Genomic DNA, 57,671 nt, shown 5'->3' with positions numbered 1-57,671 from the left:
TGTTGAAAACTCACGGCATTGTTGTGGCGGGACAATCGGCGGATCTGGCTCCGGCCGATGGCAAGATGTACGCCTTGCGCGATGTTACCGCCACGGTGGAAAGCCTGCCGCTGATTGCCAGTTCGGTAATGAGCAAGAAGATCGCGGCGGGCGCCACTGCCATTGTGCTGGATGTCAAGACAGGGCGAGGAGCATTTATGAAGACGGAACAGGAAGCCATTGCCTTAGCCGAAACGATGGTCAAGATAGGGCGCGGCGCAGGACGACGTATGGCCGCCGTCATTTCGGACATGGAGCAGCCTTTGGGCTATGCCGTGGGGAATGCGCTGGAAGTTGCTGAGGCTATTGCCACTTTACAGGGGCGCGGCCCTGCCGATTTCACCGAGCATTGCTTGGTGATCGCAGCAGAGATGCTCCTCTTGGCTGAAAAGTGCCCTGATGCGGAGACAGGCAAAGCGCAATTGCAGGAGTCCATCGCATCTGGGCGGGCCGTTGCCAAGTTTCGGGAGTGGGTACGTGCGCAAGGCGGCAACGAGCGAGTCGTAGAGGATACCACGATCATGCCTCAGGCGCGCCTCATCCAAGTCCTGCCTTCACCTCAGAGCGGCTATGTGGCTAAGGTAGATGCCATGGGGATTGGTCTGGCTACCGTTGCTCTTGGCGCAGGGCGGCAGAAGAAAGGCGAAGCGATTGACCATGCGGTTGGGGTGGTGCTCAAGAAGAAGGTAGGCGACCGCGTGGACAAGGACGAACCGCTGCTGGTCATCCATGCCAACGATGAGGGCAAACTCGCTGAAGCAAGGGAACAATTGCTGGCTGCCTATGCCTGGAGCGATGCACCCGTTCAGCCCGCGCCGCTGATCCGACGGATTATCCGGTAGATAGGCCCATTGTCAGGCCTCAGATAGACACCTATGCACGGCTGGCAACGTCTTTGATGGCTTCGATGATCTGGATGTAGCCAGTACAACGACAGAGATTGCCGGAAATGGCGCGGCGAATTTCCTCCTCGGTAGGGTGGGGATTCTGCCCAAGCAGGGCTACGGCGGCGAGCACCATACCTGGTGTGCAATAGCCACACTGCACTGCCCCGTGTTCGAGGAAGGCGCGCTGCACCGGGTGCAGTTCACCGTTCTTTGCCAGTCCTTCGATCGTGAGCACACGGCGTCCTGCTGCTTTCAGCGCAGGATAAATACAAGAATTCACTGCCTGCCCATCTATCAGGACCGTGCAAGCGCCACATTCTCCTTCCTCACAGCCAATCTTGGTGCCGGTTAGACCTAACTGCTCGCGCAGCACATGTGCCAGTGTTGCAAAGGGTTGCACCTCAACTTGCACATCTTGGCCGTTCAGGTTCATTTTAAGTTGGTACGTCTTGGCCATGGTTTCTACCCCCTTGCTGCTTCTATGGCCCTGAGCAGGGCGCGTCTGGTCAACACACGGATAAGCTCTCGGCGATATTCCTTGCCGGCGCGGAGCAGGCTAGAGCGTGGTTTGCTCTCCAGCACTGCGGCTTCAACTGCCTCCGTCAGCGTATCCTGGTCGATAACGCGGTTCTTGAGCACTGCTTCTGCTTGCTGTGCCCGGAATGGCATGGGTGCGACCGGTCCAATGCTGATGCGTACATCCCGCATGCGCACCCCCTCAGCATCCAGCATGACGCGCACGCCGACATTGATCAGCGGCAAAGCCAGCGCCTTACGACGCGCCAGTCTCTCGAAAGCCGAGGCTTCCCGCGGCCCATGGGCACGAAAACGAAAGGCGGTGATCATCTCTGAACTGGCATCTACACGTGAGACACCGGGGCTGACGAACAGGTTTGCTAATGCTACCCATTGGCGACCAGTCAGGTTGGCGATCTCTGCTTCTGCATCCAGTGCCAGCAGGGCAATGGCACCATCGGCTGCCGGTTGGGCATTGACGATATTGCCTGCCAATGTGCCAACATTGCGAATCTGGGGGGAGCCTACCCAGGACGCAGCTTCAGCCAGGACCGTAGCGCGCTGACGGATCAAGGCGGAGCGCTCGATTTGGGCAAAGGTAACGGCTGCACCGATGACGATGTACGAATCTTGCCAGCGAATTTCATTCAAGCCAGGTATGCGTGTGATATCTACCAGGCAGCGGGCTTTTCGCTCACCATGCTGCAGTTGGAGGACAAGGTCAGTGCCACCAGCGATAAGCCGTCCCTCTCCACGCAGGGAGGCCAAAGCCGCGAGCGCCTCCTCCACGGTAGACGCCAGAATGTACTCCTCACAGCTCATCTCTGTCTCCTTTCGTGCAAAGCTTAACCGAAGTGTGTTTCGTTGTCAAATAGTGCTTATTTCTTCCGACGCAGGTACAGGATTGCTTCCAGAACCCCTCCACTGATGGCCAGAGCCTTATCAGAGATGGTAAAGCAGTGCTCCACAGTGCCGCGCGGATCGATATCTCCAACCTTTTGTCCCTCGTGGACAGATAGCCCGTTATGCAAAAGCCCTCGCAGGACACCGGAGATACTGGCTAAGACGGGTTGCTCTGCGACATAGGCCACAGTCTGCCCGGCTTCCACTTGGTCACCGATGCGTAAGAGACCGTGGAAGGTGCCAGCGCAAGGTGCCCACAGCACCCGCTCGCGACCGTAGCCTTGCACTAGGCCGGGTATATGCGTATCCGGCTCGGCGCTGCCTTGCAAGATCACACGACCTAGGTTATGTCCGCGCGCGGTCTCGATAACGGCATGTACATCCTGTCCAGCAATAAAGCCCGGCCCCAAGCCAATGACGATGGGCGCTTGCGTAATGGTTGTGCCCAAGTTGCGTTTGGCCATGCGTGCATCCACGATGACATCGGGCTGGAGAGTAGAGATGAGTTCGCCCTCCGGGTCCACGATGACTGGTACAATTCCTTGTGCTAGAAACTCCTCGATCTCTGCTAGGTCATGAGTCAGCCTTGCTTCTACGCCTTCCACTGCCATGCGACCTTCGTACACTGCTGAAGCGAAGGCAACAGTGCGTCGAATGACCAGCGGCTGGGCTAGTTCCGCAATGATCACCTTGAACCCCGCGCGGTGCAGACGATAGGCCACTCCCGTGCCCAGGTCACCGCCCCCTCTGATTAGGACGACCATCTCCTCGAGCGTTTTCATGGCACCTTTGCTGGCTACCACTCCCTTACCACCAATCATTTGCAGACCTATTCACCCAGAGCATCCAGTGCTTGGGTTAGGTCAGCGATGATATCCGCGGGCTCCTCGATGCCTACGGATAAGCGCACGAGATCCGGCGCGATGCCTTGGCGTTGTTTCTCCTCGTCGCTCAGCCAGCGGTGTGAAGAATGGGCTGGATAGAGGATCAGGCTGTAGACGTCCCCCAGGCTAGTAGCAGGCACGATGACGCGCAGAGCGTTCATAAAGCGGAATACTTTTTCCTGATCTGCCCCTTTGATCTTGAAGGAGACCATGCCACCGAATAGATTGCAGGGAAACAAGCGCCGGCTAAGGGTGAACTGCGGGTGGGTTGGGAGGCTGGGATAGAACACTTGACTGACCCGTGGGTGGGACTGCAGGAAATGAGCCACGAGGTTGGCATTCTGGCTGTGTTGGCGCATGCGCAGGACGAGAGTTTTCAAGCCGCGCAGGATAAGCCAGGCCTCATTTGGCCCCAATACGTTGCCCAGCAGTTTTCGTATCTCGCGCATCGCTCGGCTCTGCTCGGCGGAAGCGGCAACAAGTCCGCCCATTGCATCCCCATGGCCGCTGAGGTATTTCGTCGCGCTATACACGACATAATCCGCACCATGTAAGGCTGGCCGATATAGGCATGGCGTGGCAAAAGTATTGTCCACAATGAGCCGAGCCCCGCCCTCATGGGCCAGCTTAGCCAGGGTGGGGATGTCAGCAACTCGGAGCAAGGGATTGGAGATGGTCTCTACGAAAAGGACGGCTGGTTTTGTTTCGGCAATGGCCTTGGATACAGCGCTCAGGTCAGTCATGTCCACTGTGTGAACATGCACTCCCTGTGCCGGGAATATCTGCGTCAGCAGGGAATGCGTCCCACCGTAGAGGTCCTGAGCCATGAGCACAGTTTTGCCAGCAGTAGCGCCTGAGGCCAGCAATGCCAAATGAACTGCCGCCATGCCCGAGGCGCAAGCTACGGCAGATTCTGTGCCTTCCAACCGGGCGATGGCTTCCTCTAAAGCGGTTACGGTGGGGTTGGCGAAGCGGCTATAGACGTAACCTGAGCGTTGACCTGCAAAGACAGCGTCGAGTGTGTGCATGTCTTCGTAGAGATAGGTGACTGCATGGTGTATCGGTGTGGTTATGGGCGTATAATCGGGGACACTGGCCCGCTCGCCAGCGTGCACGGCCAGCGTCGCCATGCTGAGTTCTTTCATCATCTTTTACCTCCTGGCAAGTGGGTTGCTTAGCTAGTTCCCAGTATAGCGCAGGACTGGCAGAAAGGCAAAGATTCTCGGTACCAAAATCTTTTGGTAGAATAATGACAACACACAACACGTAATACGAGGTAGGATCACATTCAGGAGGAATCACATGTCCGATGAGGAAAATCTTACGCCAGTGGAGAGAACAATCCGCGAGCGGCGCTCTGTGCGACAATACCGGTCGGATGCGGTGCCACGGGACTTGATCCTGCGCGTGCTGGATTCGGCGCGCTGGGCGCCTAGTGCCGTGAATCGCCAACCGTGGCATTTTGTCGTCGTTACACAGCCGGAACGCCGCTCTGCATTGGCTGAAAGCGCGCGGATCGCGGGCATCGTGCCTCGTCATGTCGCACGGGCACCGGTGCTTATTGCGCTATGCGGTGATGAACGGCGCAGTAGCTGGTATGTCCATGATTGTTGCCTGGCTAGCCAGAATCTCATGCTGGTAGCCAAAGCCTTGGGACTGGGGACATGCTGGATTGGCGCCTTTGATGAGGAGCGGGTTGCAGAAGTGCTTGCTCTGCCCGAGGGCGTACGGGTTGTTGGCCTGATCACGCTGGGCTACCCAGTACATGCTGAGCAAAAGCCCACTCCACGCTTGCCTCTGCAGCAGATAGTCCATTGGGAAGGATTTGGGCCTCCAGGATCATGGGGACGTCGCGCTGCTCGCCTGGGTCAAAGCGGCGTGCTTTCGTTATGGCGTCGCATTGGCGATTTCCTGGGCTTGGGAGCGATCAAACACGGTATTCGTCCCGATGACAAAGGCTAAACCAAGAACAGCGAGCAACGCCATTGCGAGCCGCCGCAGGCAGCGAATAAAAACCCTCACCCTCGGCCCCTCTCCGCAACTGCGGAGAGGGGCCGAGGGTGAGGCCACGCTCCAAGCGGACCCCAGTCCGCTGTCATCAATCAAGAAACCAGGTTTCTGGGAGAAACCTGGTTTCTCTCAAGAGAAGGCGGCTAGAAAAGCCGCCTTATAGGTGTTCTATGCTTGGCGCAAGCGCATACTGCAGTTGCTCGTAAATCGCTATCCTATTATAATAAATATTTGCCTAAGATTGTATTGACGGAATAGCACATTTGTGCTATACTTCGTGTTAACGGTAAGTTAGTTTTTGCATCGTTTGGGCACGTGCAGAATGGCAGGAGACTGTAATGCCTCAGAATAAGATTATCGTGCGCGGTGCGCGCGAGCATAATCTCAAAAATATCGATGTAGAGATCCCGCGAGACAAGTTTGTTGTCATTACGGGCATTTCTGGCTCTGGCAAGTCTTCGTTGGCTTTTGACACGCTCTATGCCGAGGGTCAACGCCGCTACGTGGAATCGCTTTCGGCTTATGCACGCCAATTCCTTGGCCAGATGGAGAAGCCAGATGTGGACTCGATCGAGGGCTTGTCGCCGGCTATCAGCATTGACCAGCGCGGGGCAGGGCATAACCCACGCTCCACGGTGGGCACGATTACCGAGGTTTACGATTACTTGCGCTTGCTGTATGCGCGCGTGGGTATACCCCATTGTCCACAATGCGGTCGAGTGGTAGCTCGTCAGAGTGTTCCCCAGATCGTGGATGCGGTACTGGCTTTGCCCCAAGGCAGCCGTATCATGATCCTGGCGCCGCTGATCAAAGACCGCAAGGGTGAGCATAGGCGCATCTTTGAGGATATACGGCGTTCTGGGCTGGTCCGTGTCCGGGTCAACGGCGAGATACGCGATGTGAACGAGGAGATCGCGCTAGACCGTTACAAGATGCACACTATTGAAGCAGTCGTGGATCGGCTAGTGATACAGAACCCGGAGGATCAAGAGACAGGTACAGATCGACTGCGGCTTGCTGATTCAGTAGAGACGGCGCTGAAATTGGGCGGGGGCATGGCCAAGGTGGTGCTGGAGGATGGCACTGAATACCTCTATTCGGAGCATTTGGCCTGTGGCTACTGTGGTATCAGCCTGCCCGAGATCGAGCCACGGACCTTTTCCTTCAACAGTCCGCACGGAGCCTGCCCTGCCTGTACGGGGCTTGGCACCTTGCTCGAACTTGACCCAGACTTGGTCATTCCGGATAAAAGCCTCTCCCTCAGCGAAGGTGCGCTGGATCCGAGTCCTTGGAACCTGGCACGCAATGCAGATGAGGATAGCTATATTGCGCAATTGCTGGAAGCGGTGGCCGAGCACTATGGCTTTAGCATGGAGACGCCCATACAGGATCTGAATTCCAAGCAATTGCAAGCGTTGCTCTATGGCTCTGGGGATGAAGTGATTACATTGCGTTATCGTAACCGCTATGGCTATCTGCGTGAGTATGAGACGACCTTTGAAGGTGTCATTCCCAACCTGAAGCGTCGTTACCAGGAGACAACCTCGGATTACAGCCGTGCCCTGATCGAATCCTACATGTCCACACGTCCATGCCCCGTATGTCAGGGCAAACGTCTGAAGCCGGAGAGCCTTGCCGTGACTGTAGCCGGCAAGTCCATTGTGGAAGTAACTGCCCTTTCCGTGGTAGAAGCGATGAAGTGGGTGGATAGCCTTTCAGAAGTGCTCACGCCACGGGAGAAAACCATTGCTCACCAGGTATTGAAGGAATTAAAGTCCCGGCTCAAATTCATGGTGGATGTGGGGCTGGACTATTTGACCCTGGATCGTACCGCAGCCACGTTGTCGGGGGGAGAAGCACAACGCATCCGCCTGGCGACGCAGATCGGCTCGCAGTTGATGGGTGTGCTCTATATTTTGGATGAGCCTAGCGTTGGTCTCCATCAACGCGACAACCGCCGCTTGATTGATACTCTGATGGGTATGCGTGACCTGGGCAATACGCTTATCATAGTGGAGCATGACGAGGAAACCATCCGCTCAGCAGATTATATCGTTGACCTGGGGCCTGGGGCAGGTGAGATGGGGGGGCAGGTTGTAGTAGCTGGTTCGTTGGCGGATGTCATGGCCTGTCCGCACTCTATCACGGGGCAATACTTGCGCGGCGATAAAACCGTGCCCGTGCCGAAACGACGCCGACCAGGGAATGAGAAGGTGCTGGAGATTTTGGGCGCAGCAGAGAACAACCTGAAGAACATTGACGTCCGTATTCCGCTAGGCAAATTCGTGTGCGTAACAGGAGTATCTGGTTCGGGCAAGTCGAGCTTGATCATCGAGGTTCTGTACAAAGCGCTGGCGCAATATTTCTATCATAGTAAAGAGCGGCCAGGAGCACATCAGGGCATTCGTGGCATCCAATATCTGGATAAGGTGGTTGACATTGACCAATCGCCTATTGGGCGCACACCGCGTTCCAACCCTGCTACCTACACCAACGTGTTTACACCCATCCGCGAGTTGTTCGCGTCCTTGCCTGAGGCCAAGATGCGTGGCTATCGTCCAGGGCGTTTCTCGTTCAATTTGAAGGGAGGCCGCTGCGAGGCATGTCAGGGCAATGGCATCATTCGCATCGAGATGCAGTTCCTGCCCGATGTCTATGTCCCCTGCGAGGTTTGTCATGGACGTCGCTACAACCGCGAGGCATTGGAAATCAAGTTTAAAGGGAAGAGCATTGCCGATGTGTTAGATATGAGTGTGGATGAGGCTTTGCGCTTTTTCGAGAACATACCAGCTATTCGGCGCAAGTTGCAGACGCTGTACGATGTGGGTTTGGGATACATTCGTCTTGGACAACCTGCCACAACCTTGTCTGGGGGCGAGGCGCAGCGCATCAAGTTGTCCCGGGAGCTATCGCGTAAGGCCACCGGTCGCACGCTGTACATCTTGGATGAACCAACGACGGGGTTGCATTTTGCGGACATTGCTCGTTTGCTGCAAGTGTTAAATCGTTTGGTTGACGCGGGCAACACAGTGGTCATCATCGAGCATAACATGGACGTCATCAAGACGGCGGATTGGATCATTGACCTAGGGCCAGAGGGAGGGGATGCTGGCGGTTGGGTGATTGCCGAGGGGACGCCCGAGGAAGTGGCAGAGATGGGTCATTCGTACACGGGGCAATTTCTCAAGAAGGTGTTGAGGAGGGCAGGTTGACCTTCGTGTAGTCATTACACGCAGTTGCCCCAATGAACTAGGAATAAGACCAATCCGGAAACGCGGATTATGCTATGCGAAACTATTTGAGGTACTTGTCGAGCAGTAGCCTCAGTTGTGTTCTGGTTGTATCAGGAATGACATCGCGCTGGGTAATGATCGCTGCGGACAAAGCCGTCGCGCATTTGCAGGTGCGTTCTTTCTGCGCCGCAACCATCGGCGCCAAGTAGGTGAGTGCCTTCTTTGTCGTTGCAGCATTGGCCATCAGGTTCTCAATTAACATGGCTACGGTCACAGGCTCCTCGGTTTCGTGCCAGACGTCATAGTCTGTTACGTGGGCCATAGCAGCGTAGCAAATTTCTGCCTCGCGAGCCAGTTTTGCTTCCGGAAGAGCCGTCATGCCAATGATATCCACACCCCATTGCCGGTAAATGCGCGATTCGGCTTTGGTCGAGAACTGAGGTCCCTCGATGACCAGGAATGTCCCTCCTTTGTGCACCGTTGCGCCGGTCTTTTGCACTGCCTGATACACCAGTTCGCTCAGGATAGGGCAATACGGCTCATCGAAACTGATATGCACTACCAATCCATTGCCAAAAAAGGTGCTAGGTCTGCCCTTGGTACGATCGAAGATCTGGTCGGGGATGACAATGTGCCGCGGAGCAAGTTCCTCCCGCATGCTACCGCATGCACTGATGGAAACAATGTACTGCACGCCCAGGGACTTGAGGGCGTAGATGTTAGCCCGAGCATTCACTTCGCTGGGCATGATGCGGTGACCACGCCCATGACGAGGCAAGAAAGCCACGCGTACGCCGGCTAATGTGCCCAGCACAATCGCATCGCTCGGATCGCCAAATGGCGTTTTGATCTGCACTTCTTTGACATCTTGCAGCGCTTCGATGTCATAGACACCGCTGCCTCCAATCACACCCAAGATTGCTTGTTCCATTCCTGTCCTCCTGCGTTGATTTCGAAACATCAATTACCCCGCATGGCAGCGGGACAAAACTTCTAACATACAAGAGCGAAGGTATTATAAGCGATAAGGTCTAGATGTCAAACACAACACAAGGAGGGTTTCAGACCTGACGTTGCCGACGGCGAGCAAGCAGGCGTAGCACGCGGGCATGACGTTCACGGGTCAGGGGATAAAACCAGGTTACCACAGCAACCATGGCCAGCAAGAAGGTCCCAATAGGCCCAATCAACATGCGGATTGCGGTCAAAGTGATTGGTGCTTGCTGGAACTGGATCGCACCCTTGGGCGGTGATTGGTAGCCAAACCACCCCAGCACTTGCAGTGCGAAGAAGATGGCTAATGCTCCAGCCAACTTGCGCACAAAGTTTTTGATGCCGTAGTAGATTCCCTCGCGACGACGGCGCGTGCGCAGTTCATCCCATTCGATCACATCGGGGAAAATAGCATCAGGGAGGGCATGGGCCGCAGAAACACACAATCCAGACAACAGTGCCAGCGCGATGATCAAGTTCATTTGCCCAGGTTGCACCATGAGAACAAAAGCTTGCACTACTGCCCAGGCGCTCATTGCGAGGAAATAAGCGGTACGTTTGCTGAAACGATGGGATAACCAGGTCCACAAAGGCAAGGCTACCACGGCAGTGATCAATAGCAATCCCAAGACTACCGATTCCAGAGCGATTTCTCCACCAAAAAGGTTAATTGAGGCGAGCAAATTACCTTGAGCGACCCAATACAGCAGGAAAAAGGGCAACACCATCGCTACCAGGTCGAAAATGATCCAATTCAGCATATAGATCGCAACGGCGAAACGGAAGGGGATATTGCTCCAAAGTGTCTGCACGAGACTGCGGATGGAAACGGGCTCTATGGCTTGGATGCGCTGAGCAAAACGCTCTCGTATGACAAAGAAAATCAGCAGAAAAGGCAAAGTGGCCAGTCCGCCAAATAGAGCTGCGACCGTCAGATACCCTTGCTGTTGGGACAATCCTGCTCTGAGCACTGCTTTCACAATCATGGGTGCAGATATGGCTGTGATCAACGAAGCCAGCAAGTTGAAGAACATGCGATAGCTGGCTAAGGAGGTGCGCTCATCGTAATCAGGGGTGATCTCGGGAGTGAGGCTGACATACGGAACAGATACCAGGGTTTGCATTGTATCGCTAATCATAAAAGCGAGCATTACCGTGATCATCAGGGCAATCTGACTTGACCACGGGGGTGCCCACCAGAGGAGCAAAAAACTCAAGCCAAAGGGAATGGAGAAAAAGAGCAAAAATGGCCGGCGACGTCCCCAGCGGGTTTTCAGGTTATCGCTGATTGCCCCGACCAAGGGGTCGTTGATGGCATCCCAGATAGTGCCCAACAGAGCGGCAATGGAAGCCAGGCGCGCCTCTAGTCCAACTACATCGGTGAGGAATATCGCATAGAAAATCTGGCGCAAAGTGCCATAGCTGGCATAGCTCCATTCACCTGAGCCATAGATAAGCTTGATCCACAAGGCAAGGCGGTGTGGCTTCTCTAGCTCCACAGAATGGGGCATTGTTTCGTGGCTCGATTGTGTGCTCACCTATATTCCCTCCTTTCTGTTGGGCAGGGTATGGTTTTGAGGTGGAACTTATCTCTCTGGGCTTGTCAGGCGATCCAGCAAATCGAGAACTAATTCGCGCAAATCGCCACGGTTCGGCAGTGAACCCATCATACCATATATTGCAGCTGAGCGCTGTGGTAGCCCTGTACCTTTTCCTCCCAGCAATGCCGAAGCACGAGAGGTCAGCCAACTGACTAGTTTCTCCGGCAACAACCTGGCAGCAACATTGGCTAAAGTGAGCATCACGCTGCTCCCGATTTTCTGTAGGCTGGGCTTTTTGGCTAGTTTCACTGCATCCGCCAGGTCTTGCAAGAAGAGATCGGCCACAGCAGCATGAGCAGGTGTAACCGTCAGGTGCAGGCTGGGGGGAAACTGTTGCCGATCGAGGTGCCAACCGCGCAAGGCCATTTCATCGCCAATCTCATAGATATTCAGCTTATTGGATGCAATGGCCATGATGCTCATCTCTGGTTCGCCCAGGATGTGGATGCCAGGGATATCTGCAATGCCTTGACGGAGCTTTAAGGCGGTCTTCATCACTGTATCTGCCAAGGCCAGGTATCCTTCTTCGCCCAGGAAGTGCATCAAGGCCCAGGCAGCGGCGATAGGCCCGGCGGGCCGGGTGCCGGCCATGGTAGGTGAGATGTAGATGCCGCCTGGCCAATCCGTATGAACGAAGAATTGATAGCGACGAAAATCTCTATTACGGTAGAGGATAACCGATGCGCCCTTGGCGGTGTAGCCGTACTTGTGCAGGTCCGCTGAGATGGAGGTTACGCCAGGCACCTGGAAATCAAATTCTGGTACCGGGTAGCCCAGGCGACGGACGAATGGCAGCATCATCCCGCCCACACAGGAGTCTACGTGAAACCAGAGGCCGCGTTCCTGAGCGAGTTGAGCCAGCTCGGATATAGGGTCCATTACTCCATGGGGGTAGGAGGGGGCAGAGCCGACCAGGAGGATGGTACGCGGAGTAATGGCTCTGCGTGCAGCCGCTATATCGGCACGGAAATCATTGCCTACGGGGAAATGGACTGGCTTTACTCCAAAATAGTGTGCTGCTTTCTCCAGAGCGGGGTGAGCCGTGATGGGCAAAACCATCTCTGGGCATTGAATATCAGGTTTGTGAGCACGCGCCCAATCCCTGGCTGCCTTCACTGCCATCAGGAGGCTCTCTGTGCCTCCCGAAGTCATGTTGCCCACGACGTTGTCATCACCACCCAGTAAAGCGGCAACCATGGCTACGACTTCTGTCTCCAGTCGGCGCAGGCTGGGAAAAACAGTGGGGTTGAGCGCGTTCTCGGAGAAGAACAGGGAGTAGGCTTCTTTCAGTAGTTCCGTTATTTCATCGTTGGCATAGTACACCAGGCTGAAGATACGACCCTGCTGCCATTGGACATCCTCCTGGCGGAGGGCTTTCATCATTGCCAGGATTTCTTCCTTGCTCTTGCCCTTGGGTGGGAGGCGAATGTGGGTTTCATCCACAGCGGGACATCTCCGCTAGATAGCCTGTTATAATGCGGCGATACTACTAACCAAACAGTGGAGATGGCGGGAATCGAACCCGCGTCCGAAGAGTTCGGCTGGAGACATCCTACAAGCTTAGTCGGTTTTTTGCTCTCGCTCCATGCACCTCAACCGACAGAGTTGCTCTGGAGCCAGCTGATCCCTCGTTGGAGGGTCTTAGGCTGCCTTTATCAGCATGGAGGCAGCTGCACTCCGGTTCCTATGACGCCCAATCCCACTCCACCGGCAGCGAGAGGGGGATGGACGTGGCCATTCTTAGTGGCCAAAGCGTGCGCTTACGCTAGATTGCTTTACGCAGCCATGGCGTAAGCATACGCCGGTGTTCGTGCTGTATTGGCACTTATTGTTTGCCCCTGTTTTACGAGGTGGAGGCACCTCTGCTTGCAGTCTCGAGCCAGCCCTCCCCGTCGAGACCTGTCATCCCCATAGCATTATTATATACTGAATTTGCAAAAAGAGCAAATAAGCAAAGATACAATCACTAGCGACGTCGTTTCAGCTCCTGTTCCATGAGGCGCTGCGTTTCTCGCTTGGCAATTGCTTCTCTCTTGTCGTAAAGCTTCTTACCTCGTGCCAGGGCAATTTCTACCTTCGCCCGATTGTTCTTCAGATACAGCCTCAGCGGCACAATAGTCAAGCCCTTTTCCTGGACTGCGCTCTGTAGGCGGGCGATCTCACGGCTGTGCAGCAGTAGCTTGCGATCTCGGCGCGGGTCGGGGTTTTCCCTGCTCCCCGCGGCGTACGGGGCAATATGGACGTTTATAAGCCAAGCCTCGCCGTTTCTAATCTGCACGTAGCTATCGCGCAAGTTGACCCGACCAGCACGCACCGATTTGATCTCTGTGCCAGTCAGGGCAATGCCTGCCTCCTGAGTATCCTGGAGGAAATAGTCATGATAGGCTTTGCGGTTGGTGGCAATAACTTTGATTTCGCTCATTGCACTTGGGAAAGCAAGTAGGAAATTGCCCGCTCCAGTTGCGGGTCACGCAATGCCTGCCAATCGTCAGAAGTTATTTCTACTTCGATATCTGGGGTTAAGCCTTGTCCTTCTATAGCGCGGTTCGCGGGCGTGTACCAACGACGGATAGTCACCTGCAGAGCCGAGTTGTCGCTCAAGCGTTCGGTGATCTGCACCGAGCCTTTGCCAAAAGTCTGCTCCCCGATCAACACGCCGCGCTTGTGATCCTGAATGGCACCAGCAAGGATCTCTGCGGCACTAGCACTGCTACCATCCACGAGCACAACCAGAGGTATCTTAGTGGCAATGCCTAAGCCAGAGACAGTATGTCTAGTCTCTTGGCCATCGCTGCTGCGCTCGATGACAACCACTCCTTCGGGGATGAACTCGCTAGCGATTTGTACAACAATGTGCAAGTATCCTCCTGGGTTGCCGCGTAGATCCAAGATAAGCCCAGGTGGGTTCTTTTCTAGCAGTTGTTTCAGGCTTTCATGCACAAGAGCAGTAGCCCGCGCATTGAACTCCCACAGACGGAGGTAGGCAATGTCATGGTCTAGCACACGGCTCTCTACGGTAGGGATTTCGATTAGGGCACGTGTGACGGTGATTTCCTCTGTATCACCTTCGAAATGCTTGACCAGCAGCCGCACGGTCGTGCCCTTCGGCCCACGGATCAGGCTGATTGCCTGAGCCAGGTCCAGTCCTTGGATTGATTTGCCATCCACTTCCAGAATGAGATCGCCGGCTTTGAGGCTTGTTTTTTCAGCGGGCGCACCAGGTATGAGCCTGACCACCTGCAGATAGCCATCTTCCGTCATGTTGACCGTCACGCCAATGCCGCCAAACTCTCCTTCGAGGTCTTGGTTGAATACGTTAGCCTGTTCTGGAGTGAGGAACGCCGTATGGCGATCTCCCAAGGAAGCGACCATGCCTCGCACAGCACCATAGATCATGGATTTGTAATTGAGTGGCTGTTCGGAGTAGAACTTGTCCTCGATAATCCGCCATGCTTCCCAGAAAATGCGGAATTGCTCTTGCTGCTTCTCAGCGCCCCCTTCCCCGGGGTGCTGGTAGGGCGGCACGACATAGCGTCCTACGCCGAAACCAGCGGCAAATGCCGTTGTGACCAAAAGGGTAATGAGCAGGGCAGCAACTGCCCATTTTTGCCATTTATCCATAGGCTCCTTCTTTCCAGTATTGACATAACCATGAAACCAAAAGCTTTGCCTGCGACAAGGACTGTTGAAGCAGCAACCCGACCTTTTTCTACCAGTGCATCCTTTTGTGCTCTCCACGGATGCTAACAGATCACCGCTCGTGCCATAGGTTATCGCCTGACGGCCAAGTGGGGTAGGGGGATGAAGACGCTTTCTCAAGAGATAGGGTCGTTGCTTTTGTTGACATAACCCAAAATGCAAAGCAATTTATCAGCGATTAACTGTAAAAATTTTATCACAAAATAGCGCATCTGCAAACTTGTTGATTGTTCAGAGAACCGCTGTGCGCATGAAAGAGCTCTTCATCGCTTGGACAAAAGCACCAGGAACGGCTCTCATGCGCTGGGCACTAGTCCCTCCGGGGCAGTTAGACGAGAAGGCAGAGCTTCGCCAAAGACCAAGTCACGAGATCTTTGCGTATTGGACTTTCAGAGTTTAAGCCTGGGCAGCCAGGTGGTGCCAAAACCTGGCGCAGCCTTGCTATGTTATGTCTATAAAAAGCCCTTTTGTATACATAAGATTTATAGTGCGAAGTTCAAACCCGCTCTTTACCATGCGATGTGCGTGGATGCGCCTATCTTTATCTTGCATGCCCGATGGACTGCAGACTGAGGAAAAGCCGACCAGAAAGCTCTCGTCTGTACATTTTAATTTACAGCGATGTTGGATCAGACAAACTGGTTTCTGTACAAGCCAGTGCGCAAGCACCAGGATTCGATATGCGCCAGGAATAGACGCGCTACCTACACGTGAACCGCTAATGGTATGTATGATATGTGAGGGTTAGTTGTAAGATAGAAAGAGCCAGAAAACAGGATGCAATCAGGAGGGAAATGGTGTCTTTATTATGTCATATTGGTATACTGAAGATCGGATATTAAGGCTGTATTATGTAAGACCTCGAGGTTGATGCTGGAGCACTGAAAGGACGCACCAAGGGCCAGCCAATGGCGCAAGCACAGGGTGCGTCCTGCGTATATAGAAACATATGTTATGTAATGTATATTACCCCAATCCCCTACTGCGACGCGAAGCCTAGACTGTGCAAGTATGCACGCACTCCTTCTGCACTGCTCTTGGATAGCGCAGTTCGGGCAATCTCCTGTGCCTGCGACAGAGTCAGTGAGGAAATCAAAGCCTTCGCAGCAGGAATGGTGGGCGCGTTCATGCTGAACTCGTCAAGCCCCAAGCCTAAGAGCACGGGAATGGCTTCAAGGTCACCCGCCATCTCGCCACACATGCCAACCCACTTTCCGGCACGATGGGCAGCCTGGATCACATTCTGAATCAGCCGCAATACTGCTGGGTGCAACGGATCGTACAAGTAGGCCACTTTCTCGTTAACTCGGTCGCAAGCCATCGTGTATTGGATCAGGTCATTGGTGCCGATACTGAAAAAGTCCACTTCGGGTGCCAATACATCAGCGATCACTGCCGCCGAAGGCACTTCCACCATAATCCCGACTTGTGTCTTGGGATCAAAGGGGATGCCTTCCTGGGCCAGTTGCCTTTGAACGCGAGCGAGGATCTCTTTGGCACGCCGCACCTCCTCCAAGGTTGCGATCATGGGAAACATGATCTGGACATTGCGCCCTACGCTGGCGCGGAGGATGGCGCGGAGCTGTGGCTCGAAGATATGCGGGTTATCTAGGCAAAGGCGGATGGCACGCCAGCCAAGGAAGGGATTGGCTTCCTGCCCTATGTTCAGGTAAGGGAGCTGTTTATCGCCCCCGATATCAAGGGTGCGGATGATCAGGGGGCGATCACCGAGCACATCTGCTACGGCGCGGTAATCTCGATATTGTTCTTCTTCCGTGGGGACGCTCTGGCGATTCAGGAAGAGGTATTCGGTGCGGAACAGTCCTACCCCTTCTGCGCCAAAGTCCAACGCAATTTGAGCGGATGCTGCATCCGCAATGTTGGCTACGACTTCCACACGATGTCCATCGGACGTGGCTGCTGGCCTATGCGCAGCAGCCTTTTCCTTTTCCCGCTTCGCGATTTCCACATCCCGCTGCTGGGCATACTTGGCTATGGTGTCTTTGTCTGCGTTTTCGATCACGACCCCAGCATGTCCATCTACGATCAATGGCGCTCCTGCCTGCACTGTCAGGATGGCTTCACCAATGCCTACAACGGCCGGAATCCCTAAGATGCGCGCGATAATCGCCGTGTGCGAGGTCAACCCACCTGTGGCAGTGCAGAACCCCAGGACCATGCGCTTGTTCATCTGGGCGGTGTCCGATGGAGTCAGGTCGCGTGCGATAACGATGACCGGAGAAGTCAAATTGGTGAGCATTTCCTGATCCTGCACACCAGCGAGGATGCGGCGCAGCCTGCGGCTTACATCGCGCAGGTCCAGGGCTCGCTCCTGATAGTAAGGATCTTCCAAAGCTTCCAGTTGCTGAGCATACATCTCGAAAGCGGTTTCCACCGCTGTCTCCACTGGCAAACGCTGCTCTTGAATCTGCCTTTTGACTGCATCAAGCAATTCTGGGTCAGAAAGAAATTCCTGATGTGCCAGAAAAATTGCCGCCGCCTCCTCCCCTACCTCAGCTACGGATTTCTCATAAATCGCGGCCAGTTGCTTTTGTGCTTCTGCGATTGCCTGGTCGAGACGAACAAGTTCGCTCGCCGGGTCAACAGACCCTAGGGATGTTTGTAACGATTTCTCTTCTGGCAAGTAGATCAAAGCCGGCCCGATAGCAATCCCAGCAGAAGCTGCAAGTCCCCGATAGGTTTTCATTTGCTTCACTCCGATGAGAAGATCAGATTTGCAGGTATTATGACCAAAGTTTCCCTTGATGACAAATTGCGCTTGTGTCTGCGCTTGCTGCGACGCCCGAATTGTAGCACTCCTGGCAAGGATCAGTGAAAACTGCGCTTGACAAATTTGAGAATATGTGATATACTATACATTGTATACCACATATTGTAGGAAAAGTTCAATGGTTGAGCTTCCTGTTCGAAGAAGTAAGCCAACAGCATTGACGGATTGGGCATATGGCGTTATCAAAGAGGCTATCCTTACTCTGAAGATAAATCCCGGCGCCCAATTACACATCGATGAACTGGCGGAACAGTTAAACATCAGCCGAACTCCCGTACGCGAGGCATTGCTCAGACTGGAACAAGATGGTCTAGTGCGGATTGTGCCTCGCGTTGGTTTTTTTGTAACGGGGATTACTAAGCGTGATCTAGAAGAACTTTTTGAACTGCGCGAACTTCTGGAAAGCCACGCCGTGAAAAAAGCTACCTCGGCTCTTACGGAGAGTGATATCGCCTACTTGAAAAAACTCTATCAAGAAAATGCTGCCGCTATGGAGCGAGAAGATCTCGCCCAGTTCCTGCAAACCGAGATCGAATTTCATTCATTCCTCATCAACCATGCCCAGAATCATTGGCTAATCACAATGATGGATAGTGTTCAGGATCTCATCCATCGCGAGCGCGTGCTTTCCTTACGTTCCATGGAGAATGTGCGGATTTCGGTAGAGGAGCACCAAAGAATATTGGAAGCCCTGTTACAGCGTGATGCAGAACTAGCAGGTAGGCGGATGGGAGAGCATATCCGTGCAGTAAAAGAGAGATTGTCGCAATTCCTCGATTTACCTGAGGAATAATCTTACATTACCACAAGCAGAAAGGAGTCACGCGATACGATGAACAAATGGAAACTCCCGCCCGAAGGCGGACACATGGATCGAGCAACCGGCATTTACTTGCAAAATATGACCGGCAAGGAGATCGAGGAGCGGCTTAAGAAGAACGATTTGATTATTGTGCCCATTGGCAGCACGGAAAACCATGGCCCTCATGCCTGTTCCGGCGAAGACACGTTTCTGGTCACCCGTATGGCGGAGCTCGTGGCGCAAAAGACGGGCTGCACCGTTGCCCAGCCCGTCTGGTACGGTTCGCATCCTTTCCATCATCTGGGGATGCCTGGCACTATTGTGATTCCCGAGGAAACCTTTATCGCTTACTTGCGTGCAGTCATTGCAGGGCTTTGGAATAGCGGCTTCCGCAAGCAGATTCTGCTGAATGGGCATGGACAGGATTATGCCATTCCTGTGGCAATGCACCAATGGGCAAAGAAGTATCAGGTGCCGGCATTGCTGATCAATGTGAACTGGTGGTTCATTATCAAAGAGCATATCCGAGATAAGAAGCATGGTGGTCCTTTTGAGACGCCTTTTGTCCATGCTGATGAATGCGAGACTTCGTATTCCCTGGCTTTGTTCCCAGAGATGATCAAGATGGAAGATGCGGTGGATACCAAAGGTGAGAGCCTGATGCCTCCTGGGCACGTTGATATGTCAGGTTCCGCTTATAATCTCCCCATTCCCTTCTGGCAGCATGTCGGCGCTTCCACGATTGAAGTTATTGCTACGCCAGAAGGTGTCGTAGGCTGTGCAACCCTAGCCGAAATGGATAAAGCAAAACCAGGGCTTTATGCTATTCTGGATTACCTGGAGAAATTAGTGAATGATATCATGGAACGCTATCCAGCAGGAGTGTTACCACCCACAGAAAAACTGACCCAGCGTTCTCCGGAGGAGATCGAAGCATTGCTGAAAGGACCTACCAAGGGTGGTAAGCACCTATACACGATAGCCTATCCGCCATGATAGGCGCTTCTCTAATTGGCTAAGCACAAAGCACAAATACTTGCGTGCAGGAGAAGAATATGCCAGAGAAAGTAAAAGCAGCAGTGATGGTGGCTCCAGGAAAAATAGAAGTGCAGGAACTGCCGTATCCGGATCATCTAGAGCCGGGTGCCGTCATAGTGAAAATGGAGATGTCTGGCATCTGTGGTACAGATAAACACGCTTACAAGGGTGAGTTGACCTTGTATGGTGGCACGGAAGCGGAACAGGACATGGTTTTCCCTTGCGTGCATGGCCACGAAAATGCCGGCATCGTGGTGGAGATGAATGGCAAAGGCTCGGAGATAGAATACAGTGGCAAGGACCTAAAAATTGGCGATCGGGTAACGAATTGCCCCAACGTGATCTGTGGGGAATGCTGGTATTGTCGGCACGTTCATGGCTACCCGTACTGTGCGAAGCACCAGGGCATTGGCATGACCTATCGTTCTGATCAATTCCCCTATATCGTCGGTGGTTGGGCCGAGTACATGTACTTGCCGCCCAAGTCCTGGGTGTACAAAGTGCCTGAGTACCTATCCGTGGAACATGCTTGTCTGACTGAGCTTTTTGTCGTGACGGCTCTGCTAGATCGTGCGAAAGAGTATGCTGCTTATGCGGGCAAGGGCTTCCACTTTGGTGATACGGTGGTAGTTCAGGGCGTCGGTGCAGTGGGCATGATGATGGTGGCAAAGGCGCGTATGCTCGGAGCAGGTAAGATCATTGCCCTTGATGAAAGCGAGATGAAATTGGAAATGGCCAAGCAGTTCGGAGCGGACATGGGCATCAACGTCAAGGAGCTTTCTGATCAAGAGTTGGTTCAGATGATCCGCGACGAAACAGAAGGACGTGGCGCTGATGTAGTCGTGGAGAACGTAGGTCGCCCCGAAGTGCTCAAGGTTGGCTTAGAGATGTTGCGCCGTGGTGGTACGTATCTGGAGACTGGAAACTTTGTAGATACGAATAGCACAGTAACGCTGAACGTGCACCGCCATATCGCTGCCAAGAATGTTCTGCTCTTTGGCAATACGAACCACCCACACGATGGTTACTATGTTGCTATGGAGATGATGCACCGACACCGCAACGAGTTCCCCTTCGAAAAACTGATCACGCATCGTTATCCATTGGATCAGGCACAAGAAGCGATAACCAAGTCGTTTGAAGAGAATGCACTCAAAGTAGTCTTCCAGATGTAAAGCGGCTTCGACGCATAAAGTTATGTGAAATGTGGGAGGGAGCGTGCAGGCAAAGGACAGACCCATACTAGAGATGCGAGGTATCAGTAAATCGTTCCCAGGTGTGCAAGCCTTGGACAATGTGGATTTTGATTTATATCCAGGCGAAGTCCACGTGCTGGTGGGCGAAAACGGCGCTGGGAAATCCACTTTGATGAAGATCCTAGCCGGTGCTTACGCTCGGGACGGCGGGGAGATCGTGATAAATGGCGTATCGCAGACAAACTGGGATCCAGCTATGGCTAAGGCATGTGGCATCGCCATGGTCTATCAGGAGTTTACATTAGTGCCTTACCGCGATGTCGCAGAGAACATCTTCCTTGGGCGTGAGAAAATACGAGCCGGGTTTTTCCTGGACAAACGAACCATGCATCGAGAAGCTTATAACCTAATGGACTCTATGGGCGTACCTATAGATACGCGTTCGCCTGTAATGACCTTGGGCGTGGCGCAGCAGCAGATGGTGGAAATAGCCAAAGCCCTTTCTCAGGAAGCACGCATTCTCGTGCTAGATGAGCCTACCTCCGCTTTAACGGTTCGGGAAATTGAGCAGCTTTTCGATGCCATCCGCAGGCTAAAAGAGCATGGCGTGGGCATTGTTTATATTTCCCACCGCCTAGAAGAGTTATTCATTATAGGAGACCGGGTGACAGTTTTGCGCGATGGCCAGCGCATCGGTACGCGCAAGGTTTCGGACACAAATGCGAATGAGATCATCAAAATGATGGTTGGCCGAGAGATTAAAGACTTGTTCCCACGCCATTATTGCCAGCCAGGGGAGGTAGCCCTTCGCGTACAAGACCTTTGCACGCACGACAAATTGCGCCATGTTTCTTTCGAGGTACGTTTTGGGGAAATTGTCGGCTTAGCAGGCTTGGTCGGTTCTGGACGGACAGAGACGGCGCGTGCCATTTTTGGCCTGGATCCTTACTCTGCTGGCACAATTGAAATCATGGGAAAGAAAGTAGACCACATTGATCCCCCCCGAGCAGTAGATATGGGCATCGGGCTGCTGCCCGAGGATCGAAAGCGCGATGGTATTTTCCCCATTCTCCCGCTGCAAACTAATGTTGTGATGGCAAGTTTGAGGCACTTGTTCCCTCAGGGTATTTTGCACCCACGGAAGGAGCAGTTAGAAGCCGGAAAATACGTGCGAATGCTGCGCGTCTCTCCGCCTGATTTGGATCGGGAGGTGCAGTATCTCAGTGGAGGAAACCAGCAAAAAGTAGTGGTTGCCAAGTGGTTGTGCAAAGGCCCAAGGATCTTTATCTTCGACGAGCCAACTCGTGGCATTGATGTCGGATCCAAAGCAGAGATCCATGCTTTCATGGATCAACTGGCCAATGAGGGGAATGCGATCCTGATGATTTCATCGGAGTTGCCAGAGATATTGGGAATGAGCGACCGGATCTATGTCATGCATGAGGGCAGCATCGCCGGTGAATTTTCGCGCGGTGCAAAGGCTGAAGAGATTATCCGCTGTGCTATGGGAGCCAAAGCATGCGAGTAAACCTGGATTCACTGAAAATATTCCTTAGTAAAGTTCCTACTGTAGCGTGGGTGTTGTTGGGCTTGGTCGTGTTCTTTGCACGCGCTACCCCGGCTTTCTTTACCGTTGACAACGCAGTCAATCTTTTGAGCCAGGGCGCTATTTTGATGATCCTATGCATGGGCGTCATCGTAGTCAAGATTACCGGTGGTATTGAGCTTTCAGTGGGAGCTGTTATGACTTTGGCTGGTATGGTAATGGCTTGGGCCTTGGCCTATGCCAAACTACCTATCCCGGTGGCGTTGCTGCTCAGCCTCATTACAGGGGGCTTGTGTGGTCTGTTGAATGGCATCTTTGTTTCCAAGATGGACATCCCCTCTTTCATCGCCACTTTGGGTACTCAAGGGATTGCTGCTGGGATTTCCTTGGGCATGAACAACGGGAATGTAATTTGGGGTCTGCCTGCATCAGTGGGCCAACTGGGCAACGGCAAATTTCTAAACTTGCCTGTCCCCATGTGGTTCTCTTTACTGGCTTTTCTATGCTCGTTCACCTTGCTGAATTTTACACCATTCGGCGTATATGTCTATGCCTTGGGTGGCAACGAACAGGCTCTCGTGCTTACCGGCAAGCCTGCCTGGTGGTATAAGGTACTGGTATACATCTATGCGGGCCTTATGGCAGGTATGGCAGCCATCGTGACCACCTCACGAAATATGTGCGCTCAGCCAACAGTTGGCTTGGGCATGGAGTTTGAAGCCTTTTCCGCCGTGGTTCTGGGTGGAAGTTTTGCGGCAGGGCGTGGCTCTGCCATTGGAGCGGTCATTGGTGTGTTATTTATCCTGATCCTGAGAAATGGGCTGAATGTAATGGGTATACCGACATACATACAATTGGCCATTATTGGCCCTGTGCTGATTGGCGCCATCGTCTTGTCTGTCTTAGTCGAAAGTGGAGCACAAAAATAGCGTCTAGTCCACGGAGGAGATTTATAGAATGTCGTCAAGATCCTTTTTGCTTAGGTTCTCACGAGTGCTAGCGCTGGTGTTTTTGAGCACGGTTGTCGCTGTGCTTAACCCTAACTTCTTGAAGATTAGCAACCTCATCAATATCCTGCGCCAGGCTTCGCCTCAAATCATCATTTCAGCAGGCATGACGATTGTGCTGCTAACAGGCGGTATAGACCTTTCGATGGGTTCAGTGGTGACCTTGGCCAGCATCATTGCTGGTTATGTGCTCACCCAGACGAAATTGCATTGGACCTTGGCGATTATTTCTGCGCTAGGTTCAGGCTTATTATGTGGCTTAGTCAGCGGCATGCTAGTAGCCAAAGTCAAATTGCCCTCCGCCATTGCTACGTATGGTATGCTCTGGGTGGGTAGGGGGCTTGCTTTTGCCATCATGGGCGCTTTTCCCTATTTTGGCTTCTGCAACGAGTTTCGTTATATCGGGCGCGGAATCCTCTTAGGTATTCCTGTACCAATATGGATTATGGCTGCCATAGCCCTAGTCATCTATCTATTCTTGAAATACACCACGCTGGGCAGAAGCATTTATGCCGTAGGGGCGAATCCTTATGCAGCCAAAGCGTCGGGGTTGAGGGTAGATCGCATCCTAATTTATACCTATATGCTCAGCGGTCTTTTGGCAGCCATGGGTGGGATTATTCTGACCGCTCGACTCAATGCCGTAGATCAAGACATTGGGTCTCCTTTCTTGCTTCCCGCCATCGCTAGCCCGGTGATGGGTGGCACGAGCATGACTGGTGGGCGCGGCGGAATAGGCGGTACGATTATCGGCACGCTGATCATGACCGTTCTGGTCAATGCCATGAATCTTTTGAGGATCTCATCGCTTTGGCAACAATTCGCGATTGGCCTAGTAGTAGTGCTCGCAGTCTGGTTTGATATGTGGATCAAGAAAAAGATAGCATGAAATGCCGCTTAGCTACCAAATTCCTGCGAAAGGGGGTGAGAATTCACGAAAGGGGTTTTATTTTGCTAGTTTCTGAGATAAATTCTGAGAATCTAAGCGAGAGGAGGAAAAGAGGACATGTACAAAAATAAACGAGGTTACTTGCTGATTGCAATGCTGTTGGCTGCAAGCATCGTGCTTTCAGCCTGCCGGCCAGCAGCCACACCCACACCTATGCCTACACCCACGCCTAAGCCGACGGAAGCAGCTGAGCCAACTACGCCGCCTGTGCCTACGGCAGCGCCGAAGAAGTTGACCTTTGCCTTGGTCACCAAGGCGTTGAACAATCCCTTCTGGGACATGATGCATGCAGGAGCCAAGCAGGTTTGCGATGAGCTAGGCATCGAGCTAATTTACCTGGCTCCGACCAAGCCGAACAACTTGGAAGAGCAGACGCGTTTGGTGGATGATCTGATTGCCAAGAAGGTGGATGGCATCGTGCTGGTGCCTGTGGATTCAGCGGGCATTGTGCCGGTGATAGAGCGTGCGAATCAGGCGGGGATTCCCGTAGCCACGGCGAACACGAGGGCTTTTGGAGGCAAGGTGATAACCTTCTCAGCCATCGAGAACTATGAAGCGATGACGTTGGTAGCTGAGTACATGGTGCAGAAGCTTGGTGGGAAGGGGAAGGTGATCATTCTGGAGGGAGCCACTGGTTCGCAGACTGCGATTGACCGCAAGAAGGCGATTGACGATGTCTTGGCGAAGTACTCAGGGATACAGGTATTGGCTTCGCAGACGGCTGACTTTCAGCGAGCGAAGGGCATGCAGGTGATGGAGAACCTGCTGCAGACGTATCCGGAGATAGATGCGGTGCTCGCGTGCAACGATGAGATGGCCTTGGGAGCGATAGAGGCGTTGGAAGCGGCTGGTCGGCTGAAGAATACCCTAGTGAGCGGGTTTGATGCGAACAATGATGCCCTGAAGGCGATTTACGAGGGGCGGATGGTGGTGTCGTGCGATCAGCGGCCAGGGCAGCAGGCTGGGGATGCGATTCGCGCATTGGTTGACTATCTGAATGGGAAGCCGGTGCAGGAGCGGATCGTGACCAAGGCGACTGTTGTGGACAAGAGCAACATCATGGACTACGCCAGCCGTATCGGACTCTAGCCCCATTTTGTGACATTCAACTGCATAAAGAGGGCATTGGGGGAAATTCTTCCCCTAATGCCCTCGATTTTAGAATAGGAAAGTGCCAAGATGACATTGCTCTCCAAGCAACAAATCCAATATCTGGAAGAAACTGCGCGCAGGATCCGCTGTCACGTTGTACGAACTATCTCTGAAGCAGGAGTGGGTCACCCAGGCGGATCGCTATCCGAGGTAGATATTCTGACTGCCTTATATTTCCACATCATGAAGATAGACCCCAAACGCCCAGATTGGGAGGAGCGCGACCGTTTTGTGTTGTCAAAAGGGCACGGTGCAGCTGGTCTCTACGCCACGCTGGCTGAACGGGGTTTCTTCCCCGTCGAATGGCTCAAGACATTTGGGCGGATAGATAGCCCTTTGCAAGTGCATCCGGATATGCACCTGGTTCCAGGTATAGAGGTCTCTACTGGTGCGCTGGGGCAAGGGTTGTCGGTAGCTCTTGGCATGGCTCTGGCTGCACGAATGGATGGAAAAGGAATCCATGTCTATTGTCTCATTGGCGATGGCGAGAGCCAAGAGGGGCAAGTTTGGGAAGCGGCTGAGTCGGCTGCGCATTACAAAGTGGATAATCTCACGGTGATTCTAGATTACAACAGGGTACAGTTGATGGGCCCTTTAAAGGAAGTGATGGAAATAGCTCCTGTTGCAGACAAGTGGCGTAGTTTCAACTGGGCAGTGACCGAGATCGATGGGCATGATATGCAGCAGATTATCACAGCAGTGGAGGCGGCGAAGCAGAGCAAAGGACAGCCTCATATTGTGATTGCACATACTATCAAAGGCAAGGGAGTCTCGTATATGGAAGGACAATCAGCGTGGCACGGAAAGGCTCCCAACCAGGAGCAACTGGCTCAGGCGCTGGCTGAGCTCGGATGTAAGCAATAGGGAGATGACCATGGTAGAATCAGCCCGGGAAGCTTTTGGACGCACTTTGGTGGAATTAGCACGACAAAACCGCGATATTGTGGTGTTAGATGCTGATCTGGCCAGTTCTACTCGCGTTGTCTACTTTGCTCAGGAATTCCCAGAGCGTTTCTTTCAAATGGGAGTCGCGGAGCAAAACATGATGGGAGTAGCGGCAGGCATGGCGTTAATGGGGAAGATCCCATTTGTCAGTACCTTCGGCGTTTTTGCCTCACGTCGTGCCTGCGATCAGGTTGCTATCTCTATTGCCCATTGTCGTTCGAATGTAAAAATTGTCGGTGCTTACAGTGGGATTGTCAGCGGGAATAACGGCGCCACACACCAGGCAGTCGAAGATGTAGCAATTATGCGCGGTATCCCTGGGATGGTCGTAGTAGATCCTGCGGATGACCAAGAGATGGAGCAGGCAATGCGAGCCATTGTGGAGTACAGGGGACCAGTATATCTGCGCGTCACGCGGGATCCTTGGCCTCGTATCTCACCAGAAGGCTACCAGTTTGTCTTAGGAAAAGCACTGCAGGTAAAGGCGGGAGCGGATGTGACGCTCATTGGGAGCGGTATGATGACGTCGCAATGTGTTGAGGCAGCCCATCTTCTCCATGGGGAAGGAATACAGGCGCGTGTTCTCCACATCGCGACAATAAAGCCCATTGATGTGGAAGCAATAGTTCAAGCTGCACGAGAGACCAAAGGAATTGTTACTGCCGAAAACCATAATATCTATGGTGGGCTGGGGAGCGCGGTAGCTGAGGTCCTTGCTGAACATGCTCCTGCGCCTATGGTGAGAATTGGGCTGTGCGATTGCTATGGCGAGTGTGGCACGAACGCCGAGTTATTGCAGAAGTATTCCATGTCGCCGCGGCATATAGCTGATGCTGCACATGCTGTCCTGCAGAAATCGAGGTCTCGCTAAGGAGATACGCATGTTCAAAACTAGCATGTCTATTTCCCCCCAACCTGCCAATTTTGCGCCCTTGCTGTTCGCTGGCTATTGGGAACTGGGCATCGAGAAAGCAGCAGAGTTGGGGTATGACGCAGTGGAGTTAAGTTTATTAGATCCATCTCCGGAACTCTTGATGCGTATCGCAGATATGGTGCGCCAAAAAGGCTTGTCGGTGGCCGCTGTTGCCACAGGGCAGTCTTATTACACGGATGGTTTGAGTTTAACGAACTCAGATCCTGCTGTGCAAGCAAAATTGCTTGATAGGATGAAGCGATTCATAGATTTCCTTGCGCCTTGGCAGGGTTGCCTGATCATAGGCGGGGTTCGAGGCAAGCTCAGCGCAGGCCCCGCTGAGCAGGACGAGCAACGCCAGCAAGCCTTGGCAGTGGTCCGAAGCTATGCTGAATATGCTCGTTCTACTGGGGTCTGTGTGGCTATCGAACCCATTAACCGCTATGAAACCAATTTTCTGAACACGATTGCAGAAGCATTGTCATTCGCAGATGAAGTTGGTCTGGACAATGTCGTGATTCTTGCCGATACATTCCACATGAATATCGAAGAAGTATCCCTAGCCCAATCTCTGGAGCTTGCGGGAGAGAGGCTTGGCTATGTGCATCTAGTGGATAGCAATCGCCGTGCTCCTGGCCAAGGGCATCTTTGTTTTGCGGAGGTCGTGTCAGTTCTCCGCAAGATAGGTTTCAAGGGTTACATCAACGCAGAAATTTTGCCCTGGCCTGATAGCGAGACGGCAGCAAAACTGGCTATTGACTACTTTCACTCGCTGTGATGTTGCTTTCAGCAAATTACTGTGAATTCTTGATGAATTTAGAGGAGGCGATGAAATGAGCAAGGTAAGAGTTGCAGTTGCTGGTTATGGTACTATTGGTACGCGTTTGGCAGATGGTGTGGCAAGGCAGGAAGATATGGAGTTAGTGGGAGTCGCGGATGTGACGCCGACACTGCCCATTCGTGCTCTTCATGAAAGCGGCATGCCATACCGGCTTTTCATAGTAGATCCTGCGCGCAAATCGGAATTTGATGCCCTAGGGATACCCGTTTCTGGCACGTTCGAGGAATTGCTGGATCAGGTAGATGTGGTTTTGGATGCTGCCCCAGGCGGAATAGGAGCAAAAAACAAAGAACTTTACCTAAAGCATGGGGTGAAGGCTATTTTTCAGGGCGGAGAGAAGGATGAGATAGCTGATGTTTTCTTCCATGGATACGCGAATTATGAGAAAGGAATTGGACAGAGATTTTTAAAGCTCACCTCATGTAATACCACCGGTTTGATTCGTGCAGTGGATGCTGTGGATCGCATGGTGGGTGTAGAAAAGATCGCTATTACGATTATCCGTCGGGTAGCCGATCCGGGAGATACTCATCGAGGCTATGTGGATTTGCTCAGACCCGATCCAGTACCAAGCCACCAGGCAGTTGACCTGATGCATATCATGCCTCATGTGCAGGCTACCGGTCTTTTGGTCCATACTCCCGTTACCCATGGCCATATCATTAATATCGTGGCCACGCCCAAAAGATCAGTGAGCAGGGAGGCATTGCTCGAAACCTTCCGTGAGCATCCGCGCATCCGCGTCGTCCGGCTTGCGGATGGTTTCAATTCGAATACAGCGCTTTTCCAATATGCGCGCCACCTGGGGAACAAGCGGAGTGATATGTATGAAATCGCAATTTGGGAAGAGTGCATTGGTTTTTCCGGTCAGGATGTGATGTTTGCCATCAACATCCCACAAGAGGCCGTAACCATTCCCGAGACCATTGATGGCGTGCGAGCATGCATGATGATGCAGACGAACCGGTTGGAAGCTGTTGGATTGACGAACAAGTATTTGGGATTGAAGCCAGGCCGCTAACTATGTCATGGGAGGGGTGCTGTGGAAGCTGGAATTCTCACCTTAGACGACTTTGATTTTCGTAACAAGACCGTTATCCTGCGTGTGGATATCAATTCTCCTATTGACCACAAAACAGGGCGCCTAGCCAACGACAACCGCATCCGCAAAAGTCTGCCCACGATCAAAGAACTGTCAGAAGTCGGTGCTCGTGTGGTGATGCTAGCGCATCAAGGGGATATTGAGGATTACCACAACCTCGTCCCTTTGGACATACATGCTGAGTGCCTTTCCGAATTGCTCGGACGGGAAGTAGCATTCATGGACGATATTGTCGGCCCTGCTGCTTTGCAACGAGTCAGGGAGCTGCAGCCTGGGGATGTGCTGCTTTTGAATAATGTGCGCTATCTGACTGAGGAAGTTTCCACTTTCGTTCAATTTGTAAAGTTGACTCCTGCGCAGTTAGCCAAAACATGGCTGGTACGCAACTTAGCACCGCTTGCAGACTGCTATGTCTGCGAAGCGTTTGCTGCAGCCCATCGCTACACTCCGTCGCTGATCGGTTTTGCAGAGGTTCTGCCTTCTGCAGGCGGACGGCTGTTTATTGAAGAGTTCAGCGCCCTTGTACGTGTGAAAGAGAATCCCAAACATCCTAGCGTTTATGTCTTGGGTGGAGCACGCATAGCTGATGCTTTTAGCATGATGGAGCAAGTCTTAGGTGAGGGTGCTGCAGATTATGTCTTGACTTCTGGACTGAATGGTGAGGTAATGCTCTTAGCCAAGGGATACGTGCTTGGAGAGCCAACCGAGCGCTTTATCCACGAGAAAGGCTTGACTCCCTATATTGAAAAAGCACGTCAATTGCTCCAACGTTATGGAGATAAGATCCTCTACCCCGTAGATGTGGCTGTAGATGACCGAGGTCGGAGAGAAATTGCTGTAGAGGATTTGCCTTCAGATCATCTCATCGTAGACATAGGACAGCAAACCATTGCTCGCTATATCTCGCTCATACAGAAGGCGGCGACTATCTTCGTGAACGGACCGGCCGGCATCTACGAGAATCGCACGAGTGCATTGGGAACTGAGCGATTATGGAAAGCAATCGCAGATGCACCCGGATACTCGGTGATTGGTGGTGGTGATAGCGTCGCTGCTGGTGCCAAGTTTGGTGTACTGGAACGTATGGGATACGTGTGTACTTCGGGTGGCGGCATGGTGCGCTTCCTGTCAGGGCAAGAACTACCCGTGGTGGAGGTTCTGCGGCGTGCCGCACAGCGCTACCAAGCCTCAATGAGGGGGGTCTAGTCACAAGCGCTAAACCATACCCTCAGCAGATACCTCATTCGAGATAAGGTTCGAAGCGGGCCATCAGGCCCGGTGGTAGCTTTCCTTCGATCACAATGCCGCTCTGGCCATGACGTTCCTGCATAACAATGCCGTGCCTGTGGAATAGTGCTACCAGCTCGCTTGCGGCATAGGGCACGCGAGCCCGCACTAGCACCATTTGTTGGGTCAACATGCGTTCGATCTGGAGAAGGAGATTATCCAAGCCCTGTCCGTGCAGCGCGGAGATGGCAACAGCATTTGGGAATTGTGCGGTTGCTACTTGCGCGCTGTCTGGGTCCTTGAGCAAGTCAATCTTGTTTAAGGCGACCAACATTGGCTTATGAGCTGCTCCTATCTCCTTCAATACCTGCTCTACTGTGCGCACCTGTTCTCGTACATTAGGGTGCGTTATGTCAACAATATGCAGGATTAGGTCAGCTTCGCTGATCTCTTCCAAAGTGGCACGAAAGGCAGCTACGAGTTGCGTGGGTAGCTTCTGGATAAAGCCCACTGTATCGGTCAGCAACGCCTCCTTGCCACCCGGGAGGATGAGACGCCGCGTAACCGGATCCAATGTCGCAAAAAGCATGTCCGTGGCCAGTACGCCAGCATGGGTCAGTGTGTTGAGCAAGGTGGATTTGCCAGCGTTGGTGTAGCCTACCAGCGAGATAACAGGCATGCCCTGCTCTTTGCGGTGCTTGCGGTATTGCTTGCGGTGGTTGCGCACGTGCTCCAGCTCTTTCTTGAGCTGAGTGATGCGCTGACGAATGAGGCGGCGGTCGGTTTCCAGTTGCGTTTCGCCTGGTCCACGTAGTCCCACACCCCCTGGCCCACCACGAGCCGCTGCCCCACCTGCTTGGCGCGCTAGGTGAGTCCAGGCACGGGTCAGGCGCGGCAAACGGTAAATGTATTGCGCTAGCTCCACCTGCAGCGCCCCCTCACGCGTATGGGCGTGTTTGGCAAAGATGTCAAGGATGAGGGCCGTGCGATCCACTACCTTAGTGCCCAGTTCTTCTTCGAGATTGCGTTGCTGTGCTGGCGAGAGTTCGTCATCGAAGATGAAAGTATCTATGTCCAGCTCTCGAGCCAGAACCTTTAACTCTTCTACTTTCCCCTTGCCTATATAGGTGCCTGGATTGATTGTCTCCAAGCGTTGTTCAGTCTGTCCCACTACCTCTACGCCGGCTGTGCGTGCAAGCTCAGCCAACTCTGCTAGGGAATCTTCAAGGCGCCAAGGGTAAACCTCGCCTTTTACTTCTGCCCCAACCAAATAAGCCCTTTCTGGCTCAGCAAGGATGGGATGCGTATTTCTGTTTCTCGTAATGCTTTTCCTCCTGCTTCCTGAAAGCTAGGTGAGCTTGTTTACGCGGCGTAGCCTCTCAGCAACGGTGCGTAGCCTCTCTTCTGGCACTGTCAGTGCTATGCGTGCATATCCCTCACCATGTTCACCAAAGGCAGTGCCAGGAGTCAGCCAGACCCCTGTCTTTTCCAGAACGTGTAGGCAGAACTGTTGCGATGTCCAGCCTTCGGGAGTTCGTGCCCAGACATACAAGCCTGCTTTAGGTAACGATGCTCTCATTCCAATCAACGGCAGAAATGCCATTACTGCGTCCCTGCGCTGCTGGTAGATAGTATTGCGCTGTACAAGCCAACTCTGATCGCCAGTCAAAGCAGCTATAGCGGCTTCTTGAATGGGCTTGAAAATGCCCGAGTCAACATGGGTCTTGACGCGGTGTAGAGCTTCTATAGCCTGGCGGTTACCTACCGCCATACCTACTCGCCAGCCAGCCATGTTGTAGGTCTTGGATAGGGAGTTGAACTCCAATGTGACGTCCTTAGCCCCTGGCACTTGCAGGATACTGGGTGCTTGATAACCATCGAAGGTTAAATCGCAGTAGGGATTGTCGTAGCACAGCAAAAGGTCGTGGCACTGGGCAAAGTGCACTGCTCGCGATAGGAATTCGAGGTCGGCTACAGCCCCAGTAGGGTTATTGGGATAATTCAGCCAAAGAATTTTGGCTGCATGGGCAATGTCGGCAGGAATAGATTCCAGTTGTGGCAAGAATCCATGCTCTTCGAAAAGAGGCAAAGGGTAGCGTACTCCCCCCGCCATGTGTGTTCCTATGCTGTAAGTGGGATAGCCAGGATCCGGAACCAAGGCTACATCGCCTGAGTCCAAGAAGGCCAGAGAGGTGTTGAAAATGCCCTCCTTTGACCCGATGAGCACAGCCACCTCTTGGTTTGGATCCAGTTCCACTCCGAAACGGCGCGCATAATAGTCGGCTATGGCCTGTCGCAGCGCGGGCAGCCCGTAATAACCCGCGTAGCCATGATTGTCCGGCTTCATGGCTGATGCGAAGAGAGCGTCAATGATTGGGCGTGGTGGTGGAAGATCCGGACTACCAATGCCCAAGTTGATGACATCAACGCCTTCTGCTTTCATTTGTTCTAGCCTTTGGCCTGCTTCTGCGAAGACATAAGGTGGAAGGTCAGCAATGCGTTTGGCCAGATTCATAACCTTTCTCCTTCATCGTTGAGTCTGTTCTTAATTGGTGTTAATAATTCTCAAGCCATGTTTCCAGCACACGTCCTACTCGCTGCAAACTCTCTGGGCTTACCTTGTCCAGAGTGTCTTCTGTAGTATGCCAGTAGGGATAGTCAAAGTCAATAATGTCCACTGCTGCAAGCCCTAGTTGGCGAAATGGTAGGTGGTCGTCTATAATGGCGTAGCGGTACTGTGGAATGAAATACTTCTCGTATCCCAGGTCAGCCGCAATGGCCCATAAGGTTCTCAGCAACTGCTCATCGGAATTTTGTTCCCAGAAGAGCTGCTGTTCGCTATCACCAACCATATCCACTACAACGACTGCCTCTGGTCTTACAGAAAGACGCTGTGCCATGTAAGAGGCGCCTACCGAAAAGGGCCATCCATTGATGTTACCGCGATCCTCGGCGTCGAAAAAGACGAGCCAGACTTGGATGCCTGCTTTGCTGAGATCCAAAACACGTGCCAGTTCCAGCAATACTGCGACACCACTAGCTCCGTCGTTGGCGCCGGGAACTGGGCGGTTGCGATCAATTGGATCACGGTCGGCGATGGGACGCGTGTCATAGTGCACGCCTAGGATGATCAGTGGACCACTACCCTGTGCACCGATGATATTGCGTGCATTAATACCACGATAGGTAAAGCCTTGTACATCAGTCACCCACCCTGATTTGTGTAGCTCTGAAATAATGTATTCTGCTGTCTGCTGATTTTCTTCTGAGCCAGTGGGGCGAGGGCCAAAATCGCACTGTTTGAGCACATGGAGATAAGCTTTCTGTCCGTCAAATTGCTCTGTCTTGTTGCTTTTGTGCGCGCAGGCTACCAACAAAAGGGCAAGCGCAAAAGCAGCAAGTGCTACCTGTCTAAAACCACTGTCATGGCTTCGCATAGCCTAAACCTTCCTTCAGAGAAAACTAAATGCTAAACAGCATGTTTGTAGCTCATTGACTACACGAAATTTGTGCTCGAGTTGCCTCGATATCCCTTCATTAACTGCCTGTGCCTCCGCTTTCACTCAACTTCTTCTCCACCCTCCCACACCCCAGCATCTGTGCTCTGCAAATTTCACTTATTTTGCACTGTAATATAACAAAAGAACAAGGATTGTCAAAACAGGAATGAAAGCAGCCTGCTGCAAATCGGTCATCATTTATAAAGGCAAAACATCGTGCATAGCCACAAATTCTTGCAGAGCAGTCATCGCTCTCTCCGCATACGCCCGATAGCGTTGTCTCTTCCCTCGCTGCCTGCCTTCAAGTGGTGGCATCAGACCAAAATTGGGCTTCATCGGTTGAAAACCTGTCGCTTCCGCTGATGCCACATAGTGACAAAGAGCACCAAGCATGGTGGTACGCGGGAATTCCACCAAGTGCATGCCCATGGCCAGACGGGCAGCGTTGAGTCCGGCCACATAGCCGCTGCCCGTGGACGCAATGTACCCTTCGGTCCCGGTGATTTGCCCAGCAAAGAACAGCCCCCTCCGCTGTCGGCATTCCATTGTTGCATCCAACAATGCAGGCGAATTAATGAAGGTATTGCGGTGCATCTGCCCATAGCGCACAAATTCAGCGTGCTCCAGACCAGGGATAAGCGAGAAAACGCGCTTCTGTTCGCTCCACTTCAAATTCGTCTGAAAGCCGACCAAGTTATACAATGTGCCTGCCAAATTGTCCTGGCGCAGTTGCACTACAGCGTACGGCTGCCGCCCCGTACGCGGATCGATCAAACCCACCGGCTTCAGAGGGCCAAAAGCCAGCGCATTCCGCCCACGCCGTGCAATCACCTCCACAGGCAGACAGGCCTCAAAGAAATGCTGATCCTCCCGCTCAAACTCACGCAGGGGTATTGTTTCAGCTTTCAATAGCTCATCCACAAAGTGCTCGTACTCTTCCCGAGTCATCGGACAATTGATATAGTCATCCTGGCCTCGTCCATAACGGGAAGCACGGAAAGCACGGCTCATGTCGATGGACTCCAGCGTGACAATAGGAGCCATGGCATCGTAGAAGTACAGATGCTCCTGACCAGTCAGGCGGGCAATGTCCTCGGCTAGCAATTGCGAAGTGAGTGGCCCAGTTGCAATAACCACAATGCCTTCTTTCGGGATCTCCTGCACTTCAGTGCGCCGTATGGAGATAAGGGGATGCATTTCAATCTGAGCCGTGATTGCCTGAGCAAAGCCCTCCCGATCCACAGCCAAAGCTCCTCCGGCGGGCACAGCATTCTCATCCGCACAGGCCAGAATCAGCGACCTGAGGTAGCGCAGCTCTGCCTTCAGCAGACCCGGTGCCCGATCTGGCAAATTTGAACCGAGAGAGTTGCTGCAAACCAATTCGGCCAGATAGGCAGTGCGATGTGCCGGCGTCATCACGGCGGGTCGCATCTCGTAGAGGATCACTCGCACACCACGTTGCGCTGCTTGCCAAGCAGCTTCGCTACCAGCCAACCCTCCGCCGATCACCACGATCTCGACCATAGATGAACCTGTCCCTCTAGCTATGCAAGGCACGACCCTTAGCCGCTAAAGCCGCCTCAGCTACTGCTTCGCTCAATGTAGGATGAGGATGGATCGCAACCTCTAATTCGTCCAAAGTAGCCTCTAGCGTTAGCGCCAGAGTACCTTCCTGAATCAGATCACTCGCATGTGGACCAACGATATGCACCCCGAGAATCTGCCCGTACTTGCTTTCAGCCACGATCTTGACTAAACCTTCCTGTTCACCTTGCGCCAAGGCTTTGCCATTGGCACGGAAGGGAAATTTGCCCACCTTGAGGTCATAACCCTGTTGCCGTGCCTGTTCCTCGCTCAACCCCACGCTAGCCACTTCAGGCCAGGTGAACACACAACTGGGCACAGCAGCATAATTCATAGCACGCTGCAACCCTATAGCATTCTCCACTGCCACAACTCCTTCGTGCATGGCAACATGTGCCAACAGGATGCCACCTGTCACATCGCCGACCGCATATACATGGGGCAAATTGGTGCGCATGAATTCGTCTACTTTAATCCCGGCTTTCTCCACTTGCACCCCCACAGAATCCAGCCTTAACTCCTCTACATTGGGTCGCCGACCTACCGCAACGAGGATTTTATCTACTTCCACCGTAGTAGCCTGGGCCGCACCCTGAATCGTAACTGCGTACTTCCCATTGTTCGATGCTACCTTGGAAACCTGGCTTGCGGTATAAACCGCCACCTTTGCCTTTTTCAGGGCGCGCTCTACCTCCGCGCCAAGGTCGGCATCCAACGTTGGCAGCACTCGTGGCAACAACTCAACCAAGGTTACCTGCACTCCGCAAGCGCGGAATAGCGTTGCAAACTCGACGCCAATCGGTCCCGCCCCGATAATCAACAGACTGCCCGGAAGTGCGTCCATGCTCAACGCGTCATCGCTGGTCAACACACCAGACCCTTCCAGCCCTGGAATGGGCAGAGATGCAGGGCGCGAGCCTGTGGCAATGACATAGTCCTTTGCCTCCACACGCTCCTGTCCACCCTCTCCCACTACTTCCAACGCAGACGGGGAAACGAAACGCGCTATTCCAGGCAGCAATTGCACTCCAGCCTTCTCCAAGAGAAATTTGACGCCACCTGTCAGGCGACGCACTACTGCCTCTTTCCTCTTTTGCGCGGCTGACCAATCCAGTTTGACTTCGCTCACAATCACTCCATAGTCCGCTGCTTCTCGTGCTAGATTGAGCAACTCAGCTGTCCGCAGCAAAGTTTTGGTGGGAATACAGCCCCAGTTCAAACAGACTCCACCTAGTTTCCCTTTTTCCACAAGAACCACTTTTGCCCCCAATTGGGCAGCGCGCAAGGCAGCCACATAACCACCTGGGCCAGCACCAATAATAGCGATATCAGAACGAATCGTCATATCCCTCATCTCCTCTCTCACTATTTCCCCTAGCCTAACAACAAGTATGGCTGTTCCACAAGTTGCTTTATCCGCTGCAGAAAACGTGCTGCAGGTGCTCCATCCACCAGGCGATGATCAAAAGTCAAGCTAAGCACCATCATCTGGCGCACACAGACTTGCCCCTCGTGAACCACGGGCATCTGACGCAGACGTCCTACTCCCAAAATGGCACACTCGGGCAAGTTGATGATTGGCGTGAAGGCATCAATGTCATACATCCCGAGATTGGTAATAGTGAACGTGCCCCCGCTCAAATCATCCGGCATGCTCTTCCCAGCACGCGCACGCCCCACTAGATCTCGCAGGGTACGGGCAATCTCCACAATCCCCTTCTGATCTGCATGGCGAATCACTGGCACTACCAAACCCCGCTCCGTATCCACAGCCACTCCAATATGAATTTGCGCTATGGTCTGGATTTCATCACCAACTAAGCGCACATTCATATAGGGGTATTCACGCAAAGCACGTGCAACCACGGCTACCAGAATGTCCGTATACGAGATGGCAAAGCCCAAAGTGGACTCGAGTTGTTCTTTCAGTAGCGTGCGCAATTGTACCAGATTAGTCGCGTCCGCCTCTGTGGTCAAGGTAACCGCTGCTGTCGTGTGGGTGCTGGCACTCATGCGCTCGGCAATAATGCGCCGTACCCCAGCGAGTGGCACGCTTTCAACTGCCGCTGGCATAACGGGAACTTCCTTCGTCTCTACCATCAATGCGGCACGCACATCTCTTTCCACAATACGCCCGCCAGGCCCCGTGCCCTTGATGCGTGCAAGGTCAACCCCATGCTCTTCCGCCATTTTCCGCGCCCGCGGAGAAACAAAAATACGCGGGGGAACCTGCTCTTCGCGCGGCTGTTCCACTGCCCTCTTCAGTTCAGCGACAGGTGCGGCAGGCATCTTCTGTTCAACCTGGCTTGGCTTATAGGCACTAATATCTTCATCCGGAGCGGCGATCAGCCCCACTACCGTCAGCACTGGCACTTTGCTCCCTGCCTGATAAAAGATCTCGCGCAATACGCCACTTGCCGGCGCTTCCACCTCCAACACAGCCTTATCGGTCTCAAGCTGATACAGTGGCTCTCCTTTTTGAACCGTCTGACCAACATCTACGAACCATTTTACAATTGTACCCTCATCCATCGTTTCTCCCAAAACAGGCAAGATGACCTCGACAGCCATGTTCTCTCCTTTCAGAGTATGCTACGGATAGCAGCAACGATCTGCTCTGTGCTAGGTATGGCAGCCGCTTCCAATGGCTCACTCATCGGAATGGGCACGTCTGCTCCTGCCACACGCACCATAGGCGCATCTAGGTAATCAAAAGCAGCCTCATTCACCAGAGCAAACAGCTCGCTGATGAAACTGCCTGTCTTGTACGCCTCTGTTACTCCAACTAGCCGGCCTGTTTTCTTCACCGAGTTGACAATTGTCTCCAAATCCAGCGGCTTCAGCGTACGCGGATCAATCACTTCAACGCTGATGCCTTCTGCTGCAAGGATCTCAGCCGCCTCCAAAGCGCGATAGCGCATACGCGAATAGGCAACGACCGTGACATCTTTTCCTTCACGCACCACATCAGCAACACCCAATGGAATCAGGTATTCACCCTCAGGCACGGGCCCCTGCTCCTTGTACAGCATCTTGTGCTCAATAAACATGATAGGGTTGTCATCGCGGATCGCCGTCTTGAGCAAGCCTTTGGCATCATAGGGCGTTGCTGGCATCACCACATAAATCCCTGGGAAGTGAACCCATAGAGCTTCCAGGCTCTGCGAGTGGTGGGCTGCGATAGATCGTCCTGTCCCACCTTCTGTCCGTATGACCATCGGCACAATCGTCTTCCCCCCGAACATATACCGGTTCTTAGCTCCCTGATTGGCAATTTGGTCCATAGCCAAAGGCGTGAAATCCACATACATGATCTCGGCCACTGGGCGCATGCCAGCCATAGCTGCACCAACTGCTGCCCCTCCAATGATTGCTTCCGAAATAGGCGTATCCCTTATCCGTTCCGGACCATACTTTTCAATAAGACCCCGTGTTACTCCATAGGCTCCACCATAAACACCAACATCTTCGCCCATGACAAAAACGCGCGGGTCACGATCCATCTCCTCACGCAAAGCCTCGTTAATAGCCTGCCAATATGGGATCTGGCGCATAGTTGGATTGCTGCGCACTCTCTGGCGCAATTGACGCTCCGCCTCTACATCTGCCGCTGTCGTCTTGCTAGGCGCATAAACGTCATGGTATAACTCAGAAGGATGCGGTAATGGTGAGGCGAAAGCAAAGTCCGTAGCAGTCTTGATCGCCGCTGCAGCCCGTTCCTCCACTTCCGCTATTTCCTGCTCCGTGGCAATGCCCTCTGCTTTCATCCGCTTCTTGAGCTGTACGATAGGATCGCACTTTTTCCATTGCTCTTCCTCTTCACGAGTGCGGTAAACGCATGGATCGGAACGCGAATGACCAAACCAACGATAGGTCTTACACTCGATCAAGGATGGCCCTTCGCCTCGACGAGCACGTTCCACCGCTTTTCTGACTGCAGCACGAACCGCCAGCACATCCATCCCGTCCACTACCTCACCCGGTATGCCATAAGCACATGCCCGTGCCGCCACATCGGGGAGTTTGGACGCTTTGGTAAAGGGAACGGACATGCCATACTGGTTGTTCTCCACAATGTACACCACGGGCAAGTTCCAGACAGAAGCCAGGTTCAGCGATTCATGAAAATTGCCCGTGTTCGCTGCGCCGTCGCCAAAGAAACAAAGCACTACCCTGTCCTGACCTTGCATTTTCACGGCAAGAGCAGCTCCTGTAGCCACCGGAATGTTCCCACCGACAATGCCGGTAGCCCCGAGATTCCCTCGCTCGACATCCGCAATGTGCATCGAGCCGCCTCGCCCTTTGCAATACCCCGTGGCGCGTCCACACAATTCGGCCATCATCTTATTCAGGTGCTCTTGTTTCTCCTGCGGTGTTTTGGCTAGGCTATCCCCACGTGCATGGCAATGCCCATGGCCCCGATGCGTGCTGGTGATCAAATCGTCATCGCGCAATGTCGAAATCGCACCAACAGCGACGGCTTCCTCGCCAGCGTAAAGATGGGAAGCGCCTTTGATGAGGTTCTTCCCCAGTAGGTCGTACACAGTTTCCTCAAAATGGCGAATCTCCAGCATCTGTCGCAAGTAGTTGAGCAAATCTGCCTTGCTCAGCCCTTCTTCCTTCATGAGCGCTTTCAAGTTTTTCTTCAGTGTCTTCTTAACCATGCTTGTTTGTCCTCCCGAAGCACAATATGTTATGTCGATAGGAAACTCACTCGCAAAAATTGGTCCGAGCGCCTTTTCTTTCAGACAATTCGCACTTCAACCCCCAGTGCAATGGCCTGTGCGACAAAATCCGGTGGGGCACCATCGTCCGTGATGAGGATGTCAATTTCGGTCAGAGGAACCACGGTAGCCAGCCCCTTGCGGCCGATCTTGCTGGAGTCAATCACAGCAATGACCTGCTCAGAGGCTTTCACACAGGCTCTATCCACTTCGGCATCGAGCACCGTAGCAGTGGTGGCACCAACTTCTAGGCTCAAACCGCCCGCGCCCAGAAACATCTTATCCGCATGCAAGCCTGACAGACTGGCAATGGATTGAGGTCCCACCACAACTTCCTGCTGCGGCAAATAGATGCCGCCTAACAGGATCAAATGCACGCCTTTCCAGCAGCCCAACTCACGCACAATGGGCAGCGAACTGGTGATGACCGTCAGATGCCCAGAAGTTAAGATATCCCGCGAGATGTATCGAGCTACATGCACTACGGTTGTTCCCGAGTCCATGATGATCACATCGCCATCTTTGATCAGTGCCGCAGCAGCACGTCCAATGCGCTCTTTCTGCTCTTTGTGCATCATCATCTTCTCGTTGAATGACCACTCCAGAATGGTCTGTGGCACGCTGACCGCTCCACCCCACACGCGGCGCAACAAGCCGCGTGCCTCTAGCTCTTCTAAATCGCGGCGTATCGAAACCTCGGACACGCCAAACTTCTGACTGAGATCTGATACCAATACTCGACGCGCATTGGCCAGTTCTTCCAGAATAGCCAGTTTTCGCCTTTCATTTGCCTCTAACACCAACAGCTCTCCTTAACCATCAACGCTCTGCATAGATCAACCAGTCTATGTTCGTATTACTTTCGAATTCATTATATTTCCATTTCGAATTTTGTCAAAATCAGCGCTCCATGCAACTGTTCAGCGGCACCAGTACCAGTGCAGGTATTGCATCTGTTGTCACCTGCTCCATTCACGGTGATTTGACATCACCATAAGACCAGATTATAATCTCAACAGAAATATGTTTATCTACACACAAGGAGGTGAGTGACCCATTGACCGAAGGAGAAAAAAGACAACGTTTGGAGGTAACTGGCACTGTAGTCGAAGCTTTGCCCAATGCCATGTTCCGTGTGAATTTGGACACGGGGCAACAAGTTTTAGCCTATCTTTCGGGCCGAATGCGCCGTTACTACATCAAAGTGCTGTTGGGTGACAGGGTCAGAGTGGAATTATCCCCCTATGATCTGGAAAAAGGCCGCATCGTGTACCGTTACAAGATACCTTCGGAGTAGCCAGCCGCTTGATGGCAGATAGATGGATATATCTAAAGGAATCATCTGATCTTATCGCAGGAGCCGGCATGTGCCGGTTTTCTTTTATTCCCACCAATCGCTCTCCCAACGATGGCATCGCATAGAGTGAATATGAAAGTCCGCGTATCCGCTCTCCTTGCGCTTGTGGTGCTCGCCCTATTGGCAGCAGTTTTCCTGGTCATGCGCCAGCTGGACTATTGGATATTGTTCCAAGACCAGGTGCGTCTGAGCGCTTGGGTGAATCAATGGGGAACATGGAAACCGCTAGCAATCGTGATTTTGCAGGCTGCTCAGGTCCTACTGGCACCTATACCAGGCCAGATAGTGGGTCTGGTCAGCGGCTATTTCTTTGGCATCTTCTGGGGAACTGTGTACAGCATGATCGGCATTATGCTGGGCTCAATCACTGCTTTTACCCTGGCACGCTTTGGCGGCCGTCCACTAGTGGAACGTCTGATGCCTGCACATACCTTGAAACGCTTGGATGATGGTGCGCGACGGCATGGCCTTTTCTTTTTTCTGCTGGTCTTCTTCGTGCCCTTCTTGCCTGATGACCTTGCTTGCTTCGTAGCAGGACTATCTTCCATCCCTATTCCAGCCCTAGCTCTGGTAGCCTTGGTTGGACGCCTGCCTGGCGTTCTGACGTCTTGCTGGCTGGGAGCGAACGCAGTTCGCTTCAGTACTACACAATGGCTCATGCTCATTGCCGCATCAGCGTTATTGGCAGCACTACTTCTGCGCTATGGCAACCAACTCCAGGAATGGGCTTGGAAGATCACGGGAGATCATTAGCTTCGGATTTGTCCAAAGGTTTGCTGTCGCTCGCCTCTTCCACGCGCCCATGAGGCTCGAAATACTGGATCGTAAGGTATGGCTTGATCTGGGCTTTGACCTCCTCTTTCGTGATATGGCCAGACACGTGCATCAACGTATCGCCAAAGTCATTGTCTATGCCCATCGCAGCCAAGCACGGATAGTGGTGATGGAGCATACCTGCCTGGAATTCAGCCTCATCCACATGGACTCCAATCAATCCTTCGGCAACATGGCGCGCACATCCGCACACAGCATCCCGCTCTACATGGGCCTCGATAATGGTCTTGCTCGCTGGATCAACTGTGAGGATGAAACGAGGACGCCCAAAGAAACGGGCGAACTCTGCAATCCATTCGTTATGGTACTCCACACGATGCCGACCTGCATTGTAATGCGTTTCAGTCAGCGAACAGAGCGGCTTGGGGAAAACAGCCGCAACACCAATATTCTCTAGCCACTGCTTTAACTGGCGTGCCAGTCCTTTCGGCATCCACTCGGTGTGGTCAATGGGTACAATGACTGCATGCGCACCTGTTCGTTGCGCAATCTCAGGGATAAGTTCGGCCACTCCAGGATTCTCGCCAAGAGAGAGGATCAAATCAACAGGGGGCAACTCTTCCGGGATGTGCTCTTCCGGATAGTCCATCACTAGGGGCAGATTCCCGGGAGCCTGCCATTCCTCTATGACCCATCCCTGTGGCGCATGGGCGCGCAGATTCTGCACCATGCGCTTGCCGTATTCGCCCTGAGTAATCGCCAGAATCCGCATCAGCGACCAGGCTCACCCTGGCCCGGCCTAGTAGGTGGAGATGGACGGTATGGAGCAGGGATGAACTCCACCGATGGACGCCGTTGCGCAGCCTGAGGGTAAAGATCCATCAGCGCATAGATTTCTTTAGGCATGTCCTCGGAGATCGGCAAGCCCATCTCACGCGCCTCGTCAGCAGAAATGGGATAATCATGGGTCCAGCAGCCCTCGCTGAGTTTGGTCGCAATCTGACGAGCCTTCTCTTCCTCCATGCCATTGTTGCGCAACAGTGTATACACTGTATTGTGCACCTGCTGAATGGCTTTGCGCGCCATGTCACCCATCATCAGGGTCAGATCATCACGGTTGGGATTGTCCACTTGCAGAGCAGCCAACACGGACACAGCGGGCACGTAACCACCACCCTGCGGCATCTGCAACTGTGGATCGACAGGCCCAAGCACGCCATTTGGATCCATCACGATCTCGTCCGCAGCGAGAGCGATCAATGTGCCACCAGACATGGCATAGTGTGGGACAAATACGGTTACTTTCGCCTTGTGCCGGCTGAGCGCGCATGCAATCTGTTCCGCTGCCAGCACTAGGCCACCAGGCGTATGCAACACGATGTCAATGGGAACATCTTCACTGGTAAGTCGAATCGCACGCAATACCTGTTCCGAGTCCTCGATGTCAATATAGCGACTGATGGGAATGCCCAAAAGGCTCATCGTCTCCTGACGGTGGATGAGCGTGATCAATCTCGAGCCGCGTTTGCGCTCAATGGCATCCATCACCATGCGCCGTCGTGCCTCTATTGCACGCCGTGTCAACAGCGGTATAAAAGTGGATAGCAAGAACAGAATCCAGACGATATTGAAGATGTCATTCAGACCCATGCTCCCCCCTCGTTTGCTCAATGTTCAACAAAATTATACTACGCAGGCGAAATATTGTCCACTGCCCACACCACTGCTCCCAATAGCCCCACCTGATCCCCCAATGCCGCCGGCACAATCGGTGTCTCGCGTTGCACAGGTGTGATGGCATGCTCCCGCACCCATGCACGTACTGGCTCAAAGAGCAGCGAACCCAGTTTGCTCACTCCGCCGCCTAGGATCACGCGGTCTGGATCGAAGATGTGGATGAGATTTAACACACTTATACCTAGGTAATGCGCTGCACGCTGGATCGCTTGCAGCGCGACACTATCCCCCTCCTGCGCCGCTTTGCCCACCATCTCTGCGCTAAGCTCCATCCCCTCTCGTACCACTGTGCACAGCGATGAATCATAGCCTCGGCGTATTAACTCCAGCGCATGGCGAGCGATTGCCGGCCCTGCCGCCATTACCTCAAGGCACCCTACATTGCCACAGTTGCAGCGCGGTCCTGCCGGCTCCACAGTAGCATGTCCTGGTTCCCCAGCCAGTCCATGGGCTCCCAGCAATAACTGCCCGTTGCAGATGATTCCGCCACCAATACCGGTGCTAATCGTTAAATACACCATATCCGAGCAACCCCGTCCAGCACCAAAGCGCAACTCTGCCAATGCTGCCACGTTGGCATCGTTGTTCACGTAAACTGGCAACCCAAATTCTTGTGAGAGGATATCGCGCAACGGCACATTGTGCCAACCTAGGAGGTTAGGCGGTGCGATCACCACGCCAGTACGTGGATCGAGCGGTCCAGGTGAGCCAACACCAATGGCCACGGCATGTGCTTCTGGAGCCTCAGGCAGCACTTGAGCAATGGTCGCTTTCAGGCGCTTCAGCACTGGCTGCAATCCCTCCTGAGCCAGCGTAGGCTGCCGTGCTTCGCGCATGATGTTCCCCTCCGTATCAGCTAAGCAAGCGCGAATCTGCGTCGCACCCAAGTCCACTCCCACCACATAAGGATAGGTCATTTTCCCCTCCCGAGTGCTGAGCATGCAAAAACATGCCCCCACTCTTCACCGCCACCAGTTTTTTTGCATCCGCTTGGCGAAAATAGGCGCGGTACGCCGCTGTCTCGCACAGCAACTCTTCCAACTCTCGCCGCGCCTTTCGTTCAGATACTTCATCGGCACGACCGCCACCTTCCACAATAAGAGCGCAATCCTGCTGTGCCACTTGCGATACCAACCCATGAGCTATAAGCCAGCGCACGCCGGCTTGTACCGTTTCCACACAATGGGCCATCGCTGTCGCTAGCACCTCCCACTCCAAACGTCCGTTGTAAGCACTCAGGGCATGCTTGACTAGCCCTGTCAGACGGCGCAGGAAAGCATCTATGGTATCCAACCCTGGGTCTATGCCGAACAAGTACACCTGCTCAGGTTGCACATGGCATAGGACTTGCTCCCAAACACGTGGGCCCGGAGGTAGCGTCCACACTGCCAAGGCTGGACTGGGCTGCAATTCACTCCTGCCACGCCCTGGGAAGCCTGGCACTGCCACAGCTTCCGCCCAAAGCATCACCGTACCCTCCTCCCTCAATGCCTGCAGGATCGGCAATGGCTCCCTGACGGTGCGATAGTCGGCCACGGCAACAGCTATCGCCGGTACGACGAGTTCCACCACCGGCTTTTCTTCGACATGTGCATCTATCCACTCCAAGTACAGTGCACGCTCGCCGGCAAAAGAGCCCGCACGCAGCACATAGGCCAGGTCGAACAGCCCCTCGGGCGCGGGCAAGTCCGCGCTTTGCCACCACAACGCCGGCAAGGCATGCCCCTTTTCATCCTGCACTTCCAAACGACGGTGCTCGCCTGTGCGTCCTATCGTGCGCTCCCCTGTCACGCGCAGCCGTCTCGTCGCCAGATAAACTGGCGGGTTGCCTGGACCAAACGGCGCCAGCCTTGTTATTTCGTCCAGTAACTCCAAGGTAAGTTCGGGCAAGGAAAGATAGGCTGCAATGGGTAACTCGCGTTCAAGTGGAAACTCGCCCACTTGTGCCGCTACGGCCTGTACCAATCGCCGTTGTAACTCAGGGATATGATCCGCATCAATGGAAAAACCAGCGGCCATAGGATGCCCACCGAAACTGGTCAGCAATCGGCTATGCGCAGCCAGCACAGCATAGATATCCACGTTAGGCACGGAACGCGCTGAACCGCGTGCCATTTCGCCCGGCGGTGCCGACAGAAGCACTACCGGCCGATTGTAACGTTCGGCCAGGCGTCCGGCAGCAATGCCCAGCACACCAGCAGGCCACTTGGGATGAGTCAGTACTAGGACTGGCTGGGATAGCAGCGAGCGGTTCCGTTCTATCTGCTCCTGTGCTGCCACCATCACCTGTTGACTGAGGAATTGGCGGCGCACATTCAAAGCCTCCATTTCAGCAGCAATCACACGGGCCCGAGCCAGGTCTTGGGTCAAGAAAAGTTCCATCCCCACGGAGGCATCAGCCAATCGTCCCAGCGTATTCAATCGGGGAGCCAAGGCATAACTAATCTGATCCTCGTCCAGCGTATCAGGCTCAATTTCAGCCACTTCCAGCAATGCTCGCAGACCCACACGCTCCACCCGTTGCAGCGCCTGCAGCCCACGCTGTACGAGATAACGCACCTCCCCACGCAGCGGTACCACATCGGCTACCAAACCCAATGCGACCAGATCCAGTCCCTTTTCAGCCACACCCAGTGCTTCAGCCAGCTTGTAGGCCACGCCCACGCCGGATAAATCGTGCAACAAATGCCCCTCGGGCAGACGGCGGGGGTTCACGATCGCTTGCGCCTGGGGTAGTGTGGAGGGCAAAGCATGGTGGTCCGTGATCAGCACATCCAATCCCGCGTTTCGAGCTAAGCTCATTGTCTCGTGTGCCGTCATGCCCGTGTCACAGGTCAACAGCACGCGCACACCACGACCTAAGAACGGTTGCAGCGAGCGCCAATGTACGCCATGCGATTCCGTGCGACGATTGGGGAGGTACCAATCTACCTGTGCTCCCAAAGCACGTAGCGCCTCGACCAGCAAAGCAGTGGCCGTCAATCCATCCACGTCGAAATCGCCCCACACCAGGATACGCTCACCGCGGGCGATAGCTGCTTGCAGCCGCTCCACTGCCACTGCCATGTCTGGCAACTCAAATGGAGAAACCGGACGGTAACAGGCAGGATCCAGAAACGCCAGCGCTGCCTGTGGCGTGAGCAAACCCCGCTCTACCAACGCTTTGGCCACCAAAGGATGGCCACCCACTGCAGCTTGCAGGTCAGCAGGAACCTCAACCAGTTGCGGCTCTACCCATTTCATACCGATACCTCCACCCCCAAATCCTGCCAGAACCCCATCATTCATGCGCCCTAAAATGGGATTGGAGCAATGCTCTCCAGGTCTATCTCTTCCAGCGCTGCTGCAATGTCTTCCACTTCTTCAGCCTCGGCCAGCAAGCCGGCTTCTACATCAGTCCAGCACAAGGAGCGGTAAACACAATAGTGGCACAAGCGCCGCTGCTCTGTTTTGGGAAATACCTCCTCAGTGCGCGTTGCTATCTCATGTACCAAATCAGCCAGGAAAGCAGCATCGGCGGCGAATTGTTCTTCACTGTAGAAAAATCGCTCGGGCTGGGCAGGGAACTCGGCAAACCAGTACACCATCTCCACCTGCTGTGGAGCGATCGGCACGCCATTATTGAACAACGCTCCAGCCTGCACCAGCACATAAGGATAGATACGAGTCTGCAGGCGGCTCTGTAGCCAGGCGCGGCTGTTGCGACGCTGTCCCGTCTTCCAGTCCACAATGACCCAACGCTTGCCTGGCTCGCCCGCCAATAGATCATAGCGTGCCTCCAATCGGTAGCAATATGCCATACCCACTGTGTTGCCTATTCCTACGTGCTCGGACGGCACAATAGCCACAGATAAAGTGGCTTCGGCCTCGCACACCTCATGCGGCAAATCTTGGGGCGCAGTGCTGCGGTAATTCTGCCACCAGCGTGCCAGGTCAGGATCCGCCAAGGCAACCTTTTCTAGCGCCTCAATGGGAACACCGCTGTAGAACTGACGCAATAGCCGATGAAATGCCTGGCCACGCTGCAAGAGTTGCTCGAACTCCAGCGCATCAGCAGTCTCCGGCGCAGGCCAGAGACAATGCTCTACGTAACGCAACTGAAAACGCCGCGGGCAATCCACATAGTCCTGCAAGCTACTCTGACTGAAAACAAACCCCTCAGGTACCATGCGCTGTTCCTCCCGCCACATCGTTTGTCTGGCTCTCCGGCAAGTTGGATGCGGTCAACCTGCGGGAGAGAGTCTGTTCCCAATAGGTGCGCAGCATAGTAAAGGGCAAGGCTGGCGTTTTGGGCTCCTTTTCGCTCTTGCCCGTATTCCAGGTCACGATCAACTCGCGCTTGGCCCGGGTGATACCCACGTACAACAGACGCAAGCGCTCGCAGATGTAATCCATGCGTGCCTGCCGCGAGGGTTCACCTTCCACATAGGGTGTCCCACCGGGGTGCAACGCCTCCAGTTGCCCCAAAGCCTCGGCCGACAGGTTCAAATCGTCGCGCACATACCAACGCTCGCTCTTGTAGCGGTCTATTTCCATCCCCGAGGGGAAATCATAGTTGTTCACCGCCGTGAGATGCACGCGGTCCCACTCCAGCCCCTTAGCACGATGCATGGTGGCCACTACTACCTGCCCTTTATAGCGTTCCGGATCGAAGCCCGTATCTTCGGCAGACAAACCCACAAAGCGCCGTTCATTCTGCGCGATCACGTGCAACTCCTGGGCTAGGTCTGCCAGCCGCCAAGCAGGATTGGCCTCGCTATAGTCGCGCAGCACCACGGCAAAGTGATAGGCGCGAGCCAGATCAGTCGGCTCGTCGAACAAGTCTTGGGACAAGGTGAGCAACAACTGATCAATGGGCAAACCTGCTGCCTTGTGCCAGCGCTGTGCCTTTTCGCGAAACTCCAACAATAGTGCCAAGCCCTCCTCATCGCCACCAAAATCCTGTTCGTGCAGCCAATCCACGCCCAGACGTGGCCACAGATAATCCTCCACCTTGGTACATTTCCCCAGAAGCCGCGATAGGCGAGTCAGATGTGCATAGCGCTCCTTATCCACCCGCTCGCGCCAGTGCCAGGCTAAGAACGCCGGCCCCAGACGCTTGGGATTATCCGGATCTGCCAAGTGCATTAGGATGGCTTCCAAAATGCCCGCCGTATCGCGCGTTGGCCCAGTGCTGTTGAGCAATTCCACACAGGCAAGCCCTTTTTGGCGCAGCGCCTCAGCGAATTTAAAGCCTCGCTCGTTGTCTGGTACAAGCACAGCCACGGTCTTCTCCTTATGTCGCGCTACCCATTTGACCAGAGAACTCACCACAGTGCGTACTTCGTCATCCGGCGTTAGGCGGCGCGGGTGAAAGTGGATGAGGCACTCTGCATCAGGCGGATTCGGTTGTGCATCACCCTCACCTGTGGGCTGAATATACTGCAGCCGAAAGGCTTGTCTTGCTTCCTGGAGAGGATGCTCCTTCACAGTCCAATCCAACAAGTAGTTGGCCAGTTCGATAATAGGGCGCGCGGAGCGCCCTGACTCCAACATCTCCACGGTCTGGACCTCAGGACGTGCCAAGAACTCGCGCAAAAGACGTGGGTTGGCAGTAGTGAAGGTATAGTACACGGCCTGGTTCGGATCACCAACCCGTACCCAACGTCCATTGGGGCCAGCCAACAGTGCCAATAAATCCTGTTGCAGCGCGCTCGAATCCTGAGCCTCGTCCTCCAGGATGAAAGGCCAACGATGCTGCAAGCGTGCGAGATAGTCCTGGTCCAAACGCAGCGCAGTGATGGCATACGCCACCAAATCGTCAAAATCCACCTTACCCCGGTAGGATAAACTGCGCTGGTAATCTGCGTAGACATCTATGCAGAACTCAGCTAGTGGCCAGCGTTCATCCCGCGCCGAAAGCCAACTGCGCAGCACTTCTGGCGTCCACTGCCTGTCCTTAGCACGGCGAATAAAGGCGTTGGCGATCTCACAGGCCTCTTCAGGCCACCAATCCTTGGCAACGGGGCGAATGCGCCACTCTTCAATTTCTGCATCGAGGTACATTTCCAGCAACTCAGGATGGGTACGCAACCAGGATTGCACTGCATCTTCGAGGATGCCCCATGCTTCCCGGTCATCAGCAATCGCAAAGTCATCCGCCAATCCCACTAGGCTGGGACGTTCACGCACGATGTCATGCGACAAGCCATGCAACGTACGCACGCGGTAACCCATCCCAGGCAAAAGCCGGTACTCCTCGCGCAGGAAACGACGAATGCGCGCCGTGAAATTATCCACTGCGGAGTTGACCAGGGTCACGATAAGCACTTCCTGCCCTTCATCCAGGCTGGTAGCCACCAGCTTTGCTGCCAGGGCAGAAAGCACCTCCGTCTTGCCACTGCCAGGTACGGCAGCAACGCCCATCAAACCGCCACGGTAAGCCAGTATCTCTTGCTGTGCCTGTCTCGGCCTAAACACGCTTTTCCTCTCCTTGTCCTATTGGAGAGGGATTAGGAGTGAGAGCCATCTCGCGCAACATCCGCTGCACCCACTCCAGCAACGGCCCACGTTCCTCGCGGCCACGGGGATTCAGCTCACTGATCCCCAAATATACTCGTTGACGGCACCGACGCAGCAGCCCTAATACCACGCGCCACAACATCGTCTGCCCGGCCATGAACTCGTCTTCCTCGCTCCAGCGACGTTCACGTGGCCAATGGCGGGTAAGCACGAAAGGATGGGTCAGTGGCTGGTACAGGCGACGCCCCCACGAAAGGCTATTGGCGTCTAGCCAGAATTGGTAACCCACCGGGCGGTTCTCGGTCAGAAAAGTATAAGCAGGGGCAATAAGCACGGCATTCTGTTCCACAGGGCGCCAGCTATGCAGGTACTGAGCCGCTACCACTCCTCCTTCCACCATGCGGATATAGCGCATGCCCAGTTCGTTCATGTCCGCGACATCCAGCGCCCAGCGGAACTTGCGCACCGACTCGATGAGATTGGCTGCGGCTGCTGCTGCATCGTAGTTATTATGGAACCCATAGCCCGGCTTGGCCAATAACTCGTCGAAGAGCCTGCTGAAAAACAAATCCAACGGCAAAGGCGTCCCTTCTGCATAGGCCTCTATCCAATGCAGCAAATCGCTGTAGCGCGCTCCCAAGCGAAAAGTGATACGCTCCTGCGTTTCCGGCTGCAACTGTCTGAACGGATACAAGCGAGGACGATGCTCCTTCACCGTGTACACGATGTCCGTTAAATAGCTAGCCCGCACCCAATCCAGGTCAGCAATAGCCTGCACCAATGCCTGCGCCACATCATTGCGCGGTGGGCACATCTCCCATTGCGGATGCGCCAATTGAGCCAGAGTCAGCAGACAGCGCACAGCAGGTTCCTCGCGCAGCGCACGCGAGGGACGGTGTGTCCGCACCGGCACGCCACAACGCTCCAAGTCCGTCACCAAGGCAAAGCGCAAAGCATCATCCACAAAAGGTGCCACGACCGCAATCTCGCCAGGTGGCACTCCTTCGTCCCTTACCAGCCGCTGCACTTCATCCACGACATTGCGCAGCAGCGTAGTATGGAAATGCCCTTCCACAAAGCGCAAAGATTCCTCCAGTTGCTCTGCGTTGGGAACAGATGCGCCCTTTGCAGCACGAGCCACTGGCGCCTGCCTCGTCAGAGCAGTGCTCAGTGCCTGCACGGCTGGTGACGAGACAAACGGAGTGGCCAGTATCACGCATTGTGCACAGCGCTCTTTGAGTGCCAACGCACCTTTGGGGTCAGCGCCCAGATAGGTGCGGAAACCCCCATCCTGATCGTATACCAACAGCACTGAGGCTGCCTGCTCAAGCCATTCGAGTAGCAAGTCATGCGCAACAGGGATATCCTCCTCCAGGTTATCGGCAATCAAGTGGCGGTAACGCCGCAGCAGAAAAGTCCGGCATTCAGGCTGGGGCCACACATAACGCATGAATGCCTCCACCTGCAACGAAAAATCAAGCAAGTTATGCTGCAGACAATAATCGCGGAAAGCATTGGCTGCTCGCTGCACGGCCTCGTACACCCGCTCGCGACTGCTGGGTCCACTCCAAGCTGCGCTTAGTCGCGCTGCAATCTCAGTGTGGGGAAAACCAACCAAAGCTGCCTTGTTCAGATTGTCAATAATCTGGCTCAGCAAACGGTTGCGGGGCACTGTCACGTCGCCAAAGGCACCCTCTTGGATGAATGCCTCAAGCACCTGATCGAGATAATATTGCGCCGTTTCCAGGGTCAAGAATATCGGCTCACGGGTAGGATTGAAGCCAGCGCCTTCAGCAATCACCGGCCAGAAGAGATCCAGCATGCGCCTGGCCAGCCCATCCACGCTGAGCACATCCACCCGTGCCCCTGCGGGTACCGCTGGACGACGCAGTGCTTCCACATACGGTCGGCCATATGAGCGTTGCGGCACCCACACCAAAATCTGATCTGCACGCACGCCCACATTCAGGAGGTAGAGCAAACGCTGCACAGCCACCGTCGTCTTGCCGCAGCCAGCCGGCCCTTCTAGGAAAACCGTGCGCGGCTCCCCTATCGGTGCTAGAACAACCTTCTTCTGCTCAGGAGTCAACTCCATCTCGGACATTGCGGGCATTAGTATAGCATATAGACAAGGGAAGAACAAGCCAAGATGGTTCATTGCCCTTTTGCATCGGAGGGTGTTGAACAAGTCCCTTTTGTCATGCTGAGGCGCAGCCGAAGCATCTCAGCGATACGGAACGAGAGATTCTTCGCTTCGCTCAGATACCGTCCTGAACGCAGTGCAGGAATGATACCAGAGGCTGTTTTTTTCAACGCCTCTGTATCTGCTAATTAGACAATACTAGATATTGGGAATATACTGTGTTCGTTACGATTTGCATTGCATGCCATCCGCAAAAACCCGTGAGGCATTGTCGTGTTAAGCCTTCTAATAATGAAAAAGGAGGTTGTTTGAACGGCGAGTAGAAGATACAGATACCGAGATCTCGGGACAAGTCGTAGATGCCAATACGAGAAAAGGCATCCCCGATGCGCTAGTCATCGCCTTACGCCCAGATGTACGGGTTCAGGACTTTTTACGGCAGCAACTGGATCCCATTCCTCTACAGCGCGAATAGAGGCCGACAGAGACCCAGCAAAACCTTGCCGCTTCTTATGTCTTAGCGCTAGTCAGCATTCTCCGCGCCCGCCAGTAGGCGACGAAGGTGTAGTACGCCATCAGCAGGCTCAGCAACAAGCCGTGTCCGCCATCTTTATAACCTTGCAGAGTCCAGTAACGGCGGACAAACTCGCGCCATGGCTGTAGGACGAAATTGTGCGGGCGCGGTCGAATGCCTTGCTTCACCAGGACATTTGCCTCATAAGAAGCATAGAAATCCTGTCTCTGCAAAAACTGGCGCACTGTGGCATAGTTGTAGTGAATCAGCGGATTCCGTAAATAACCCTCCGGGCCATTTAGGATGACAATCTCGTGCACTTCACGCGTTGGGTCATATTGGGCAAAGCCCCGCTTCAATAAGCGCAATTGGTAATCTGGGTACCAGCCAGTGTGGCGTATCCAACGCCCCCAAATATAATTCTGCCGCGGCACCCACCAGCCAACCGCATTCTCCTGCCGAATGACACGCCGTATTTCCTCACCTAATTCCACTGTGCCACGCTCATCGGCATCCACGAAGAAAATCCACTCTGCAGCAAACATCTCCAACGCAGCATTGCGTTGATCGGCGTAGTGGACAAAGGGACGTTGCCGTACTACCGCGCCAGCCTGGCGCGCCAGTTCAACCGTGCGATCGGTGCTCAGCGAATCCAGCACACACAGTCGGTCAGCCCACGAAACGCTTTGCAGACAAGCGTGGATATTGGATTCTTCGTTCTTTGTCAAGACCACCACAGCCAGTTCTGGTTCGCTCGATGCTGACACGGAGACATCATCGCCTTCCCCTGGGCTGACTCCCGCAGCACCATATAGCAATGAACTATCGGATGGGAGCATGCGCCATCTCCTGTACTCGCTGATAGGCTGCCATACGGGCTGCCAGCTCCTCTTGGGACATGATGCCTGCCTCAGCCAAGCGTCGAGCCTTCCGCTTCTCCTTCCACAGGCCAATGCACACGATAAAACGCAGGGCCCGGTTGTCAAACGTTCGATAGTGTTTCGCATACAGGCGAAAGCGGCTGCGCCACAGGGCTACGAACATCTCATCGCGAAATTGTTGTGTGCTCTGGCCAGCATAATGCACTATCTCTGCCGCAGGCACACAATAAATCTGCCATCCCGCGCGTTTGATGCGCATTGCCCAGTCTACTTCTTCACAGTACATGAAAAACCCTTCATCCATCCCGCCCACTTCGTCAATCGCCTGACGCCTCACCATCATGCAGGCTCCCAGAGGATGATCTATCACAAAGGGACGCCCCGCATCGTACAGGGAACGCGAGTAGCGTCCATTCAAAGGGGATTCCAGCAAGCGGTGATGCAGCGGGAAGAAATCGAAAAAAGCCTGTGCCAGCGAGGGAAAGCGGAATGCAGCGTGTTGGAAACGTCCATCTGGATAGACCAGGCAAGGACCCGCCATGCCTGCCAATGGCGTCTCATCCATGAATTGCACCAGCGTGTCCAAGGCATGGTTGCGCACAACCGTATCGGGATTCAACAATAGCACCAAGCGCCCTTGTGCCAGAGCCATTCCCTGGTTATTTGCAGCGGCAAAACCCTTGTTTTCCGCATTGGCTAGGAGCAGCGCCTGTGGAAAACGTTCATTCACCATCTTGGGGCTACCATCGGAAGAGGCATTGTCAACGACCAATACTTCGCATTGCAGGCTGCTTTTGTCCAATGCCGCATAAATCGAAGCCAGGCACTCGGCGAGCAATCCCTTGACGTTCCAACTAACGATAATGACGGAGAGGTCCATCAGAATCCAATGGTAATGGGCACGGGCTCCACGCGGTCTTCGACGATCCACACCTGTTCGTGAATCAGGCCCAGCCAATAATAGGGGGCCACTTTCACCGGTTTGTCTATGATTTGGATATGTCCCACAACCGTAGCAGTCTGCCCAGGCATGAGGTATTTTTGTCCATCAATCACGGTCAACTCGTCATCACGACCCAATTGCCAGCGGAATGGGTAAGTACGTCCAGAACTATTGCCCTCATAGTCCAGCCCAATGCGGAAAATGCCAGGTTCCTCATAGAATTCCTTGGTATTGAAATTCTCGCTCGTGGTGTATAGCGTACCTGGTTCTGGACCTTTGGTGCGCACTCCCACCTTCCCAATATTGCGCACCGTACAGGTAAAGGTGAGCGTGCCACCCAGCGGCACCACGGTGGATGACCACTGCGCTGCGCGGTTTACAATCTCGACCTGGGGCACTCCTCCATTGACAATGGTCAACTGCCCGCGCGCTACATCACGGTTGCCTACTGCATCCTCCGCTTCCACCACCACAGTATAGGTGCCATCTGGTGGTGGCGTAGCGCCCAAATCCACGCCACCTTCGTAATCGTGCTCGTGATTGCCTGCTTGCCCCACCGGACGGATCTTGTCCTCGGGGATGGGGTATTTGTCCCCTTTCTCGCTGAGCAAATAGACTTGCACTTTGGTTGCTTCTTTTGTCAGGTAGTAGGCAATGGTCACGCGGTCGCTGATACCGTCGCGATTGGGCGTAAAAACAGCAGGGTAAATGTTCAGATTGCGGATTTCGATGTAATTGGGTTCCCCACCCTGGATGACCAGCGGCACTTGCACCGTGGCATTTTCTCCCTTGTCCGACACAGCCTCCAGCACACATTGATAGCGCCCATCGGGTAACAAGCGGTTTTCGATAACGCCGCTGAACAATGCTTCGTAAGAGCCCTTTGGTCGCGGCACATCTGAGCGAAACATGTGCTTCCCACCCTGCTCGTCCAGGAAATATATGGATACACGGGCATAGCGCGAAAGGTGGTACATAATGCGTGCTACATCGGCCACGCCATCAGCATTTGGCGAGATCTCACTCGGCTCAATGCGCACATCGTAGAGCAACGGCTTGCTGCTACAACCCGTTAGAACCAGCAACGCTACACCCAGAACAACCGTGATCAAAAATGCGATTCGACCGCGCAACATGCCTCCTTCTCCACAAAACTGGCTTGCCAATTCCATGGGCAAGTTTACCCCATGCCCCGCGATTAGTCAACTGCTCGTTGCGCTTCCCATTCCAGGTTGTTGCAAAGTCGGTCCGGTTGTCATTGCGAGGCCACAGCGCACCACTCCTGGTTACCCCATTTGGACTTTGCCCTAGTCCCAGGCTATACTTTCATTTGCACCACATGCGATTCTATGAGAAAGAAAGGAAACACTCCATGCCTCACGCGTCACCTTGTCCTCACAATCCAATGGAAACCCAGCCTCTGAATCTACGCTCGATCTTCCTTCTGCGTCCTGATGTCATCTTTCTCAACCACGGTTCCTTTGGCGCCTGTCCACGCCCCGTCTTCGAAGCCTATCAAAACTGGCAATTGGAACTAGAACGCCAACCGGTGGAATTCCTCGGCCGGCGTTTCAACGAACTGATGCACTCAGCCCGCGCTGCACTAGCCGCTTTTGTTGGCGTTGATACCAATGACCTGGTTTATGTCACAAACGCTACCACCGGGCTAAACATCGTCGCCCGCTCTTTGCCCTTGCGCCCCGGCGATGAAGTGCTGAGCACCGACCACGAGTATGGCGCCATGGATCGTACCTGGCGTTTTGTCTGCCAAAAGTCTGGAGCGCGCTACATCAATCAACCACTGCCTCTGCCCGTGGAATCGCCCGAGCAGGTTGTCGAAGCCATCTGGTCTGGAGTGACCGAACATACCCGCGTTCTGTTCATGAGCCACATCACCTCGCCTACTGCGCTCATCTTACCCGTAGCGGACTTGATCCAGCGGGCACGTGCCTCCGGCATCCTCACCGTTATTGATGGTGCGCATGCCCCCGGACAGATTCCGCTTAACCTGCAGTCCCTTGGCGCTGACTTTTACGCGGGCAATTGCCACAAATGGCTGTGTGCGCCCAAGGGTTCAGCCTTCCTTTTCGCGCGCCGCGAGGTTCAGCCCCTGCTGGAACCACTCATCGTCAGTTGGGGCTGGCAAAGCGATACACCAGGGCCATCGCGCTTTGTTGACGAACAGGAATGGCAAGGCACCCGCGACATCTCAGCCTACCTCACCGTCCCCAATGCCATCCAATTTCAGACGGAGCACAATTGGCCCTATGTGCAACAACGCTGCCATGAACTTGCTTCCTTGGCTTACCACGCCATCAGCGAATTGACTGGGCTGGTACCACTTTACCCTGACTCGCCTCAGTGGTATGCGCAAATGGTCACGCTGCCCTTGCCTTCTTGTGAGGCGCAAGAACTGAAGCAGCGCCTATACGACCAGTTTGCTATCGAGGTGCCCATCATCACCTGGAAAGAGCGACAGTTCGTGCGCATTTCCGTTCAGGGCTACAATACGCGATCAGACGTAGAAGCACTGGTCTCTGCCTTGGCTCACTTATTGCCCGTGTAAGTGGCCAATAGATCGTTACCAGCCTCTTTGTCACAAGCGAGCAGCAGGTCGGTACTAATTGGGTCGAGCAGGATAGGTGGTAGCAAGGCGATATGCTCATCCCCAGTATACCCCAAATGGCGCAAGACGGCCAAAGGAGGCTTTTGCTCCATGCCCACGCCAAAGTGGGGGCG

48 protein-coding genes and 1 other RNA gene (1 of these 49 running past the window's edge) are annotated in these 57,671 nt (G+C 53.9%); 19 read left to right on the top strand and 30 right to left on the bottom strand.

Features of this window, described 5'->3' with window-relative positions:
* Positions 1 to 881: the 3' portion of a pyrimidine-nucleoside phosphorylase gene (locus H5T67_00245; GenBank protein ID MBC7243748.1), read on the top strand. The gene continues 424 nt to the left of window position 1, outside the view; only the last 881 of its 1,305 coding nucleotides appear in the window; its start codon lies off the left edge, out of view; the stop codon is at positions 879 to 881.
* A gap of 31 nt (positions 882 to 912) precedes the next feature.
* On the opposite strand, the gene H5T67_00240 is transcribed toward H5T67_00245, so the two are convergent.
* The 4 genes from H5T67_00240 to H5T67_00225 form a co-directional block, all read right to left on the bottom strand.
* Positions 913 to 1,383 carry a (2Fe-2S)-binding protein gene (locus H5T67_00240; GenBank protein MBC7243747.1) on the bottom strand — a complete coding sequence of 157 codons (471 nt, stop codon included), beginning with the start codon at positions 1,381 to 1,383 and terminating at the stop codon, positions 913 to 915.
* 5 nt (positions 1,384 to 1,388) lie between these two features.
* Positions 1,389 to 2,264, bottom strand: coding sequence for an FAD binding domain-containing protein (locus H5T67_00235; protein ID MBC7243746.1), 876 nt, complete (start codon positions 2,262 to 2,264; stop codon positions 1,389 to 1,391).
* A gap of 56 nt (positions 2,265 to 2,320) precedes the next feature.
* Positions 2,321 to 3,109 (bottom strand): EF2563 family selenium-dependent molybdenum hydroxylase system protein, encoded by a 789-nt coding sequence (locus H5T67_00230; GenBank protein ID MBC7243745.1) that lies wholly within the window; start codon positions 3,107 to 3,109, stop codon positions 2,321 to 2,323.
* 65 nt (positions 3,110 to 3,174) lie between these two features.
* Positions 3,175 to 4,377, bottom strand: coding sequence for a PLP-dependent transferase (locus H5T67_00225; protein MBC7243744.1), 1,203 nt, complete (start codon positions 4,375 to 4,377; stop codon positions 3,175 to 3,177).
* Positions 4,378 to 4,531: 154 nt separating this feature from the next.
* Between H5T67_00225 and H5T67_00220 the strand changes: the two genes are divergently transcribed.
* Positions 4,532 to 5,191 (top strand): nitroreductase family protein, encoded by a 660-nt coding sequence (locus H5T67_00220; GenBank protein ID MBC7243743.1) that lies wholly within the window; start codon positions 4,532 to 4,534, stop codon positions 5,189 to 5,191.
* A gap of 386 nt (positions 5,192 to 5,577) precedes the next feature.
* Positions 5,578 to 8,451, top strand: a complete 2,874-nt coding sequence (gene uvrA / locus H5T67_00215; protein ID MBC7243742.1) for an excinuclease ABC subunit UvrA — start codon at positions 5,578 to 5,580, stop codon at positions 8,449 to 8,451.
* 82 nt (positions 8,452 to 8,533) lie between these two features.
* Here the strand turns inward: uvrA and mtnP are convergent, their stop codons facing one another.
* The 7 genes from mtnP to ptsP form a co-directional block, all read right to left on the bottom strand.
* Complete coding sequence (gene mtnP, locus H5T67_00210) at positions 8,534 to 9,403, bottom strand: S-methyl-5'-thioadenosine phosphorylase (protein MBC7243741.1); 870 nt, start codon at positions 9,401 to 9,403, stop codon at positions 8,534 to 8,536.
* A 130-nt stretch (positions 9,404 to 9,533) separates the two neighbouring features.
* Complete coding sequence (locus tag H5T67_00205) at positions 9,534 to 11,003, bottom strand: MFS transporter (protein ID MBC7243740.1); 1,470 nt, start codon at positions 11,001 to 11,003, stop codon at positions 9,534 to 9,536.
* 48 nt (positions 11,004 to 11,051) lie between these two features.
* Positions 11,052 to 12,449, bottom strand: coding sequence for an aspartate aminotransferase family protein (locus H5T67_00200; GenBank protein MBC7243739.1), 1,398 nt, complete (start codon positions 12,447 to 12,449; stop codon positions 11,052 to 11,054).
* Between the two features lie 115 nt (positions 12,450 to 12,564).
* Positions 12,565 to 12,976: a transfer-messenger RNA gene (gene ssrA / locus H5T67_00195) on the bottom strand.
* A 56-nt stretch (positions 12,977 to 13,032) separates the two neighbouring features.
* The gene (gene smpB / locus H5T67_00190) at positions 13,033 to 13,488 is read right to left on the bottom strand and encodes an SsrA-binding protein SmpB (protein MBC7243738.1); all 456 of its coding nucleotides are present in this window, start codon (positions 13,486 to 13,488) and stop codon (positions 13,033 to 13,035) included.
* Positions 13,485 to 14,687, bottom strand: a complete 1,203-nt coding sequence (locus H5T67_00185) for a S41 family peptidase (GenBank protein MBC7243737.1) — start codon at positions 14,685 to 14,687, stop codon at positions 13,485 to 13,487. The genes smpB and H5T67_00185 overlap by 4 nt, the downstream gene beginning before the upstream one ends.
* Before the next feature lie 1,057 nt (positions 14,688 to 15,744).
* Positions 15,745 to 17,472, bottom strand: coding sequence for a phosphoenolpyruvate--protein phosphotransferase (ptsP, locus tag H5T67_00180; GenBank protein MBC7243736.1), 1,728 nt, complete (start codon positions 17,470 to 17,472; stop codon positions 15,745 to 15,747).
* Positions 17,473 to 17,674: 202 nt separating this feature from the next.
* On the opposite strand from ptsP, the gene H5T67_00175 reads away from it, so the two are divergent.
* The 12 genes from H5T67_00175 to pgk all read left to right on the top strand — a co-directional run bounded on the left by H5T67_00175 (position 17,675) and on the right by pgk (position 30,253).
* Positions 17,675 to 18,349, top strand: coding sequence for a GntR family transcriptional regulator (locus tag H5T67_00175; protein ID MBC7243735.1), 675 nt, complete (start codon positions 17,675 to 17,677; stop codon positions 18,347 to 18,349).
* Positions 18,350 to 18,388: 39 nt separating this feature from the next.
* Complete coding sequence (locus H5T67_00170) at positions 18,389 to 19,354, top strand: creatininase family protein (GenBank protein ID MBC7243734.1); 966 nt, start codon at positions 18,389 to 18,391, stop codon at positions 19,352 to 19,354.
* A gap of 59 nt (positions 19,355 to 19,413) precedes the next feature.
* The gene (locus H5T67_00165; GenBank protein MBC7243733.1) at positions 19,414 to 20,571 is read left to right on the top strand and encodes a zinc-binding dehydrogenase; all 1,158 of its coding nucleotides are present in this window, start codon (positions 19,414 to 19,416) and stop codon (positions 20,569 to 20,571) included.
* A 73-nt stretch (positions 20,572 to 20,644) separates the two neighbouring features.
* Entirely contained in the window at positions 20,645 to 22,120 is a 1,476-nt protein-coding gene (locus tag H5T67_00160; protein MBC7243732.1) for a sugar ABC transporter ATP-binding protein, read from the top strand.
* Positions 22,111 to 23,067, top strand: coding sequence for an ABC transporter permease (locus H5T67_00155; GenBank protein ID MBC7243731.1), 957 nt, complete (start codon positions 22,111 to 22,113; stop codon positions 23,065 to 23,067). Before H5T67_00160 ends, H5T67_00155 begins: the two co-directional genes overlap by 10 nt.
* Positions 23,068 to 23,095: 28 nt before the next feature.
* Complete coding sequence (locus H5T67_00150) at positions 23,096 to 24,034, top strand: ABC transporter permease (GenBank protein ID MBC7243730.1); 939 nt, start codon at positions 23,096 to 23,098, stop codon at positions 24,032 to 24,034.
* A 117-nt stretch (positions 24,035 to 24,151) separates the two neighbouring features.
* Entirely contained in the window at positions 24,152 to 25,183 is a 1,032-nt protein-coding gene (locus tag H5T67_00145; GenBank protein MBC7243729.1) for a sugar ABC transporter substrate-binding protein, read from the top strand.
* A 90-nt stretch (positions 25,184 to 25,273) separates the two neighbouring features.
* A complete protein-coding gene (locus H5T67_00140; GenBank protein MBC7243728.1) occupies positions 25,274 to 26,110 on the top strand; it encodes a transketolase in 837 nt (278 codons plus the stop codon).
* A 4-nt stretch (positions 26,111 to 26,114) separates the two neighbouring features.
* Positions 26,115 to 27,062, top strand: a complete 948-nt coding sequence (locus H5T67_00135) for a transketolase family protein (protein MBC7243727.1) — start codon at positions 26,115 to 26,117, stop codon at positions 27,060 to 27,062.
* A 10-nt stretch (positions 27,063 to 27,072) separates the two neighbouring features.
* A complete protein-coding gene (locus H5T67_00130; GenBank protein ID MBC7243726.1) occupies positions 27,073 to 27,882 on the top strand; it encodes a sugar phosphate isomerase/epimerase in 810 nt (269 codons plus the stop codon).
* Positions 27,883 to 27,937: 55 nt separating this feature from the next.
* The gene (locus tag H5T67_00125) at positions 27,938 to 28,966 is read left to right on the top strand and encodes a type II glyceraldehyde-3-phosphate dehydrogenase (GenBank protein ID MBC7243725.1); all 1,029 of its coding nucleotides are present in this window, start codon (positions 27,938 to 27,940) and stop codon (positions 28,964 to 28,966) included.
* Between the two features lie 21 nt (positions 28,967 to 28,987).
* Positions 28,988 to 30,253: a phosphoglycerate kinase gene (pgk, locus tag H5T67_00120; protein MBC7243724.1), complete on the top strand. Its 1,266-nt coding sequence runs from the start codon at positions 28,988 to 28,990 to the stop codon at positions 30,251 to 30,253.
* A gap of 34 nt (positions 30,254 to 30,287) precedes the next feature.
* On the opposite strand, the gene hflX is transcribed toward pgk, so the two are convergent.
* From hflX to H5T67_00080, 8 genes are all read right to left on the bottom strand, one after another.
* Positions 30,288 to 31,598 carry a GTPase HflX gene (hflX, locus tag H5T67_00115; GenBank protein MBC7243723.1) on the bottom strand — a complete coding sequence of 437 codons (1,311 nt, stop codon included), beginning with the start codon at positions 31,596 to 31,598 and terminating at the stop codon, positions 30,288 to 30,290.
* 24 nt (positions 31,599 to 31,622) lie between these two features.
* Positions 31,623 to 32,789 (bottom strand): LL-diaminopimelate aminotransferase, encoded by a 1,167-nt coding sequence (locus H5T67_00110; GenBank protein ID MBC7243722.1) that lies wholly within the window; start codon positions 32,787 to 32,789, stop codon positions 31,623 to 31,625.
* 40 nt (positions 32,790 to 32,829) lie between these two features.
* Positions 32,830 to 33,711: a M28 family peptidase gene (locus tag H5T67_00105; protein MBC7243721.1), complete on the bottom strand. Its 882-nt coding sequence runs from the start codon at positions 33,709 to 33,711 to the stop codon at positions 32,830 to 32,832.
* A 261-nt stretch (positions 33,712 to 33,972) separates the two neighbouring features.
* Positions 33,973 to 35,298, bottom strand: a complete 1,326-nt coding sequence (gene trmFO, locus H5T67_00100) for an FADH(2)-oxidizing methylenetetrahydrofolate--tRNA-(uracil(54)-C(5))-methyltransferase TrmFO (GenBank protein ID MBC7243720.1) — start codon at positions 35,296 to 35,298, stop codon at positions 33,973 to 33,975.
* Between the two features lie 16 nt (positions 35,299 to 35,314).
* The gene (gene lpdA, locus H5T67_00095) at positions 35,315 to 36,703 is read right to left on the bottom strand and encodes a dihydrolipoyl dehydrogenase (protein ID MBC7243719.1); all 1,389 of its coding nucleotides are present in this window, start codon (positions 36,701 to 36,703) and stop codon (positions 35,315 to 35,317) included.
* A gap of 29 nt (positions 36,704 to 36,732) precedes the next feature.
* On the bottom strand, positions 36,733 to 37,929 hold the full coding sequence (locus H5T67_00090) for a 2-oxo acid dehydrogenase subunit E2 (protein MBC7243718.1): 1,197 nt from the start codon (positions 37,927 to 37,929) through the stop codon (positions 36,733 to 36,735).
* Positions 37,930 to 37,940: 11 nt separating this feature from the next.
* Positions 37,941 to 40,022 carry a dehydrogenase gene (locus H5T67_00085; GenBank protein MBC7243717.1) on the bottom strand — a complete coding sequence of 694 codons (2,082 nt, stop codon included), beginning with the start codon at positions 40,020 to 40,022 and terminating at the stop codon, positions 37,941 to 37,943.
* A gap of 80 nt (positions 40,023 to 40,102) precedes the next feature.
* Positions 40,103 to 40,882, bottom strand: coding sequence for a DeoR/GlpR transcriptional regulator (locus H5T67_00080; protein ID MBC7243716.1), 780 nt, complete (start codon positions 40,880 to 40,882; stop codon positions 40,103 to 40,105).
* Between the two features lie 257 nt (positions 40,883 to 41,139).
* Between H5T67_00080 and infA the strand changes: the two genes are divergently transcribed.
* Together infA and H5T67_00070 are read left to right on the top strand one after the other, a co-directional pair.
* Entirely contained in the window at positions 41,140 to 41,379 is a 240-nt protein-coding gene (infA, locus tag H5T67_00075) for a translation initiation factor IF-1 (GenBank protein MBC7243715.1), read from the top strand.
* Positions 41,380 to 41,511: 132 nt separating this feature from the next.
* On the top strand, positions 41,512 to 42,192 hold the full coding sequence (locus H5T67_00070; GenBank protein ID MBC7243714.1) for a TVP38/TMEM64 family protein: 681 nt from the start codon (positions 41,512 to 41,514) through the stop codon (positions 42,190 to 42,192).
* Here the strand turns inward: H5T67_00070 and H5T67_00065 are convergent.
* From H5T67_00065 to H5T67_00035, 7 genes are read right to left on the bottom strand one after another with little or no spacing between them, the layout of a single operon-like run.
* Positions 42,176 to 42,985 (bottom strand): hypothetical protein, encoded by an 810-nt coding sequence (locus H5T67_00065; protein MBC7243713.1) that lies wholly within the window; start codon positions 42,983 to 42,985, stop codon positions 42,176 to 42,178. The two genes, H5T67_00070 and H5T67_00065, sit on opposite strands and share 17 nt — an antisense overlap.
* Positions 42,985 to 43,863 (bottom strand): ATP-dependent Clp protease proteolytic subunit, encoded by an 879-nt coding sequence (locus H5T67_00060; protein MBC7243712.1) that lies wholly within the window; start codon positions 43,861 to 43,863, stop codon positions 42,985 to 42,987. Before H5T67_00060 ends, H5T67_00065 begins: the two co-directional genes overlap by 1 nt.
* A gap of 38 nt (positions 43,864 to 43,901) precedes the next feature.
* On the bottom strand, positions 43,902 to 44,867 hold the full coding sequence (locus H5T67_00055) for an ROK family protein (GenBank protein ID MBC7243711.1): 966 nt from the start codon (positions 44,865 to 44,867) through the stop codon (positions 43,902 to 43,904).
* Positions 44,803 to 47,193, bottom strand: a complete 2,391-nt coding sequence (gene recJ, locus H5T67_00050) for a single-stranded-DNA-specific exonuclease RecJ (GenBank protein MBC7243710.1) — start codon at positions 47,191 to 47,193, stop codon at positions 44,803 to 44,805. Before recJ ends, H5T67_00055 begins: the two co-directional genes overlap by 65 nt.
* 50 nt (positions 47,194 to 47,243) lie before the next feature.
* On the bottom strand, positions 47,244 to 48,140 hold the full coding sequence (locus tag H5T67_00045; GenBank protein ID MBC7243709.1) for a PD-(D/E)XK nuclease family protein: 897 nt from the start codon (positions 48,138 to 48,140) through the stop codon (positions 47,244 to 47,246).
* Positions 48,109 to 50,409: an ATP-dependent helicase gene (locus H5T67_00040; protein ID MBC7243708.1), complete on the bottom strand. Its 2,301-nt coding sequence runs from the start codon at positions 50,407 to 50,409 to the stop codon at positions 48,109 to 48,111. The genes H5T67_00045 and H5T67_00040 overlap by 32 nt, the downstream gene beginning before the upstream one ends.
* On the bottom strand, positions 50,402 to 52,609 hold the full coding sequence (locus tag H5T67_00035) for an ATP-dependent helicase (protein ID MBC7243707.1): 2,208 nt from the start codon (positions 52,607 to 52,609) through the stop codon (positions 50,402 to 50,404). The genes H5T67_00040 and H5T67_00035 overlap by 8 nt, the downstream gene beginning before the upstream one ends.
* Before the next feature lie 289 nt (positions 52,610 to 52,898).
* Here H5T67_00035 and H5T67_00030 point away from each other — a divergent pair, with 289 nt between their 5' ends.
* The gene (locus H5T67_00030) at positions 52,899 to 53,069 is read left to right on the top strand and encodes a hypothetical protein (GenBank protein MBC7243706.1); all 171 of its coding nucleotides are present in this window, start codon (positions 52,899 to 52,901) and stop codon (positions 53,067 to 53,069) included.
* Between the two features lie 35 nt (positions 53,070 to 53,104).
* On the opposite strand, the gene H5T67_00025 is transcribed toward H5T67_00030, so the two are convergent.
* From H5T67_00025 to H5T67_00015, 3 genes are read right to left on the bottom strand one after another with little or no spacing between them, the layout of a single operon-like run.
* Positions 53,105 to 53,947: a glycosyltransferase family 2 protein gene (locus H5T67_00025; protein MBC7243705.1), complete on the bottom strand. Its 843-nt coding sequence runs from the start codon at positions 53,945 to 53,947 to the stop codon at positions 53,105 to 53,107.
* Entirely contained in the window at positions 53,931 to 54,920 is a 990-nt protein-coding gene (locus tag H5T67_00020; GenBank protein ID MBC7243704.1) for a glycosyltransferase family 2 protein, read from the bottom strand. Before H5T67_00020 ends, H5T67_00025 begins: the two co-directional genes overlap by 17 nt.
* Positions 54,869 to 56,068: a hypothetical protein gene (locus H5T67_00015; GenBank protein MBC7243703.1), complete on the bottom strand. Its 1,200-nt coding sequence runs from the start codon at positions 56,066 to 56,068 to the stop codon at positions 54,869 to 54,871. Before H5T67_00015 ends, H5T67_00020 begins: the two co-directional genes overlap by 52 nt.
* Before the next feature lie 269 nt (positions 56,069 to 56,337).
* Here H5T67_00015 and H5T67_00010 point away from each other — a divergent pair, with 269 nt between their 5' ends.
* Positions 56,338 to 57,498: an aminotransferase class V-fold PLP-dependent enzyme gene (locus tag H5T67_00010; GenBank protein ID MBC7243702.1), complete on the top strand. Its 1,161-nt coding sequence runs from the start codon at positions 56,338 to 56,340 to the stop codon at positions 57,496 to 57,498.
* Here the strand turns inward: H5T67_00010 and H5T67_00005 are convergent.
* Positions 57,480 to 57,671 (bottom strand): hypothetical protein (locus tag H5T67_00005; protein MBC7243701.1); only part of this gene is annotated, 192 nt, incomplete at its 5' end. The genes H5T67_00010 and H5T67_00005 overlap by 19 nt on opposite strands.

This window comes from Chloroflexota bacterium (genome assembly GCA_014360905.1).
Lineage (GTDB): Bacteria > Chloroflexota > Anaerolineae > UBA2200 > UBA2200 > JACIWX01.
Note: the sequence above shows the minus strand (reverse complement) of the source record. Positions and strands in the feature narration are given on the sequence as shown.

Coding starts and splice junctions, on each gene's coding strand:
- H5T67_00230 (MBC7243745.1), bottom strand. CDS start 3,109: ATGGTCGTCCTAATCAGAGGGGGCGGTGACCTGGGCACGGGAGTGGCC.
- H5T67_00060 (MBC7243712.1), bottom strand. CDS start 43,863: ATGGGTCTGAATGACATCTTCAATATCGTCTGGATTCTGTTCTTGCTA.
- H5T67_00090 (MBC7243718.1), bottom strand. CDS start 37,929: ATGGCTGTCGAGGTCATCTTGCCTGTTTTGGGAGAAACGATGGATGAG.
- H5T67_00140 (MBC7243728.1), top strand. CDS start 25,274: ATGACATTGCTCTCCAAGCAACAAATCCAATATCTGGAAGAAACTGCG.
- H5T67_00130 (MBC7243726.1), top strand. CDS start 27,073: ATGTTCAAAACTAGCATGTCTATTTCCCCCCAACCTGCCAATTTTGCG.
- H5T67_00105 (MBC7243721.1), bottom strand. CDS start 33,711: ATGCGAAGCCATGACAGTGGTTTTAGACAGGTAGCACTTGCTGCTTTT.
- uvrA (MBC7243742.1), top strand. CDS start 5,578: ATGCCTCAGAATAAGATTATCGTGCGCGGTGCGCGCGAGCATAATCTC.
- H5T67_00015 (MBC7243703.1), bottom strand. CDS start 56,068: ATGTTGCGCGGTCGAATCGCATTTTTGATCACGGTTGTTCTGGGTGTA.
- lpdA (MBC7243719.1), bottom strand. CDS start 36,703: ATGACGATTCGTTCTGATATCGCTATTATTGGTGCTGGCCCAGGTGGT.
- H5T67_00010 (MBC7243702.1), top strand. CDS start 56,338: ATGGAAACCCAGCCTCTGAATCTACGCTCGATCTTCCTTCTGCGTCCT.
- H5T67_00185 (MBC7243737.1), bottom strand. CDS start 14,687: ATGGATAAATGGCAAAAATGGGCAGTTGCTGCCCTGCTCATTACCCTT.
- recJ (MBC7243710.1), bottom strand. CDS start 47,193: ATGAAATGGGTAGAGCCGCAACTGGTTGAGGTTCCTGCTGACCTGCAA.
- trmFO (MBC7243720.1), bottom strand. CDS start 35,298: ATGGTCGAGATCGTGGTGATCGGCGGAGGGTTGGCTGGTAGCGAAGCT.
- mtnP (MBC7243741.1), bottom strand. CDS start 9,403: ATGGAACAAGCAATCTTGGGTGTGATTGGAGGCAGCGGTGTCTATGAC.
- H5T67_00025 (MBC7243705.1), bottom strand. CDS start 53,947: ATGCTCCCATCCGATAGTTCATTGCTATATGGTGCTGCGGGAGTCAGC.
- smpB (MBC7243738.1), bottom strand. CDS start 13,488: ATGAGCGAAATCAAAGTTATTGCCACCAACCGCAAAGCCTATCATGAC.
- H5T67_00045 (MBC7243709.1), bottom strand. CDS start 48,140: ATGTGGCGGGAGGAACAGCGCATGGTACCTGAGGGGTTTGTTTTCAGT.
- H5T67_00170 (MBC7243734.1), top strand. CDS start 18,389: ATGAACAAATGGAAACTCCCGCCCGAAGGCGGACACATGGATCGAGCA.
- H5T67_00200 (MBC7243739.1), bottom strand. CDS start 12,449: ATGATGAAAGCCCTCCGCCAGGAGGATGTCCAATGGCAGCAGGGTCGT.
- H5T67_00160 (MBC7243732.1), top strand. CDS start 20,645: ATGCGAGGTATCAGTAAATCGTTCCCAGGTGTGCAAGCCTTGGACAAT.
- H5T67_00155 (MBC7243731.1), top strand. CDS start 22,111: ATGCGAGTAAACCTGGATTCACTGAAAATATTCCTTAGTAAAGTTCCT.
- H5T67_00175 (MBC7243735.1), top strand. CDS start 17,675: ATGGTTGAGCTTCCTGTTCGAAGAAGTAAGCCAACAGCATTGACGGAT.
- H5T67_00240 (MBC7243747.1), bottom strand. CDS start 1,383: ATGGCCAAGACGTACCAACTTAAAATGAACCTGAACGGCCAAGATGTG.
- H5T67_00035 (MBC7243707.1), bottom strand. CDS start 52,609: ATGAACCATCTTGGCTTGTTCTTCCCTTGTCTATATGCTATACTAATG.
- H5T67_00065 (MBC7243713.1), bottom strand. CDS start 42,985: ATGCGGATTCTGGCGATTACTCAGGGCGAATACGGCAAGCGCATGGTG.
- H5T67_00070 (MBC7243714.1), top strand. CDS start 41,512: ATGAAAGTCCGCGTATCCGCTCTCCTTGCGCTTGTGGTGCTCGCCCTA.
- H5T67_00085 (MBC7243717.1), bottom strand. CDS start 40,022: ATGGTTAAGAAGACACTGAAGAAAAACTTGAAAGCGCTCATGAAGGAA.
- H5T67_00055 (MBC7243711.1), bottom strand. CDS start 44,867: ATGACCTATCCTTATGTGGTGGGAGTGGACTTGGGTGCGACGCAGATT.
- H5T67_00220 (MBC7243743.1), top strand. CDS start 4,532: ATGTCCGATGAGGAAAATCTTACGCCAGTGGAGAGAACAATCCGCGAG.
- H5T67_00235 (MBC7243746.1), bottom strand. CDS start 2,264: ATGAGCTGTGAGGAGTACATTCTGGCGTCTACCGTGGAGGAGGCGCTC.
- H5T67_00135 (MBC7243727.1), top strand. CDS start 26,115: ATGACCATGGTAGAATCAGCCCGGGAAGCTTTTGGACGCACTTTGGTG.
- H5T67_00145 (MBC7243729.1), top strand. CDS start 24,152: ATGTACAAAAATAAACGAGGTTACTTGCTGATTGCAATGCTGTTGGCT.
- H5T67_00125 (MBC7243725.1), top strand. CDS start 27,938: ATGAGCAAGGTAAGAGTTGCAGTTGCTGGTTATGGTACTATTGGTACG.
- H5T67_00150 (MBC7243730.1), top strand. CDS start 23,096: ATGTCGTCAAGATCCTTTTTGCTTAGGTTCTCACGAGTGCTAGCGCTG.
- H5T67_00225 (MBC7243744.1), bottom strand. CDS start 4,377: ATGATGAAAGAACTCAGCATGGCGACGCTGGCCGTGCACGCTGGCGAG.
- ptsP (MBC7243736.1), bottom strand. CDS start 17,472: ATGAAAACCTATCGGGGACTTGCAGCTTCTGCTGGGATTGCTATCGGG.
- H5T67_00165 (MBC7243733.1), top strand. CDS start 19,414: ATGCCAGAGAAAGTAAAAGCAGCAGTGATGGTGGCTCCAGGAAAAATA.
- H5T67_00110 (MBC7243722.1), bottom strand. CDS start 32,789: ATGAATCTGGCCAAACGCATTGCTGACCTTCCACCTTATGTCTTCGCA.